General features: G+C 69.7%; 50 protein-coding genes and 1 pseudogene (2 of these 51 running past the window's edge). 19 read left to right on the top strand and 32 right to left on the bottom strand.

The annotated features are described in order from the left end of the window. A protein-coding gene (locus RAB71_RS02915; RefSeq protein ID WP_082042425.1) for a Rieske 2Fe-2S domain-containing protein crosses the window boundary here: on the top strand, window positions 1–630 show its 3' portion. The gene continues 384 nt to the left of window position 1, outside the view; 630 of the gene's 1014 nt are visible here — the last part of the coding sequence; its start codon lies off the left edge, out of view; it ends in the stop codon at window positions 628–630. On the opposite strand, the gene RAB71_RS02910 is transcribed toward RAB71_RS02915, so the two are convergent. Together RAB71_RS02910 and RAB71_RS02905 are read right to left on the bottom strand one after the other, a co-directional pair. Next, window positions 620–3517, bottom strand: coding sequence for an EAL domain-containing protein (locus RAB71_RS02910; RefSeq protein WP_041500958.1), 2898 nt, complete (start codon window positions 3515–3517; stop codon window positions 620–622). The genes RAB71_RS02915 and RAB71_RS02910 overlap by 11 nt on opposite strands. A 181-nt stretch (window positions 3518–3698) precedes the next feature. Beyond that, on the bottom strand, window positions 3699–4625 hold the full coding sequence (locus RAB71_RS02905) for an oxygenase MpaB family protein (protein WP_041500960.1): 927 nt from the start codon (window positions 4623–4625) through the stop codon (window positions 3699–3701). 174 nt (window positions 4626–4799) lie between these two features. Here RAB71_RS02905 and RAB71_RS02900 point away from each other — a divergent pair, with 174 nt between their 5' ends. Further along, the gene (locus RAB71_RS02900; RefSeq protein ID WP_010343666.1) at window positions 4800–5417 is read left to right on the top strand and encodes a hypothetical protein; all 618 of its coding nucleotides are present in this window, start codon (window positions 4800–4802) and stop codon (window positions 5415–5417) included. Between the two features lie 301 nt (window positions 5418–5718). Continuing rightward, entirely contained in the window at window positions 5719–7797 is a 2079-nt protein-coding gene (locus tag RAB71_RS02895) for a TonB-dependent siderophore receptor (RefSeq protein ID WP_010343667.1), read from the top strand. A gap of 557 nt (window positions 7798–8354) precedes the next feature. On the opposite strand, the gene RAB71_RS02890 is transcribed toward RAB71_RS02895, so the two are convergent. The 6 genes from RAB71_RS02890 to RAB71_RS02865 form a co-directional block, all read right to left on the bottom strand. Then, a complete protein-coding gene (locus tag RAB71_RS02890; RefSeq protein WP_010343668.1) occupies window positions 8355–8750 on the bottom strand; it encodes a hypothetical protein in 396 nt (131 codons plus the stop codon). A gap of 43 nt (window positions 8751–8793) precedes the next feature. After that, window positions 8794–9561 (bottom strand): LytTR family DNA-binding domain-containing protein, encoded by a 768-nt coding sequence (locus RAB71_RS02885; RefSeq protein WP_010343669.1) that lies wholly within the window; start codon window positions 9559–9561, stop codon window positions 8794–8796. Then, window positions 9554–10864, bottom strand: a complete 1311-nt coding sequence (locus RAB71_RS02880; protein WP_010343670.1) for a sensor histidine kinase — start codon at window positions 10862–10864, stop codon at window positions 9554–9556. The genes RAB71_RS02885 and RAB71_RS02880 overlap by 8 nt, the downstream gene beginning before the upstream one ends. Before the next feature lie 168 nt (window positions 10865–11032). Next, on the bottom strand, window positions 11033–11251 hold the full coding sequence (locus RAB71_RS02875) for a hypothetical protein (protein WP_029562193.1): 219 nt from the start codon (window positions 11249–11251) through the stop codon (window positions 11033–11035). Continuing rightward, window positions 11232–11681 (bottom strand): type II 3-dehydroquinate dehydratase, encoded by a 450-nt coding sequence (locus RAB71_RS02870; protein ID WP_010343672.1) that lies wholly within the window; start codon window positions 11679–11681, stop codon window positions 11232–11234. The genes RAB71_RS02875 and RAB71_RS02870 overlap by 20 nt, the downstream gene beginning before the upstream one ends. Window positions 11682–11691: 10 nt before the next feature. Further along, window positions 11692–12114 (bottom strand): hypothetical protein, encoded by a 423-nt coding sequence (locus RAB71_RS02865; protein WP_010343673.1) that lies wholly within the window; start codon window positions 12112–12114, stop codon window positions 11692–11694. Window positions 12115–12386: 272 nt separating this feature from the next. On the opposite strand from RAB71_RS02865, the gene RAB71_RS02860 reads away from it, so the two are divergent. After that, window positions 12387–13979, top strand: a complete 1593-nt coding sequence (locus tag RAB71_RS02860) for an APC family permease (protein ID WP_010343674.1) — start codon at window positions 12387–12389, stop codon at window positions 13977–13979. Window positions 13980–13992: 13 nt separating this feature from the next. Here RAB71_RS02860 and RAB71_RS02855 read toward each other — a convergent pair whose 3' ends face one another. Further along, window positions 13993–14469 carry a hypothetical protein gene (locus RAB71_RS02855; RefSeq protein ID WP_234006615.1) on the bottom strand — a complete coding sequence of 159 codons (477 nt, stop codon included), beginning with the start codon at window positions 14467–14469 and terminating at the stop codon, window positions 13993–13995. 47 nt (window positions 14470–14516) lie between these two features. Further along, the gene (locus RAB71_RS02850; RefSeq protein WP_010343676.1) at window positions 14517–16193 is read right to left on the bottom strand and encodes a M28 family metallopeptidase; all 1677 of its coding nucleotides are present in this window, start codon (window positions 16191–16193) and stop codon (window positions 14517–14519) included. Window positions 16194–16499: 306 nt separating this feature from the next. On the opposite strand from RAB71_RS02850, the gene RAB71_RS02845 reads away from it, so the two are divergent. The 4 genes and pseudogenes from RAB71_RS02845 to RAB71_RS02830 all read left to right on the top strand — a co-directional run. After that, window positions 16500–17963: a cellulase family glycosylhydrolase gene (locus RAB71_RS02845; RefSeq protein WP_100224030.1), complete on the top strand. Its 1464-nt coding sequence runs from the start codon at window positions 16500–16502 to the stop codon at window positions 17961–17963. 268 nt (window positions 17964–18231) lie between these two features. Then, the gene (locus tag RAB71_RS02840) at window positions 18232–19719 is read left to right on the top strand and encodes a cellulase family glycosylhydrolase (protein WP_041500574.1); all 1488 of its coding nucleotides are present in this window, start codon (window positions 18232–18234) and stop codon (window positions 19717–19719) included. Between the two features lie 165 nt (window positions 19720–19884). Continuing rightward, window positions 19885–22776, top strand: a complete 2892-nt coding sequence (locus RAB71_RS02835; RefSeq protein WP_029562195.1) for a pitrilysin family protein — start codon at window positions 19885–19887, stop codon at window positions 22774–22776. Between the two features lie 279 nt (window positions 22777–23055). Next, a pseudogene (locus tag RAB71_RS02830) lies at window positions 23056–23199 on the top strand (DUF72 domain-containing protein); the annotation flags it as partial. Window positions 23200–23492: 293 nt separating this feature from the next. On the opposite strand, the gene RAB71_RS02825 reads toward RAB71_RS02830, so the two are convergent. After that, the gene (locus tag RAB71_RS02825; RefSeq protein WP_236614903.1) at window positions 23493–23849 is read right to left on the bottom strand and encodes a hypothetical protein; all 357 of its coding nucleotides are present in this window, start codon (window positions 23847–23849) and stop codon (window positions 23493–23495) included. A 326-nt stretch (window positions 23850–24175) separates the two neighbouring features. Here RAB71_RS02825 and RAB71_RS02820 point away from each other — a divergent pair, with 326 nt between their 5' ends. From RAB71_RS02820 to RAB71_RS02810, 3 genes are all read left to right on the top strand, one after another. Beyond that, complete coding sequence (locus RAB71_RS02820; protein ID WP_104609598.1) at window positions 24176–25093, top strand: GAF domain-containing protein; 918 nt, start codon at window positions 24176–24178, stop codon at window positions 25091–25093. 362 nt (window positions 25094–25455) lie between these two features. Further along, window positions 25456–27147, top strand: coding sequence for an alpha,alpha-trehalase TreA (treA, locus tag RAB71_RS02815; protein ID WP_010343682.1), 1692 nt, complete (start codon window positions 25456–25458; stop codon window positions 27145–27147). 100 nt (window positions 27148–27247) lie between these two features. After that, window positions 27248–28759, top strand: a complete 1512-nt coding sequence (locus RAB71_RS02810; protein WP_010343683.1) for a hypothetical protein — start codon at window positions 27248–27250, stop codon at window positions 28757–28759. 7 nt (window positions 28760–28766) lie between these two features. Here the strand turns inward: RAB71_RS02810 and RAB71_RS02805 are convergent, their stop codons facing one another. After that, window positions 28767–29540 carry a lytic transglycosylase domain-containing protein gene (locus RAB71_RS02805; RefSeq protein ID WP_010343684.1) on the bottom strand — a complete coding sequence of 258 codons (774 nt, stop codon included), beginning with the start codon at window positions 29538–29540 and terminating at the stop codon, window positions 28767–28769. 337 nt (window positions 29541–29877) lie between these two features. Further along, on the bottom strand, window positions 29878–30864 hold the full coding sequence (locus RAB71_RS02800) for a hypothetical protein (protein WP_041500576.1): 987 nt from the start codon (window positions 30862–30864) through the stop codon (window positions 29878–29880). A gap of 270 nt (window positions 30865–31134) precedes the next feature. Here RAB71_RS02800 and RAB71_RS02795 point away from each other — a divergent pair, with 270 nt between their 5' ends. Further along, on the top strand, window positions 31135–31926 hold the full coding sequence (locus tag RAB71_RS02795; RefSeq protein WP_010340297.1) for a transporter substrate-binding domain-containing protein: 792 nt from the start codon (window positions 31135–31137) through the stop codon (window positions 31924–31926). A gap of 83 nt (window positions 31927–32009) precedes the next feature. Next, entirely contained in the window at window positions 32010–32483 is a 474-nt protein-coding gene (locus RAB71_RS02790) for a DUF4410 domain-containing protein (protein WP_010340296.1), read from the top strand. 283 nt (window positions 32484–32766) lie between these two features. Here the strand turns inward: RAB71_RS02790 and RAB71_RS02785 are convergent, their stop codons facing one another. Next, a complete protein-coding gene (locus RAB71_RS02785; RefSeq protein ID WP_010340295.1) occupies window positions 32767–33666 on the bottom strand; it encodes an AraC family transcriptional regulator in 900 nt (299 codons plus the stop codon). Window positions 33667–33968: 302 nt separating this feature from the next. Between RAB71_RS02785 and RAB71_RS02780 the strand changes: the two genes are divergently transcribed. Beyond that, window positions 33969–34328 carry a hypothetical protein gene (locus tag RAB71_RS02780; RefSeq protein WP_010340294.1) on the top strand — a complete coding sequence of 120 codons (360 nt, stop codon included), beginning with the start codon at window positions 33969–33971 and terminating at the stop codon, window positions 34326–34328. A 30-nt stretch (window positions 34329–34358) separates the two neighbouring features. On the opposite strand, the gene RAB71_RS02775 is transcribed toward RAB71_RS02780, so the two are convergent. From RAB71_RS02775 to RAB71_RS02760, 4 genes are all read right to left on the bottom strand, one after another. Beyond that, complete coding sequence (locus tag RAB71_RS02775) at window positions 34359–35279, bottom strand: CorA family divalent cation transporter (RefSeq protein WP_010340293.1); 921 nt, start codon at window positions 35277–35279, stop codon at window positions 34359–34361. A gap of 78 nt (window positions 35280–35357) precedes the next feature. Beyond that, window positions 35358–36728 (bottom strand): D-serine/D-alanine/glycine transporter, encoded by a 1371-nt coding sequence (gene cycA / locus RAB71_RS02770; protein ID WP_010340292.1) that lies wholly within the window; start codon window positions 36726–36728, stop codon window positions 35358–35360. A gap of 139 nt (window positions 36729–36867) precedes the next feature. After that, window positions 36868–37215: a hypothetical protein gene (locus RAB71_RS02765; RefSeq protein ID WP_010340291.1), complete on the bottom strand. Its 348-nt coding sequence runs from the start codon at window positions 37213–37215 to the stop codon at window positions 36868–36870. Between the two features lie 185 nt (window positions 37216–37400). Beyond that, a complete protein-coding gene (locus RAB71_RS02760) occupies window positions 37401–38276 on the bottom strand; it encodes a DMT family transporter (RefSeq protein WP_010340290.1) in 876 nt (291 codons plus the stop codon). Between the two features lie 266 nt (window positions 38277–38542). Here RAB71_RS02760 and RAB71_RS02755 point away from each other — a divergent pair, with 266 nt between their 5' ends. Continuing rightward, window positions 38543–39379, top strand: a complete 837-nt coding sequence (locus RAB71_RS02755; protein WP_010340289.1) for an SAM-dependent methyltransferase — start codon at window positions 38543–38545, stop codon at window positions 39377–39379. Window positions 39380–39398: 19 nt separating this feature from the next. Here the strand turns inward: RAB71_RS02755 and RAB71_RS02750 are convergent, their stop codons facing one another. Further along, complete coding sequence (locus RAB71_RS02750) at window positions 39399–40292, bottom strand: LysR family transcriptional regulator (RefSeq protein ID WP_010340288.1); 894 nt, start codon at window positions 40290–40292, stop codon at window positions 39399–39401. A gap of 84 nt (window positions 40293–40376) precedes the next feature. On the opposite strand from RAB71_RS02750, the gene RAB71_RS02745 reads away from it, so the two are divergent. Further along, complete coding sequence (locus tag RAB71_RS02745) at window positions 40377–41210, top strand: NAD(P)H-dependent oxidoreductase (protein ID WP_010340287.1); 834 nt, start codon at window positions 40377–40379, stop codon at window positions 41208–41210. A 65-nt stretch (window positions 41211–41275) separates the two neighbouring features. Continuing rightward, window positions 41276–42367 carry a DUF1615 domain-containing protein gene (locus RAB71_RS02740; RefSeq protein WP_010340286.1) on the top strand — a complete coding sequence of 364 codons (1092 nt, stop codon included), beginning with the start codon at window positions 41276–41278 and terminating at the stop codon, window positions 42365–42367. A gap of 27 nt (window positions 42368–42394) precedes the next feature. Here RAB71_RS02740 and RAB71_RS02735 read toward each other — a convergent pair whose 3' ends face one another. The 3 genes from RAB71_RS02735 to RAB71_RS02725 all read right to left on the bottom strand — a co-directional run bounded on the left by RAB71_RS02735 (window position 42395) and on the right by RAB71_RS02725 (window position 45460). Further along, window positions 42395–42694, bottom strand: coding sequence for a hypothetical protein (locus RAB71_RS02735; protein ID WP_010340285.1), 300 nt, complete (start codon window positions 42692–42694; stop codon window positions 42395–42397). A gap of 138 nt (window positions 42695–42832) precedes the next feature. After that, window positions 42833–43153, bottom strand: a complete 321-nt coding sequence (locus tag RAB71_RS02730; protein WP_029561718.1) for a DUF3817 domain-containing protein — start codon at window positions 43151–43153, stop codon at window positions 42833–42835. 219 nt (window positions 43154–43372) lie between these two features. Then, window positions 43373–45460, bottom strand: a complete 2088-nt coding sequence (locus RAB71_RS02725; RefSeq protein WP_010340283.1) for a beta-galactosidase — start codon at window positions 45458–45460, stop codon at window positions 43373–43375. A 334-nt stretch (window positions 45461–45794) separates the two neighbouring features. On the opposite strand from RAB71_RS02725, the gene RAB71_RS02720 reads away from it, so the two are divergent. Continuing rightward, the gene (locus RAB71_RS02720; RefSeq protein WP_050946509.1) at window positions 45795–47012 is read left to right on the top strand and encodes a glycoside hydrolase family 30 beta sandwich domain-containing protein; all 1218 of its coding nucleotides are present in this window, start codon (window positions 45795–45797) and stop codon (window positions 47010–47012) included. A gap of 134 nt (window positions 47013–47146) precedes the next feature. Here the strand turns inward: RAB71_RS02720 and RAB71_RS02715 are convergent, their stop codons facing one another. The 3 genes from RAB71_RS02715 to RAB71_RS02705 form a co-directional block, all read right to left on the bottom strand. Then, window positions 47147–47971 (bottom strand): alpha/beta fold hydrolase, encoded by an 825-nt coding sequence (locus RAB71_RS02715; RefSeq protein ID WP_010340281.1) that lies wholly within the window; start codon window positions 47969–47971, stop codon window positions 47147–47149. 640 nt (window positions 47972–48611) lie between these two features. Next, window positions 48612–49247, bottom strand: a complete 636-nt coding sequence (locus RAB71_RS02710) for a DUF2076 family protein (RefSeq protein ID WP_104609599.1) — start codon at window positions 49245–49247, stop codon at window positions 48612–48614. A gap of 214 nt (window positions 49248–49461) precedes the next feature. After that, window positions 49462–49665 carry a hypothetical protein gene (locus RAB71_RS02705; protein ID WP_010340127.1) on the bottom strand — a complete coding sequence of 68 codons (204 nt, stop codon included), beginning with the start codon at window positions 49663–49665 and terminating at the stop codon, window positions 49462–49464. Window positions 49666–49985: 320 nt separating this feature from the next. Here RAB71_RS02705 and RAB71_RS02700 point away from each other — a divergent pair, with 320 nt between their 5' ends. Beyond that, the gene (locus RAB71_RS02700; protein WP_029561686.1) at window positions 49986–50531 is read left to right on the top strand and encodes an RNA 2'-phosphotransferase; all 546 of its coding nucleotides are present in this window, start codon (window positions 49986–49988) and stop codon (window positions 50529–50531) included. Window positions 50532–50645: 114 nt separating this feature from the next. Here RAB71_RS02700 and RAB71_RS02695 read toward each other — a convergent pair whose 3' ends face one another. The 7 genes from RAB71_RS02695 to RAB71_RS02665 all read right to left on the bottom strand — a co-directional run. Further along, a complete protein-coding gene (locus RAB71_RS02695; protein WP_029561687.1) occupies window positions 50646–51614 on the bottom strand; it encodes a polysaccharide deacetylase family protein in 969 nt (322 codons plus the stop codon). A gap of 88 nt (window positions 51615–51702) precedes the next feature. Next, on the bottom strand, window positions 51703–52602 hold the full coding sequence (locus RAB71_RS02690) for a hypothetical protein (protein WP_010340130.1): 900 nt from the start codon (window positions 52600–52602) through the stop codon (window positions 51703–51705). Window positions 52603–52772: 170 nt separating this feature from the next. Beyond that, complete coding sequence (locus tag RAB71_RS02685) at window positions 52773–53552, bottom strand: SPFH domain-containing protein (RefSeq protein ID WP_029561688.1); 780 nt, start codon at window positions 53550–53552, stop codon at window positions 52773–52775. Window positions 53553–53739: 187 nt separating this feature from the next. Next, window positions 53740–54513, bottom strand: a complete 774-nt coding sequence (locus RAB71_RS02680; RefSeq protein ID WP_234006525.1) for a hypothetical protein — start codon at window positions 54511–54513, stop codon at window positions 53740–53742. A 166-nt stretch (window positions 54514–54679) separates the two neighbouring features. Beyond that, complete coding sequence (locus RAB71_RS02675) at window positions 54680–55165, bottom strand: hypothetical protein (protein ID WP_234006524.1); 486 nt, start codon at window positions 55163–55165, stop codon at window positions 54680–54682. Between the two features lie 128 nt (window positions 55166–55293). After that, window positions 55294–56142, bottom strand: a complete 849-nt coding sequence (locus RAB71_RS02670) for a hypothetical protein (RefSeq protein WP_010340134.1) — start codon at window positions 56140–56142, stop codon at window positions 55294–55296. After that, window positions 56121–56574, bottom strand: partial view of a S41 family peptidase gene (locus RAB71_RS02665; protein ID WP_138985688.1) — the 3' end only. The gene runs 1283 nt beyond the window's last position; only the last 454 of its 1737 coding nucleotides appear in the window; its start codon lies beyond the right edge, outside the window — the gene reads right to left on this strand; the stop codon is at window positions 56121–56123. Before RAB71_RS02665 ends, RAB71_RS02670 begins: the two co-directional genes overlap by 22 nt.

Below are 56574 nucleotides of genomic sequence, written 5' to 3'. Positions count from 1 at the left end.
GTGCAGGCGCTGCAGCCGTCGGCGCGGCGCTTCCTGTGGCGCACCCGCTGGGACGCACACGTGGTCGATGCGCTGGAGAACTTCCTCGACCCGCTGCACACCCATCTGCTGCATCCGGGGCTGGTGCGGCGCGGCGGCGCGCGCACCGCGATGCGTGCCGAACTGCGCCACACCGAGGAAGGCTTCCACGTGGACTACCGCGGCGCCGCGGCACAGAGCGGCTGGCTGTACCGCTTGTTCGAATCGCCGCGCACGCTGGAACGCGCGCACTTCGCCGCCCCCGGCAGCGCGCAGATCGAGTACCGCTACGCGCGCGGCGGCCGCGTGCGGATCAGCCTGCACTTCACCCCGCTCGGCATGCGCAGCACCGACGTTTTCGCCAGCCTGCACGTGGAAGGGCGCTGGGCGCCGGCGTGGGCGGTACGCCTACTGGTGTGGCCGCTGCTGCGTCGGGTCGGCGAGCAGGACCGGCGCATGCTCGCGCTGCAGTCGCGCAACCTGCAGCGCTATCCCGGCGCGCGCGGCGCCTCCACCGCGCTGGACCTGGTGCGCGAACCGCTGCGCCGCTACTGGGACGGCGAGCCGCTGCCGGCGCCGGGCAGCGGCCACGACGTGGAGATCATGCTGTGACCGCGCCGAGCCGCTGCAGCACCGTCGCCAACGGGGCCGGACGCCCGAGCAGATAGCCCTGCACGCCGCCACAGCCGTGCGCGCGCAGCCAGCGCAGCTGCGCCTCGGTTTCCACGCCTTCGGCGACCACGTCCAGCCCCAGGCAATGGCCCAGGGTCAGCAGCGCCTGGCAGATCGAGGCATTGCGCGGATCGCGGTCGACCTCGGCGACGAAGCTGCGGTCGATCTTCAGCGTGTCCAGCGGCAGGTCGCGCAGATACGCCATGCTGGAGAAACCGGTGCCGACATCGTCCAGGGCCACGCGCACGCCCAGCGCACGCAGTTGCCGCAGCACGTCGCCGGCCTGCTGCGGCTGCCGCATCAGGCTGCTTTCGGTCAGTTCCAACTGCAGGCCGTCGACGGCCAGCCCGGCCTCGGCACACGCCTGCACCAGGTCGGCGACCAGGTCGCCATCGAAGAACTGCAGCGCCGACACGTTCACCGCCACCGGCAGGTTCGGCCATCCGTGGTCGGCCAGTGCGCGGCGCGCGCGCGCCGCCGCGTGCATCACCCAGCGCCCCAGCGGCAGGATCAGCCCGGTGTCCTCGCACAACTGGATGAACGCATCCGGCGCGATGAAGCCGCCATCGGCCTGCGGCCAGCGCACCAGCGCTTCCAGTTCGCGCGGCGCACCGCTGACCGCGTCCATGATCGGCTGGAAATGCAACTCGAATTCCTGCCGCTCGATCGCCTGCTGCAGGCGCCCGGCCAGGCGCAGGCGTTCGCCGGTGCGCGCGGCCATGGCGCGATCGAAGCGCACCAGGCTGCGACCCTCGGCCTGTGCCGCATGCGCGGCCTGGGCGGCGCTGCCGATGGCCTCGTCGGCATCGGCGGCATCGTCCGGACACAGCGCCACGCCGATGTGCGCCTGCAGTTGCTGGGCGAACTCGCCGCCCTGTACCGGGGTATGCAACGCCTCCTGCAGCGCCTGCAAGGCCTGCGGCAGGGACTGCGGGTCGAGGATCGCCAGCACGAAGTCCTGCGCCGGCTGGTGCGCGCTCAGGCCGAAGCGCTCGCCGAGCGTGCGGATGCGCCCGGCCACCGTGCTGCGGACTGCATCGCCGGCGGCGCGGCCAAGGGTGTCGCCGATCAGGGCCAGGCCGCGCACCTGCACGTAGGCGATGGCGTAGCCGCCGCGCTGCGCGCGCAGCGCCTCGGCCAGCGCATGCGGCTTGAGCAGACCGGTACCGAAGTCGTGGCGCGCGAGATAGGCCAGTTCGCGCTCGTGGGCCAGGCGTTCGGTGACATCCTCGGCCAGAATCAGCCGCGCCGGCACGCCGCCGAATTCCAGGTCGGCGCTGTGGATACATACCGACAACAGGCTGCCGTCCTTGCGCCGGTGCGTCCACACGCTCGGCGCGTCGAAGCCCTCGCGCGGCTTGCGCACGTCCTGCAGCAAGCGCTCGACATCCTCCGACGGGCGCAGGTCGCGCAGGTCCATCGCCAGGAATTCCTCGCGGCTGTAGCCGTACTGGCGCACCGCGGCCCGGTTCACTTCCAAAAAGCGCAGGCTGTCGACGGCGAACACCCAGTACGGCAGCGGATTGCGGTCGAACACCAGGCGGAACTGCCGCTCGGCATCGAGCAGGCGCGCCTGCGCCGCCACCCGGTCGCTGACGTCCTGCACCGCACCGGTCATGCACATGCCCTCGCGCGTGCGCACCAGCGCGCCGCGCGCGGCCAGCCAGCGCAGGCGCCCGTCGGGCAGGTGCATGCGATAGACGGTGTTGTAGTCCGCGCGCCCCTGCGCGGCGTCCTCGTACAACTGCTCCACCCGCGCGCGATCCTCGACGTGGAGCCGCTCCAGGAACGCCTCGATGGGCATCTGCATGCGTTGCAGGCCGAACATCGCCCCGGTCGGCTCGGACAGGCGCAGCACGCGCTGCGCGATGTCGATGCGCCAGGTGCCGATGCCGCCCATGCCATGGGCCAGGCGCAGGTCCTCGTCGCCGCGACGCAGCCGCTGCAGCAGGTGGCGCTGGCGCCGCTCGGCGCGGCGCAGGCTGCCGAGCAGATAGGCCAGGCCAAGCAGGTACAGCACGTACACCAGCGCCGCCGCCGCAACGAACCACCACCAGCCGGACAGCGTCTCGCGCAACCCCACGCCGGCCACGGCCAGCAACGGATACGCGCCGCCGCCACTCACCGCCAGGATCCGCGGCGTGGCATCGAAGACATCGCGACGCACGCCAAGCGCGCCGCCGTGCGGCATCGGCTGCGCCAGCGCCTGTGACAGGCGCGACTGGCCAGCGGCGAGCGGGCGGCTGGCGGCGAGCAGCAGGCCTTGCGCGTCGGTCAGCGCGACGATGCCGTCGCGCCCGCTGTCGGTGCCCTGCACGATGCGCTGCAGCGCGGCCACCCGCCATTGCGCATCCACCCAGCCGTCCGACCCCCAGGGCACGGCGACACGCACCACTGCCGTGCCGTCGGCCAGGTGCAGCGGCGGACTCACGCAGACCCGGCCGCCGCAGCGCGCGCGCGCCATCCAGGCGCGCAGGTCCGGATCGCCGGCACCGCCGAAGCGGCGTTGGCCCTGCGCATCCAGCAAGGCCACGTCGTGCAGCTCCGGATGCCGCGCCAGCAGGCCGTGCAGCGAGGCGTCGATCAGGTCGGGGGCGCGTGCCGGCGCCTCCGCCAGCAGCGCCTGTGCGCCCAGGCCCTCGCCATGCAGCGCCTGGCCGAGATTGTCCAGTTGCAACTGCAGCAGGCGGTCGCTGCCGGTGGCCAACGCCAGGCTCTGCCGCTGCGCCGCCGCCAGGCGGTGATGGCGGTCCTGCGCCAGCACCAGCACCAGGCCGGCGGCCAGCAGCACCGCCAGCACCAGCCCCCAGGTCGCGATCGCCCGCACCGGCGCGCGCGTGACGCGCCGCAGGCTGTGCCGAAAGCGACGGTCGCGCTTCCTGTCGGCGAGCGGGTTCGGCGGCATCGAAAAGGGAGGACTGACGTAGGTGCTGATTACAGCGGCTTGGGACCGGCGATCTTGACCTTGCGTGACGCAATCCTGGGCTAAGCGACACAGATAAACGTGTTCAGTCCATCGCAGGCCACTGCGCCAGTTGCTGCATCGGCAGCCCGACACGGCGGCACGCGCGCGCGGCGATGCCGTCGTGCAGTGCGACCCGGAACAGCGGCGCCACCTGCTGCAGCAGCCAGGCCGGCACCGCCGGGCCGGTGCGCTGCAGCCGTGCCTGTCGCAGCAGCGCGCTGGCCCACGGCGGCAGCAACGCTGCGCCGGCGCCCAGGAACAGTTCCCGCGACAGCCCCGGCGCCGGCACCGGCAGGCGCAGGCCGGACAGCACCGCCAGCACCTCGCGCGAGCGCGCATCCACCCGCAGCAGCGGCCGCTGCCGCTCGAAATAGGCCAGCACCGCGGCCTCGCTGGCCGGCACCTCGCGCGCGCCCAGCGCTTCGGCCACGCGCCGGCCTTCGTCGTAGTAGCGGTCGGCGATCGCGGTCGGCACCGCGCGGCAATAGCGGCGGTAGCCCTGCAGGAAGCCGTAGGCCTCGGTCACGTGCACCCAGGTCAGCAGCGCCGGATCGTCGGCCGCGTAGGCGCACCCGTCGGGCGTGTGGCCACGCACCCGCGCATGGATCGCACGCACGCGGGCGATCTGGCGCTGCGCCGCGTCCGTGGGCGCGTAGCTGGTGGCGGCAACGAACTGGGTGGTGCGGCGCAGGCGCCCGACCAGGTCCTCGCGGAAGTTGGAGTGGTCGTAGACCCCGGCCAGCGCCAGCGGGTGCAGGGTCTGCAGCAGCAGCGCACACAGCCCGCCGGCCAGCATCCCGGGAAACTCGGCATGGATGCGCCAGGTGACGCTGTCCGGACCGAACAGGCCCACATCGCCGAGCGGCTGGTCGTAGTCGATGGCGTCGCGTTCGCGCGGGAACGCGCCCAGCACCCAGCGGCGGATCTGGGTGGTGGCCGGAGCGGAGAGGGTGCGCAGCAGCGAGGGCATGCCCCGATGGTAGCGGAGGCGGCGCCAGCGCCGTGCGATGGCGTATGGCGCGCGCGGGCCGCTCTGCATGTGCGACCGCAGCATGCACTTTGCGGCCGCTGTGCTAGAAAGAAGCTGCCTCAAGATCGCCCGCCGACGTTCCGCGTCCGTCACCGCATCTGCAAGGAGCTCGTCATGATCGCTTTGTTCAAGGGGTTGGGATTGCTGCTCGAGGACAACGCGCTGCACCAGCGCTCGTTTCCCGAACAGGTCGCGCACTGGCAGCACAAGAGCGAGGCGCAGATCCGCGAAGAGGTGGCGTTGCTGGCCAAGGCCAAGCAGCAGTGGCTGGTGGCCTCGATCATCGGTTGGCAGGCGATCTCGCTGATCCTGCTCGGCGTGATCACCGCGCAGTTGTGGCAGCACGACTACCACCTGACGTTCTCGCGCATCGTCATCGTGGTCACCTCGTGGGTGGCGATCCTGTTCGTGATCTGGTTCATCGCCAACATGTTCGACCGCACCGCCGGCTTCGAGCGCTGGCTCACCGCGTTCAACAGCCGCGAACCGCTGTCGGCCGATGCCGACACCGTGGAGTGCGTGGCCGACGCGCTGAACATGGCGCGCAAGTATCCGGAGATCCTCGCCTACAAGCGCGAGGTGGTGGCCAACCGCGAACTGCGCCACGAGGACATCCGGATCATGCGCGAGATGGGCCGCATCCGCCTGCATGCCGAACTGGTCGCCTCGCTGATCCAGTTCGAAGGCACGCCGCCCGGTGGCCAGCCCGGCGTGTTCCGCGTGGCCGGCTGAGGCCGCCGCGCGCCCGCGCGACGCCGCACCACCTCAACGCCCCACCGCAAAGCGACCGCACCGGCGGTCGCTTTGCGTTTGTGGAGACCGCGCGGCGATGCGCTGCGCCGGCGCTGCGGTGCCGGCACAGCGCAGGCAAGGCACGCCAATGCGCAGGCCTGCCGCGCAGCGGCACTGCGCCGCGCCTAGGCCACGGGCATTCCCAAGACCAATTTCGCGAAATATAATCATTCTCGATTAGAACTTTCGCCCCCCGGTCTCGATGACACTGCACCCCCTTTCGTGCGCCTGCCTGCTGGGCATGGCGCTGTCCCTGCCTGCGTACGCCGCCAGTGCCGACACCGCCTCGGACGCCGACAGCGGCGCCGATGCCGCACAAGCCACCGCCCTGCCCACGGTGCAGGTGCGCGCCGACGCGCAGAGCGGCTTCCGCGCCACGGGGCCGGTGCAGGCCGACAAGTCCGATGCGCCGCTGGCGCAGACGCCGTTCTCGATCACCGTGGTGCCGCGCGCGCTGTTGGACAGCCAGCAGGCGCTGAGCCTGTCCGACGCCCTGCACAACGTGTCCGGGGTGGTCGCCAACACCTACGGCCGGCGCGGCTGGGACGACCTGATCATCCGCGGCCAGACCGCCTCCGACGCGCTGTTCGTCGACGGCCTGCGCACCGCCGACAGCAACCGTGTGGCCGAGCAATTGTTCGGCGTGCAGCAGGTGGAAGTGCTGAAGGGCCCGGCCTCGCTGCTGTACGGGCAGGTGCTGCCCGGCGGCCTGGTCAACCTGATCAGCAAACGCCCCGGCGCCGAGCCGATGCGGCGGGTCGACCTGGGGGTGGGCAGCGACGGCCTGCGCCAGGGCAGCGTGGATCTCAACCAGCCGCTGTCGGCCGACGGCAAGGTGGCGCTGCGCCTCAACGGGCTGGCGATGAACAGCGACGATCCCACCGACCACGTGTATTTCCGCAGCCGCTGGATCGCGCCGTCGCTGTCGCTGGACCTGGGGCCGCGCACCGACTTCGTGCTGCTGACCAGCTACCAGGAACGCGACTACATCCGCCAGCAGGGCCTGCCCTGGGAAGGCAGCGCCGAACCCAACCGCAACGGCAAAATCGACCGCGCGCTGTTCACCGGCGAACCCGGGCAGCGGCCGTATCACAGCCACCAGAGCCGGATCGGCTACGTGCTCGATCACCGCTTCGACAACGGCTGGAGCCTGCACCACGCCGCGCGCTGGCAGAGCTTCGGGCTGGACGGTTTCCTGATCGCCAACAACGGCCTGGCCGCCAACCTGCGCACCCTGCGCCGCACCGCCACCCAGCAACAGTTCGACGGTCGCACCTGGGTGCAGGACACCTACCTGCAGGGCGGCTTCGCCACCGGCACCTGGCAGCACACCGTCACCGCCGGCCTGGACGCGTTCAAGACCTGGGAATGGAACGTGCAGTCGACCTGCCGCGTCGGCAACCTCGACGTGTACGCGCCGGTCTACGGCAGCGCCGTGGTCTGCCCGGCCCGGCCCACCCGCGACAACCTCAGCGTGGTGACCTCGGGCGGCCTGTACCTGCGCGACCGCATCCAGTTCGCACCGGACTGGCAACTGCTGCTGGGCCTGCGCCACGATCGCAGCCGCAACCAGAGCGAGGACCGGTTGGCCGGCAGCGACACGCGCACCGACAACAGCGCGACCACGGGCTCGGCAGCGCTGATGTTCGACGCCGGTGGCGGGCTGCGCCCGTATGTCAGCGTCGCTACCTCGTTCTATCCCAACGTCGGCGTCGACGCGCAAGGCGCACAGTTCGATCCCGAGCGCGGCCGCCAGGTGGAACTTGGCGTCAAGATGGAAGTGGGCAGCGGCACCAGCCTGAGCATGGCGCTGTACGACCTGCGCCGGCGCAACGTGCTGCAGAGCGATCCGTTCAACGACGGCTACAGCATCGCCGTGGGCGAACAGCGCAGCCGCGGCCTGGAGCTCAACGCCGCCGCCGACCTGGGCGATGGGCTGAGCCTGTTCGGCGGCTACGCCTACACCGATGCGGTGGTCACCGACGACGGCGGGCAACGCGTCAGCACGGTCGGCAGCCGCCTGTACAACGTGCCGCGGCACAGCGGCTCGCTGTGGCTGCAGTACACCGCCCACGGCATGGCCGACGGCTGGAGCGTCAGCGGCGGTGCCCGCGCCGAGGGCGAGAAGACCGCCTACGGCCACCGCATTCCCGGCTACCTGGTGTTCGACGCCGGCCTGGGCTACCGCCAGGGCCATTGGCGCTACGCGCTGAACCTGAAGAACGCCTTCGACCGCGACTACTTCACCGGCGGCCTGCAGCGCGCGGTGGCCCTGGGCGACCCGCGCACCCTGCTGTTCTCGGTGGGCGTGGATTACTGAGTGGGTGGCGTCGCTGCGCACGACGCGATGCCGTAGCCGAAAGCGCGGATGCCGGATCGCGGGGAATACCCTGTGGGAGCGACTTCAGTCGCGACGCGAGACGTCATCCGGCAGTTCCGTTGCCGATGCGTCTGGACTGAAGTCCCTCCCACAACAGCGACGGGCTGATTGCGTCATTCGGCTGCAAGGGCGGATGCGGCGACGCGATGCGATGCATCGGTCGACCTCGCATCCGGGTCGCGGCTGAAGCCGCTCCTACGCTGCCGATGTTCGGACCGCAACAAGGCACCACGTAGGAGCGGCTTCAGCCGCGACGCATGACTTCATCCGACAGCTTCCCGGCAATGTCTCTCAGCGGCTTCAGCCACAACGCGCGAAGTCCGACAACTCCACGGTAACGCTTCCTATAGGAGCGACCTCAGTCGCGACGCGGGACGTCGCCCGGCAGCTTCGTTGCACGCGCGTCGGGACTGAAGTCCCTCCCACAACAGCCTCGGCCATCGCGCATCGCTTGTTGTGTCGGAAGATCTTATCGACCAGCGGTTCGCTATCGCGCCTCACTCGCGCCCACACGCCGACGCCGGGGCATCCGACACCACACACTGGCGGAAGTCGCGCGGCAGCCCGGCGATCTCGCGGCGCTGGCCGACCGCCAGATCGAAGGCCTTCAGCGAGCGCGGACTGCATGCAGCGCGCTCGCTGCCGGGCGCCGCCTGCGGTGCCGTGCAGGCGGCATAGACCTGGTAGTGGCAGCGCCCGCTGCGGCTGTCGAGGCAACGGAACGTGGCCAGGCCATCGCGGTAGGTGGTCCGGCTGAAGATCAATGGCACGCCGCGGTCGCTGGCCTGCACCACCGTCTCGCGGCGGGCGCCCGTGGACAGGTCCAGATCGGCATGTCCCTGGCAGCCGAACAGGCCGAGCAGGCACGACCACAGCAAGGAGAGCAGGCGCATGACCAAGATTCCTTTTCCAGGGCGAAGCGAAGGGGCTGCGCGGCTACATGCCGCGGAACAGGCTCATGTACGGCTGGCTGACGGTCAGGACCTCGTCGCGGTGGCGCAGCTTCAGCCGGCCCTTGCCGGTGTCCTCGCGCACCACCGAGGCCACCGCCTTGAGGTTGACGATGGTCGAGCGATGGATCTGCCGGAACGCGGTCGGATCGAGCACGTCCAGCAACTCGCGCAGCGAGGTGCGCAGCACCGCCTCGCCGTCGCGGGTGAGCACCGTGGTGTACTTGCTGTCGGCCTGGAAATACAGCACGTCGTCGAGCAGGATCAGCCGCGTCTCGCGGCCGCTGCTGGCGGTGACCCAGGCCAGCGGCGGCGGCGCCGACGGCGCGGCCGGGCGCTGCTGCAGGCGCTGCAGCAAGGCATCGAGCACCGCCGGATCCGGCCCCTGCGCCGCACGCGCCTGCAGCCGCTGCACCGTGGCCTGCAGGCGTTCGCGCACGATCGGCTTGAGCAGGTAGTCCACCGCGCCGTGTTCGAACGCATCGATGGCGTACTGGTCATAGGCGGTGACGAACACCACCTGCGTGTGCGGGCTCAGGTCGCCCAGCGCACGCGCCACCTCGATGCCGCTCAGCCCGGGCATGCGGATGTCCAGGAACGCCACCTGCGGGCGCAGTTCGGCCAGGCGTTCCAGCGCGCTGGCACCGTCTTCGCACTCGGCGACGATGCGCAGCTGCGGCCACACCTCGCCCAGCAACGCGACCAGCGCGTCGCGCAGCAGGGTTTCGTCCTCGGCGACGATCGCGTCAGTCATGGTGCGCTCCCGTGTGCATCGCCACCGGTGCCGGCGCTGGCGCTGGCGGCGGTGTCTGCGTCGTCCCCGCCGGCCACGGCAGGGTGATGGTGGCGGCCACGCCGTTGGGGAAGTTGGAGACGATGGCGAAGCTCGCCGCGCCGCCATAGGTCAGGCGCAGCCGTTCGCGCAGGTTCTTCAGGCCGATGCCGGTGCCGCTGGACTGGGTGTTGAAGCCCAGGCCGTCGTCGGCCACGGTCAGGGTGACGTGGTCGTCGACCGCGCGCGCCAGGATCCAGATGGTGCCGCCGCCGGGCTTGGGTTCCAGACCGTGCTTGATCGCATTCTCCACCAGCGTCTGCAGCATCATCGACGGCAGCGGCAGCGTCTTCATCGTCTCCGGTACCTGCACCTGCAGTTGCAGGCGCGCGCCCATGCGGATGCGCAGGATCTCCAGGTAGGCCTGGGTCCGTTCCAGTTCGTCGCCGAGCGAACTCATCGCGTCCTCGGCGCTGGGCAGCGAGCGCCGCAGATACTGGATCAGGTAACCCAGCATCAGGTCGGCGCGCGGCGGATCGGTGCGCGCCAGCACCTGCGCACTGGCCAGCGTGTTGTAGAGGAAATGCGGCTCGACCTGGGCGTGCAGCAGATTCAGCCGCGCCACGGTCAGTTCCTGCTCGGTGGCGGCCTGTGCGGCGGCGGCCTGCTCGTCGCGGCGCAGCTCGGCCACGCGCCGGGCCAGCGCGCGGCCCAAGGCTTCGGCGTTCTCGTAGTTGCTGCCCTCGTCGACCGCGAACAGGTCGATCCAGGCGCTGGCATCCGGCTCCAGCAGCAGGGTCAGGCTGCTGGTGCCGGTGCCCGGAGTCACCGTCGCCAGGACCTGATTGCGCTTGACCGCGAAGCGCGCGGCCAGGTTCCAGCGCGACGGCGGGCGGCCGTTGTAGGGATCGATGCGGCGCACCTTGGCGCGCACCTGCAGACTGTCCAGCGTGCTTTCCACCTCCTCCACCCGCGGCAGCTCGCGCACGGCCGCATCCAGCAGTGCGAACGCCTCGCGGGTGTCCAGCGGGATCTCGATCTGGCGCCGCTGGCGGCTGGCCAGGGTTCCCCAATCCAGGCGTCCTGCGATCAGCCAGACCTTGCGCAGATGAGTGATGCCGGCGATCAGCGCCGACAGCATCAACAGCATCGCCAACAGGCCGAACAGCCAGCCCGGCCCGGAATTCATGCCGTAGAACAACCCGGCCCAGACGAAGGCGGCCACGATCACCGCCCCGGCCCAGGCGCACAACAGGCGAACGAGGAAGAACAGGCTGGCGAGCATGGCGGCCGGGGATTGGGGAGTTCCGGCGAGGATAGCCGCGGCGTCGCGCAGCGCCAGCGGCGTGCGACGAAACTGCCGCTGGCATGGATGGAGCCCGACCTTGGCAGGACGAAACCGCAGCCCAGCCGCACGCAAAGGCGGCGGCGCCATTCCAGGCGACAGCGCGCCCTACAGCCGGCTGACGCTGCGGATGCGGATCTCGCTGCTGTCCACCCCGTGGCGTTGCGCCGCCTGCGCGCGCAGGCGGCCCAGCAGCCGCTCCGGATCCAGCGGCGCCGGCTCGGCCCAGGTGTGCGCCAGCGTGCCCCAGGCCACGCGCTGGCCGAAGCTGTAGGCCTCGTAGTCGGCCAGGTAGTGGCGCGCGCGCTCAGGTACCGACGTGGACATCGCCTTCATAACCGTTGCAGCCCAGGTGTTCGAGCGCGATCGACAGCGCCAGCGCGTAGCCCTGCGCGCAGTAGCCGCCGACCTGGCCTAGCCGTTGCCCCGAGGCCGCGCACAGGCAGGCTTCGCGGCGATCGCTGGCGTCGTCGTGCACTTCCACGTAGGGCCGGCGCAGGTGCGCCACCGCGTCCGCGGTGACGGCGCTGTCCGAACACGCGCCCGGATCCAGCAGCAGCATCTCCACCCCGGCCTGATCGGCCTGGGCCAGCGCCTGCAGCAGTTCGCGCTCGCTGGCGCAGCCGCGCACGGCCAGGGTCTTGCCGGCGCGCCCGGCATGGGCGAGCAGTTGCCGCATCACCGGCGCGGCGATGCGCGCCGGGCGGCCGCGATGGCCGGCCACGCAGTCCGGGCCACGGAGCAACAGGATCGACATGGCGGCGCCCTCAGTTGGCCAGTGCCGCGCGCGCGCCGAGCCGGCGCTGCGCCACGCCCAGGGCGATGGCATAGCTGTCGGCGAGCGCGCCGTTGGCGATCACCGTCAGCAACGGCGCGTGCCGCGGCTGCAGCAGCGGTTCCAGCGCCTGCGCGCTGGCGTCGTGCACCTCGATGTACGGGTGGCCCAGCGCCTCCAGCGCCGCGCACAGCTGCGCGCCGTGGTCGGCCAGCTCCGATGCAGGCAACTCGCCGGAGTCCAGCAGCACCAGCTCGGTGTCGTCGCACGCGCCTTGCCGCAGCCGCGCCACGATCTGCGCGGCATCGGCGCAGGCCACCGGCACCACCTGCGCAGCATGGGACGCGGCCAGACACTGCGCCGCGGCAATGGCCGACGCATCGCGATGCGGGCCCTGGATCAGCAGAATCGACATGGAACACATCCAACGGGAAGGACGGGGCGCAGTCTGCGCGCGCGCCGCGTAAGCGCGCCATGGCGGTTGGGGGCTGCGCGCGTAAAGTCTGCGTAAGGCGGGGATTCGGGATTGGGGATTCGCAAAAGCGGATGGCAGCGCTGCGCTTCCACCAATCCCAAATCCCCAATCCCGAATCCCGGCTTCTAAGCCAATCCCCAATCCCGAATCCCCAATCCCAGCTTTATGCGATCATCCCCGGCTTCCCGCAGCCACCGCCGCCCGGACCCGCCATGACCCACTCCGCTCTGCGCCGCGATGTCGGCCCGTTCGCCCTGATGCTGACCGGCCTCGGCTCGATCATCGGCTCCGGTTGGCTGTTCGGCGCCTGGCGCGCCGCCGGGCTGGCCGGCCCCGGCGCGATCTGGGCCTGGGTGCTGGGCGCGGCGATCGTCACCACCATCGCCCTGGCCTATGCCGAACTGGGCGCGATGTTCCCCGAGTCCGGCGGCATGGTCCGCTACAGCCACTACTCGCACGGCTCGCTGGTCGGCTTCATCGCCGGCTGGGCCAACTGGATCGCGATCGTGTCGGTGATCCCGGTGGAGGCCGAGGCCTCGGTGCAGTACATGGCGTCCTGGCCGTGGCAGTGGGCGCAGGACCTGTACGTGCAGCAGCCCGGCGGCGCCGGCGAACTGTCGGTGCCCGGGCTGTGCATCGCCGCGGTGCTGGTGCTGGTGTATTTCCTGCTGAACTTCTGGAGCGTCAAGCTGTTCGCGCGCTCCAACAGCCTGATCACCGTGTTCAAGCTGGTGGTGCCGGCGCTCACCGGCGTGGCGCTGATCGCCAGCGGTTTCCACAGCGAGAACTTCAGCGTCGGCCTGCACGGCGGCAGCCACACCATCGACTTCGCCGCGGTACTCACCGCGGTGGCCACCGCCGGCATCGTGTTCAGCTTCAACGGCTTCCAGAGCCCGGTGAACCTGGCCGGCGAGGCGCGCAATCCCGGGCGCAGCATCCCGTTCGCGGTGCTCGGCTCGATCGCGCTGGCCACGGTGGTCTACGTGCTGCTGCAGGTCGCCTACCTGGGCGCGGTGCCGCCGGACCTGCTGGCCAAGGCCGGCTGGCACGGCATCGACTTCCGCTCGCCGTTCGCGCAGCTGGCGATCATCGTCAACCTGCACTGGCTGGCGATGCTGTTGTACGTGGACGCCTTCGTCAGCCCCAGCGGCACCGGCATCACCTACACCGCCACCACCGCGCGGATGATCTACGGCATGGAGCGCAACGGCACCATGCCCAAGGTGCTGGGCCGGGTGCATCCGACCTGGGGCGTGCCGCGCCCGGCGATGTTCTTCAACCTGCTGGTGTCCTACCTGTTCCTGTTCTTCTTCCGCGGCTGGGGCACGCTGGCGGCGGTGATCTCGGTGGCCACCATCATTTCCTACCTGACCGGCCCGATCAGCGCCATGGCACTGCGCAAGCACGCGCCGGAGATGCACCGCCCGCTGCGCATCGCCGGCCTGCCGGTGCTGGCCGCCGCCGCCTTCGTGCTGGCCACCGAACTGCTGTACTGGGCGCGCTGGCCGCTGACCGGCGAGATCATCCTGCTGATGCTGGTGGCCCTGCCGGTGTACGCCTACTACCAGCAGCGCGACGGCTGGAAGGATTTCCGCCGGCACCTGCGCGGCGCCAGCTGGCTGATCGCCTACCTGCCGACCATCGCCCTGCTGTCGTGGGCCGGCAGCACCACCTTCGGCGGCCACGGCTACCTGTCCTACGGGCCGGACCTGGTGGTGGTCGGCGTGGTCGCGCTGGGGTTCTACTTCTGGGGCGTGCGCGCCGGCTGGCGCACCCCGTCGCTGCAGCAGGCCAGCGGCGGCTGAGCCGCGGCGGCGCTTAGCCGCCGCGCAGGAACTGCAGCGCGCGCGACAGCAGCGCGGCGCCGACGAAACCGGCCAGGGCGCACAGGCCCACCGCGATGACGCCCTGGTGGGACGGGTCGTCGCGTCTGTCGAACAAGGCCAGCGCCGCGGCGACGCAGACCGACGAGGTGCCGGCGCCGACCAGGCCGATGCGCAGATGCGCACGCCAGCCGCGCAGGCGCGGCCAGGCGCGTGCGGCGAACAGACCGGTCAACAGCGCCGGCAAGGCGCCGAAGACATAGGAAAACATCGCCATCAGCAGGAGCAGCAGCAGCGGAGCGCTGACGCTGCCCTCTCCCCAGGTCATCGCGATCGCCACCGGCAGCCCGACCACCACGGTCCCGAGCGGCGGGCCGACGAACAGGAAGGTCATGACCACGCCGACGCCGACCAGCCAGCGCGGCAGCGGGTCGTTGCCCGCTTCCGCGTCGAGCGGGTCGACCTCGTCCACGCGTGCGTCCGGGGCCGCCTGCGACGCAGGCGGCAACGGGTCGTGGCTCACTGCTTGGCGGGCGCGGCCTGGCGCTGCGCGGCGCTGGCGTCGCGGGCGGCGCGGAACTCGGAGTCGCGGCTCCAGTTCGGCCACTGCGGCGAGTTGGCCAGTTCCTCGCCCAGGGTGTACAGCACCTGCATGTCGCGCGCGGCGCCGGCGAAGGTCCAGCTCGGCTGCCATTCGTCGCCGGGCTGGTGGTAGCGCTTGGCGGTGTAGTCGTCCGAGGCGGCCTTGCCGGCGGCGACGCCGCCGTCCACCCAGTCCTGGCCAGCCGCAAACGACAGCGCCGGCACGCCGCGCTTGGCGAAGGAGAAGTGGTCGGAACGGAAGAAATAGCCGGCTTCCGGCTTGGGATCGGGCGTGTAGCGCAGGTCCCAACCCTTGGCCACGCGCTTGAGGTCGTCGAGCAGTTCCAGCTTGGCGGTGCCGTAGATGCCGAAATCGCGCGAGGGTCCGAACGGGCTCATGCCGTCCATGTTGATCACCGCCACCGTGCGCGCCAGCGGGTACAGCGGCTTGGAGGCGTAGTACTCCGAACCGAGCAGGCCCTTCTCCTCGGCGGTGACCGACATGAACACCACCGAGCGCTGCGGCGCCGGGCCCTTGGCGAAGGCGCGGGCCAGCTCCAGCAGCGCGGCGACGCCGCTGGCGTTGTCCAGCGCGCCGTTGAAGATGCGGTCGCCCTTGGCGTCGGGCGCGCCCACGCCCAAGTGATCCCAGTGCGCGGTGTAGATGAGGGTCTCGTCCGGCCGGGTCTTGCCGGGCAGGCGCGCGACCACGTTGTGCGAGGTGATCACCTCCGACTTCACCGCGTAGTCGGCGTACAGGCGCTCGCCCTTCAGCTCCACCGGTTTGAAGTCGCGCGACTGCGCCTGCTTCTTCAGCGCATCGAAATCCAGCCCGGCGCGCTTGAACAGGTTCACCGCCAGGTCGCGCTGGATCCAGCCCTCCAGTTCCGGGTGCACCGACTTGGGATCGTCGCGAACCACGTCGAACATGCTGTTGGTGTTGGAGTTGGCGACGGTGGCCCAGCCATAGGAGGCCGGTGCGGTCTCGTGCACGATCAGCACGCCGGCCGCGCCCTGCCGCGCGCCTTCCTCGAACTTGTAGGTCCAGCGGCCGTAGTAGGTCATGCCCTTGCCGTCGAACGCGCCCTTGCCGGTCTCGAAATCGGGATCGTTGATCAGCACCACCGCGATCTTGCCCTTCAGGTCCACGCCCTTGAAGTCGTCCCAGCCGCGTTCGGGCGCCTTGACGCCGTAGCCGACGAACACCAGCGGCGCCCCGTCCAGACTGACCTGGCTGCTGCCGTCGAGCGCGGCGCGCACGGCGATCTGCTGGCCCTGGGTCAGGGCCTGGCGCTGGTCGCCGCTGGCGATCGCCAGGCGCGGGGTACCGACGATGTCGGCGCGGCGCAGCGGCACCGCCTGCGTCCACAGGCGCTTGCCGTCGCGCAGGTCGCCGCCGGGCTGCAGGCCGGCCGCCTGGAACTGCGCGCTCAGGTAGGCCACGGTCTTCTCCTCGCCCGCCGAACCCGGGGCGCGGCCCTCGTAGGCGTCGGAGGCCAGCGTCTTGACGTCGTTGGACAGGCGCTGGGTATCGAAGGTCGGTGCGGACGGCGGCGCCGCCAGGCAGGCGCCGGACAGCGCCAGGGCCAGCAGGCTCACGATCGGTTGTTTCACGGGGTTCCCCTCGGCAGACACAAAGAGCATCGAGTGTAGCGGCGCCCGCCCGGGGCCGGGGTGTGTCGAATGATCGCCGTACGTGCGCTGTCGCAAAAATTTATTGTGATAAACAGCTCAAATACGAACCTGAACATGCTCTAATGCCGCGCTCGCGCATCCCGGGGCCATGCCGATCCGGTGGCCCAGGCCGATCCGCGTGCCCATGGCGGCTTCCACCCGAGCCGCGCATGGCGTCCGTTGCCCCCACCCTCACCCTGGGCCGCTCCGACTGCGGGGCCGGCCCGCTTCCGGAGACCTGCAGAGATGGCGATGTCCCCCTTCACCCGCATCACCCGTTGCGCGCTGGCCGCCGCGCTGCTGGCCGCCAGCGGTTCGGCCTGGAGTTACGCGGTCAGCAAAGGCACGGTGGTGGACGACCGCGGCAACGCGGTGCAGCTGCGCGGCGTCAACTGGTTCGGCTTCGAAGGCAGCGCGCACACCGTGCACGGCCTGTGGGCGCGCAACTGGAAGGACATGATCACGCAGATGCAGGGCCTGGGCTTCAACGCCGTGCGCCTGCCGTTCTGCCCGCAGACCCTGCGCGGCGTCGCCCCCACCAGCATCGACTACGGCCGCAACCCGGACCTGCAAGGCCTGAACTCGCTGCAGGTGCTGGACAAGGTGATCAACGAATTCAGCAGCCGCGGCATGTACGTGCTGCTGGACCATCACTCGCCCGATTGCCAGGGCATCTCCGAACTCTGGTACACCGACTCCTACAGCGAGCAGCAGTGGATCAGCGACCTGAGCTTCGTGGCCAAGCGCTACGCCTCGGTGCCGGGCGTGATCGGCATCGACCTGAAGAACGAGCCGAACGGACGCAACACCTGGGGCACCGGCAACCTCAAGACCGACTGGAACAAGGCGGTCGAGCGTGCCTCGGCAGCGGTGCTGAAGGTGGCGCCGAAGTGGCTGATCGTGGTCGAGGGCATCACCGACAACCCGACCTGCTCCAGCAGCTACGGCTACTGGTGGGGCGGCAACCTGGAACCGCTGACCTGCACCAAGCTCAATGTGCCGGCCAACCGCCTGCTGCTGTCGCCGCACGTATACGGCCCGGACGTGAACTGGCAGCCCTACTTCGGCGACAGCAGCTTCCCGGCCAACATGCCGGCGATCTGGGAGCGCCAGTTCGGCCAGCTGACCCAGCTCGGCTACACCATGATGATCGGCGAGTTCGGCGGCAACGAAGGCCGCAACCAGGCGCAGGATCCGATCCTGCAGAAGGCGCTGATCGACTACCTGATCAAGAAGAACATCCGCAGCGGTTTCTACTGGGCCTGGAACCCGAACAGCCGCGACACCGGCGGCGTGCTCGACGACGACTGGACCACCGTGCGCACCGAGAAGATGACCGGGCTCAAGCGGCTGTGGGGCGACACCAGCGGCACCACGCCGACCCCGACCCCGACCCCGACGCCCACGCCCACCCCGGAGCCGACGCCGACCCCCACGCCGACCCCGGCCCCGGGCAGCGCCAGCTTCAGCACCAAGATCATCGTCGACAGCGACTGGAACGCCGGCTACTGCGAACGCGTGCAGGTGACCAACAGCGGCAGCGCCACCGGCAACTGGGCGGTCACCCTGTCCATCAGCGGCACCGTCAACAACCTGTGGAACGCCACCTGGACGCAGTCGGGCACCACGCTCAGCGCCAGCGGCGTGGACTGGAACAAGACCCTGGCCCCCGGCGCCACCGCCGAGTTCGGGTTCTGCGCCGCCCGCTGAAGGCCGCGCCATCGCCCCGCGCACCCCGCGGGGCAACACGCCAACGGCAGCGTCCCACGACGCTGCCGTTGGCGTTTCTGCGTTCCCCATCACCGCCCGGCCGCGGCCAGGCGCCTGCGCATCGGCCGGCCATGCGCAATCGGTGGACAAGCACCTCTTCTGCAACCGCAGTCACGGCCGCCGCGGCGGACACTGCCGATCATCGCCGCCGAGCATCCGCCCCCCTTTGGCCGGCGCGCTCCGCACCGGCCGCCATCGGAGCATCGCAATGAACAGGTCCCTGCATTCCCGCATTACCCGCTGCCTGCTGGCCGCGGCGCTCGTGGCCGCCAGCAGCCCGGCCTGGAGCTACGCCATCAACCAGGGCAAGGTGGTCGACGACGCCGGCAACGCCGTGCAGCTGCGCGGCGTCAACTGGTTCGGTTTCGAGACCTCGCAGCACACCGTGCACGGCCTGTGGGCGCGCAACTGGAAGGACATGATCACGCAGATGCAGGGCCTGGGCTTCAACGCCGTGCGCCTGCCGTTCTGCCCGCAGACGCTGCAGGCGGTGTCGCCCGGCAGCATCGACTACAGCCGCAATCCGGACCTGCAGGGCCTGAACTCGCTGCAGATCCTGGACAAGGTGGTCAACGAACTCAGCAGCCGCGGCATGTACGTGCTGCTCGACCACCACACGCCGGACTGCAACGCCATCTCCGAGCTCTGGTACACCGGCAGCTACAGCGAGCAGCAGTGGCTGGATGACCTGACCTTCGTGGCCAAGCGCTACGCGTCGGTACCGGGGGTGATCGGCCTGGACCTGAAGAACGAGCCGCACGGCGCCGCCACCTGGGGCAGCGGCAATGCCGCCACCGACTGGAACAAAGCCGCCGAGCGCGCAGCGGCGGCGGTGCTGAACGCCGCGCCGAACTGGCTGATCGTGGTCGAAGGCATTTCCAACACGTCCACCTGCTCCAGCGACACCGCGCACTTCTGGGGCGAGAACCTGGAACCGCTGGCCTGCACCGCGCTGGCCATTCCGGCCAACCGCCTGCTGCTCGCCCCGCATGTGTACGGGCCGGACGTCTACATGCAGCCGTACTTCAGCGCCTCCAACTTCCCGGCCAACATGCCGGCGATCTGGGAGCAGCACTTCGGCCAGTTCGCCCAGGCCGGCCACGCGCTGCTGCTGGGCGAGTTCGGCGGCAAGTACGGGCAGGGCAACCCGCTGGACGTGCAGTGGCAGAACGCGCTGGTCGACTACCTGATCGGCAAGGGCATCCACAGCGGCTTCTACTGGTCGTGGAACCCCAACAGCGGCGACACCGGCGGCATCCTCAACGACGACTGGAGCACGGTGCGTACCGACAAGGTGACCCTGCTGAAGAAGCTGTGGGACGGCGACGGCAGCAGCACGGGCGGTGGCGGCGGCAACGGCGGTGGTAATAACGGCGGTGGTAATGGCGGAGGCGGTGGTGGTGGCAACGGCGGCGGCGGAACGCCTACGCCGCCGCCGTCCGGCAGCAGCTTCAGCACCAAGGTGCTGGTCGACAGCGACTGGAACGCCGGCTACTGCAACCGCGTGCAGGTGACCAACACCGGCGGCAGCAGCGGCGACTGGAGCGTCACCCTGTCGATCAGCGGCACGGTCAACAACCTGTGGAACGCCACCTGGACCCAGTCGGGGACCACGCTCAGCGCCAGCGGCGTGGACTGGAACAAGACCCTGGCCCCCGGCGCCACCGCCGAGTTCGGCTTCTGCGCCGCACGCTGAGCGCTCCGCGGCTTGCCTGACGGCACGCGCCCGGCCACTCCCTCGGGGGATGGCCGGGCGCGCGGCCGGCCGGCCGCCAGCGCACCGCGCTGTGCCATCAGTCACGTTCCCGCTGCCGCCGCCGGCCCTCTATGCTGGCGCACTGTCCACACTCAGGCCCGGCCCATGCTCCGACCCTTGTCGCTGTTGATCTCCAGCATCCTCACCCTCGGCACCGGCGCCGCCCTGGTGGCCGCGCCGTCGGCCCTGGCCGCGGCCACGCCGGGCCAGGCGACCGCGCCGGAGATCGCCTACACCCGCTTCACCCTGCCCAACGGCCTGACCGTGGTGGTGCACGAGGACCACAAGGCGCCGGTGGTGGCGGTGAGCATCTGGTACCACATCGGTTCGGGCGACGAGCCGGCCGGCAAGACCGGCTTCGCGCACCTGTTCGAGCACCTGATGTTCTCCGGCTCGGAGAACCACAAGGGCACCTACTTCCAGCCGTTCGAGAAGGTCGGCGCCACCGACATGAACGGCACCACCTGGTTCGACCGCACCAACTACTTCGAGACCGTGCCGACCACCGCGCTGGACACCGCGCTGTGGATGGAATCGGACCGCATGGGCCACCTGCTCGGCGCGATCGGCCAGAAGGAACTGGACACCCAGCGCGGCGTGGTCCAGAACGAGAAGCGCCAGGGCCAGAACCGCCCCTACGGCCGCGTCGACGAGAACATCCTGGCCAACATCTTCCCGGCCAACCATCCGTACCAGCACGACACCATCGGCTCGATGGCCGACCTCGACGCGGCCTCGCTGGACGACGTCAAGCAGTGGTTCCACGACAACTACGGCGCCGCCAACACCACCCTGGTGCTGGCCGGCGACATCACCGTGGCGCAGGCCAAGGCCAAGGCCGAGCAGTACTTCGGCGACATCCCCGCCGGCCGCCCGGTGCCGCGCCAGCAGCCGTGGATCACCCCGCTGGCCAAGCAGACCCGCGGCGTCCAGCACGACCACGTCGCGCAGCCGCGCATCTACCGCACCTGGGTGGCGCCGCAACTGGGCACCGACGATGCGGTGCTGCTGGACCTGGCCACCACCGTGCTCGGCGGCGGCAAGACCAGCCGCCTGTACCAGCGCCTGGTCTACCGCGACAAGCTGGCCGACGACGTCTCCGCCGGCCTGCAGTCGTTCGCGCTGGCCAGCCAGTTGCAGATCACCGCCGACGTGAAGGAAGGCGTGGACCCGGCCAAGGTCGAGGCCGCCATCGCCGACGAACTGCAGAAGTTCCTGGCCGAAGGCCCCACCGCCGACGAACTGCAGCGCGCGCAGGTGGGCTACCGCGCCGGCTTCGTGCGCGGCCTGGAGAAGGTCGGCGGCTTCGGCGGCAAGGCCACGGTGCTGGCCGAGGGCCAGGTCTACCGCAACGATCCGGGCGCCTACAAGAAGGACCTGCAGCGCGCGCAGGACGCCACCGTCGCCAGCGTGCGCAAGGCCGCCGACACCTGGTTCGGCAAGGGCGACTACCTGCTGACCGTGCTGCCGGCGCCGGAGGGCTTCGATCCGGCGGCCGAGGACAAGGCGGTCAAGCCGCTGCCCGCGGCCCCGGGCAAGCCCGCGCCGAAGGTGCCGGCCAAGGGCAACTACAGCGTCGGCAAGACCCAGGTCGATCGCGCCGCCGGCGTGCCGGAGACCACCCAGTTCCCGAGCCTGAGCTTCCCGCAGCTGCAGCGCGGCAAGCTCAAGAACGGCATCGAGGTGGTGCTGGCCGAGCGCCACACCATTCCGGTCACGCAGATCCAGCTGCTGTTCGATGCCGGCTATGCGACCGACCGCGGCAGCAAGCTCGGCACCGCCAACTTCACCGCGGCGCTGATGAACGAGAGCACCCGCAACCTGGATTCGGTGGACGTGGCGCAGCGCCGCCAGCGCCTGGGCGCGATGACCAGCGTGTCCTGCGAACTGGACAGCTGCGATGCCTCGCTCAACGCGCTCAACGACCAGTTGGCGCCGTCGCTGGAGCTGTTCGCCGACATCGTGCGCAACCCGGCGTTCAAGGCCGACGACATCGAGCGCATCCGCGGCCAGTGGCTGGCCTCGATCGCGCAGGAGAAGACCCAGCCGCAGGGCCTGGCGCTGCGCACCCTGCCGCCGCTGCTGTACGGCCCCACCCATCCGTACGGCGTGCCGCTCACCGGCACCGGTACCGAGGCGGCGATCAAGAGCCTGACCGCGGGCGACCTGAGCGCGTTCCAGAACAACTGGCTGCGTCCGGACAACGTGCGCATCCTGGTCGCCGGCGACACCACCCTGGACAAGATCATCCCGCAGCTGGATGCCGCCTTCGGCGACTGGCAGGCCCCGGCCGGCAAGCGCCCGACCAAGAGCCTGCCGCAGGTGGCCGCACAGCCCAAGCCGCGCGTGTTCCTGATCAACCGCGACGACGCCCCGCAGTCGCTGATCCTGGCCGGCCTGCTGGCGCCCTCGACCAAGGCCCCGAACAACCTCGCCATCGGCGTGGCCAACGGCGCCTTCGGCGGCACCTTCACCTCGCGCCTGAACATGAACCTGCGCGAGGACAAGCGCTGGGCCTACGGCGCCAACAGCTTCATGATCGACGCGATCGGCCAGCGCCCGTTCCTGTTCTTCGCCCCGGTGCAGACCGACAAGACCGCCGAATCGGCCGCCGAGATCCTCAAGGAGGCCAAGGCCGTGGTCGGCGACAAGCCGCTGACCGCCGCCGAGATCGCCAAGATCAAGGAACAGCGCGTGCGCGCCCTGCCGGGCAGCTTCGAGACCACCGGCGCCGTGCTCGGCGCGATGGAAGGCATCGTCCAGTACGGCCGCCCGGACGACTACGTGCAGACGCTGAAGACGCGCCTGGAAGCGGTCGACCAGCCGGCGGCGGAAGCGGCGATCAAGGAGATCGTGGCGCCGCAGGCGATGACCTGGGTCATCGTCGGCGACCTCAAGCAGATCGAAGCGCCGGTGCGCGCGCTGAAGCTGGGCGAGGTGCAGGTGCTGGACAGCGACGGCCAGCCGGTCAAGGCGAAGGCCGCGGCCAAGCAGTAACGCCGCACACGCATGGCGGGGCTGCCCCGCCATGCGCCACGCGCCGACGCCGGCATCGGGCGTCGGCGCCATCGCAACGCATCGCCAACGCGCGATGCGACATGCGACGACAGTGAGTGAACGCGCAGGCTGCGCTGCGGCGCAGCCTGCAGGCATCTGCCTTCCCTGGCATGCGCGGGTCGCGGATGAGTCGCCAAGGCGGCGCGCCGCGCCTGTCCTTCACGTCTCTTGGTCGCAACGCTTGGTATCCGCAAGGCCTGTCCTGGCCTGCCACTGCCGATGCCGACCGCTTCTCCCCGCCGCGTCGCCGCTCCCCGCATCCGCGTCGGCTGCGCCGGCTGGTCGATCGCCAGCACGCAACGCGCCCTGGTCGGCGACGGCGCCAGCCAGTTGGCGCGCTATGCCACCCGCTTCGACGCGGTCGCGCGTCGGTGCCGCCGGCTGACCGCCACGCCCGCTGATGCTCGCAATGTGCGGGACATGCCCTGCTTCTACGGTTGCAACCCCTCGTTCGTCGCCGCTGTAAGCGAGGGCTCAGCGGCGACCTCAAGCGGATCGAAGCGACAATGCGCGCGTTGAAGCTGGGCCAGATGCAGGTGCCGGACCGACAGGCCGCCGGTCTGGCGCTGCTCGGCCACCGCGCATGCCGCGCCAGGAACTGATCGCAGCGCAGCCGTCGCAGGATCGCATCAGTGCAGCCGCGCGGCGCGCATCGCTCAGTGGAAGCTCACCGTGCGCACGTCTTCGCCGTCGCCCCAGCGGGTACAGGCGTCGCTTCCCTCGATCCAGACCGGCTTCCCCGCCATGTAGGCGGACAGCAGCATCGCCAACTGCGCCTTGCCGGTATCGGACGTTTCGTCCTTGATCATGTAGTACGTGGTGTTCGCCGCGCACGACGGGCGCTGCGTCGGCGTGCCGTTGATCACGACGTAGTGCACGCCGTCGGTCGCGCGGACCGACAGGTCTTTGATCGTGCCGGTCACGCTGCTGGCGGACGCCAGCCCGCTCGACAGCGAGAGCGCCAGCACGACAGCGGAGAGCGTGCGGGAACGGCGAGGAGCCGGCAGCGTCATGGTGATCGTCCTTGTGAAGTGACGGCGCGTGCTGGCGCCGAAGAAATGCATCCAGCGCCACCCGGAGGCAGGCCGCATGGTCATCGCAGATGCCGGTGCGAGCGCGCCACTCCGGCGTCATTGGACAGCCTGGGAAATGCGGATCCTATCACGGTCCATTTACGGATCCGGCGCATCGCCCGGGGCCGTCATCATCCGCGACGCCATGCCGCGCACGCAGGATCTCGCGTGCACCGCGTCACGCTTGCGCGCTTGTCCACGCGACCTCGCCACGCTCTGCGGTATGGTGCTGCGCCTCGCGATCCGCACCAGACCCGACGCCGCCCATGACCGATGAAGCCCAGCGCCAGCGTGTCCTCGACAGCTACCGCATCGTCGACAGCCTGCCCGAGGCCGCCTACCAGGACATCGTGCAGATCGCCGCCGCGCTGTGCGACACGCCGATCGCGCTGCTGTCGCTGCTGGACCGCGACCGCCAATGGTTCAAGGCACGGATCGGCCTGGAACTGCCGCAGACCGAGCGCAGCCAGGCGGTATGCGACCACGCCATCCGTGAGCCCGAGCACATGCTGGAAGTGCCCGACCTCGCCGACGACCCGCGCTTCGCCGACCTGCAGATGGTGCGCGGCGACACCGGCGCGCGCTTCTACGCCGGCATGCCGCTGGTCACCGAAGAAGGTGTCGCGCTGGGCACGGTCTGCGTGCTGGACACCGCGCCGCGCCAGCTCACCGAGACCCAGCGCGACGGTCTCCGCGCGCTGGCGCGCACCGCGATGCGCCTGCTCGATGAACGCCGCCGCGCCCTGCAGCGCGAACGCGAGGCGCTGCTGCAGGCGCATCCGGCCACCAGCGTGGACGCCGCCGCCGATGGCCGCTACCGGGTGGTGATCCTGGAAGTGCAGGAACTGGCCGCGCTGGCCGAGCGGCAGAGCGAACGCCTGCTGGGCAGCAGCCTGCAGCAGCTCGACCGCACCCTGGCCAGCTACGTGCACGATGGCGGCGCCGACACGGTGGACCGCGCCACCGAGCACGCCGAGTTCATCGTCATGCTGCACGGCGCCGATGCCGAGCAGAAACTGCGCGGCCTTCGTGAGATCGCCGCGCGGCAGCAGGCGCTCGGGCTGACCGTGCTGGTCGGCGACGCCCAGGCCACGCGGGCGGACGAGCCGATCGGGCAGGTGTTCCTGCGCGCCGAAGCCGCGCTCAGCGCCGAGAAGGATCGCCAGCCGCCGCGGGCGCCCTGACCGGCTGGCGGACCGCCGACCGGCGCGCGTGGCGCGCTGGCAGCCCTGATCGGCGCAGCGGGCGCGCACTCACGCGCGCCGGCCCTGGCCGCGCGCTGGACGACCCACAGCCCCGATCCGGCAGGCGACGCCCCCCACCGGCTGAAGAGACCTCCCGGCCGCCCCGGCGACGGACCACCACGCCCCGCCCCCAGCGGCCCCGTTCTTGCATCACCCCAGGCGTTGCGGTCCCTCACCGGTGCGAGCCGGGCGGCGCGCGGCCGCCAGGGCAGGATCGGCAGCCGCACCTCCGGGGACGGCCGCGCGCCCCGTCTCCGCTTCGGTCGTTTACCATGCCGCACGCATCCTGCTCTGGACCCGACATGAGCCATGCCGCTCCTCCCTGCTGCACCCCGCTGCTGAGCCTGTCACTCGGCCTGTTGCTCGGCAACGTCGACACTGCCATGGCCGAGGCCGGTCCCGCGACGACGCTGACCGCCCCGGTGCCGCCGCCGCAGACGCCCGACCTGGCCTACCCGGAACTGTTCCAGGCGGTGCAGCAGCAGGAACTGTTCGACGACCAGAAGCACTTCGTCGACGCGCTGCCGCTGCGCGACCCGGCGCTGATCAACGCCGACTATCTGGCGCAGCGCCAGCAGCCCGGTTTCGACCTGCGCCGTTTCGTCGCCGCCAACTTCGAGGAATCCGGCCCGGTGCAGACCGAGGCGATCCGCCAGGACACCGGCCTGCGCGAGCACATCGACGCGCTGTGGCCGCTGCTGGTGCGCCGCCAGGTCGACGTGCCGCCCTACAGCAGCCTGCTGTCGCTGCCGCACCCCTACGTGGTGCCGGGCGGGCGCTTCCGCGAGGTCTACTACTGGGATTCCTACTTCACCATGCTCGGCCTGGTGGAGAGCGGCGAGCACGAACGCAGCCGGCAGATGCTGGACAACTTCGCCTACCTGATCGACACCTACGGGCACATCCCCAACGGCAACCGCACCTACTACCTGAGCCGCTCGCAGCCGCCGTTCTTCTCGCACATGGTGCAGTTGCAGGCCAAGGTGGAAGGCGATGCCGCCTGGGCGCGCTACCTGCCGCAGTTGCAGAAGGAATACGCGTACTGGATGGAAGGCGCGCAGACCCTGGCCCCAGGCAGCGCGCATGCGCACGTGGTGCGCCTGGCCGACGGCAGCCTGCTCAACCGCTACTGGGACGCCCGCGACACGCCGCGCCCGGAAGCCTGGCTGCACGACGTGCGCACCGCCGCCGAGGCCAAGGACCGCCCCGCCGCCGAGGTCTACCGCGACCTGCGCGCCGGTGCCGAGAGCGGCTGGGACTATTCCAGCCGCTGGCTCGGCGACCGCAAGACCCTGGCCAGCATCCGCACCACCGCGATCGTCCCGGTCGACCTCAACAGCCTGCTCTACCACCTGGAGACCACCCTGGCCCTGGCCTGCGCCAAGAACCCGGGCGCGCCCGGCTGCGACACCGACTATGCCGCCCTGGCCAGCGCCCGCAAGACCGCGATCGACAAGCACCTGTGGAGCGATGCCGGCTACTACGCCGACTACGACTGGCAGCAGCGCCGGCTGCGCGAGCAGGTCACCGCCGCGGCGCTGTACCCGCTGTTCGTCGGCGTTGCCTCGCCGGCGCGGGCCAAGCGCACTGCCGACACCGTGCAGGCGCAGTTGCTGCGCCCCGGCGGCGTGGCGACCACGCGCCTGCACACCGGCCAGCAGTGGGACGAACCCAACGGCTGGGCGCCGCTGCAATGGATCGCCGTGGACGGCCTGCGCCGCTACGGCCAGGACACGCTGGCGCAGCGCATCGGCAGCCGTTTCCTGGCGCGGGTGCAGGCGCTGTTCGCGCAGCAGCACAAGCTGGTGGAGAAGTACGGCGTGGACGCGCAGGCCAAGGGCGGCGGCGGCGGCGAGTACGCGTTGCAGGACGGCTTCGGCTGGACCAACGGCGTCACCCTGCTGCTGATGGATCTGTACAACGCCCCGGCCGCAACCGCGCCCACCGCGCCGCAGCCGCGCACGCAGCCGGAACCGGAGCCGGCATTGCCCTGAGTCGCCCGGGGTCCACACCGCGCCCGGCCGGGGCACGCGCCTGGCGCCGAAGCCGCCGTGGGGCGTGGCGGCCTGCGCAGGGCAGGCAGGCGCGTGGGCGATGACCGCGACCGTCGCCCCCGACGTCGGCGACGTGGCCGACCAGGACGCGGCCGCACAGGCCGCCGTGCTGCGCGGCCTGCCGTCGCAGGCGCAGCTGTGGCACTGGATCGAACGCCTGAACGGGTTCGGCCCACGCCTGACCGGCAGCCCGGCGCACGCCGCGGCGATCGACTATCTGGCCTCCGAACTGCAGGCGCTGGGCCTGCAGGTCCAGCGCGACCACCTGCCGCTGCGTCGCTGGACGGCGCATGCCACGCACCTGGCCCTGGACGACGGCAGTGCGATCGCGGTCGCCGCGCCCCTGCCCTACTCCGGCGTCACCCCGCCCGACGGCCTCGCCGGCGAACTGGTCTGGTTCGACGGCCGCCCGCGCTCGTTCCGCAAGGCGCGCGGCAAGATCGCGGTGGTGGCCCTGCGCCGTCGCGACCTCGATCGAACCTTGCTGACGCTGGCGTTCAAGCGCAAGGCGCGGCTGCCTGACGGCGACGCCGACGTCGCATCGCCCATCACCACCCCGCTGCTGACCGGCCTGCAGGCGGTGGCGCTGGACAAGGCGCGTCGGCACGGCGTGCGCGCCGTGATCTGCGTGTTCGAGGGCGTTTCCGAGGCGCAACTGCACGGCCAGGTGCTGCCGTTCATCACGCCGTACCGCGACCTTCCGGCAGTGTGGGTGAGTGCACGCCACGCCGAGGCGCTGCGTGCCGCGGCCGCGCAGCGCAGGCAGGCGCGGCTGACCCTGCATGCCACGCTGCAGGACACCACCACCGACACGCTGCATGCGGTGCTGCCCGGCCGCGCCCAGGACGAGACGCTCATCGTCAACACCCATACCGATGGACCGAACGCCTGCGAGGAGAACGGTGCGGCCGGCGTGCTGGCGCTGGCCCACGCCTTCGCCGCGCTGCCACGCGCGGCGCGCCGCCGCACCCTGGTGTTCGTGCTGGTCACCGGCCATTTCCAGTTGCCGCAGATCGGCGTGCACGGACGCCAGGCGACCTCGGCGTGGCTGCAACGGCACCCGCAGCTGTGGGACGGCCGCGGCAGCCACGCGCGCGCGGTGGCCGGCATCACCATCGAGCACCTCGGCTGCACCGAATGGCGCGACGACCTGGCGGCCGGCGCGCCGGCACCGACCGGCAAGCTGGAACGGGACCTGGTGTACACGGCCACGCCGGCACTGGATGCGCTGTACCGGCAGGCGTGCGCCGGGCGCAGCAAGCTGCGCGCGCTGACCCTGTCGCCGCGCCTGGAGGTGGCGATGCTCGGCGAGGGCCAGCCGCTGTACCAGGCCGGCATCCCGGTCGTGGCCACCTGCCCGATCCCCGACTACCTGTGCCAGGTCCTGCCGGAGGGCGGCATCGCCCGCCTGGACCCGGCGTATGCGCAGCAGCAGGTGGAGACCTTCGCGCGGCTGCTGGCGCGGCTCGACCAGCGCGACGCCGCGCAGATCGGGCGCATTCCCTTCTCGCTGGGCAGGCTGCTGTCCCGCCTGATCGAGCGCCTGCGCTGACGCCGCGCTACTGCGCCGGCGTTTCCACGGCGATGCCCATCGCGGTGCGATAGCGCTGGTACAGCGCCATCACCTTGTCGATGTACTCGCGGGTCTCCGCGTACGGCGGCACGCCGCCGTAACGCGTCACCGTGCCGATGCCGGCGTTGTAGGCGGCTGCGGCCAGCACCCGATCGCCACCATAGCGACGCAGCAGCGCACGCATGTAGCGTGCGCCGCCGTCGATGGACTGGTCGGCCGCGAACGGATCGCGCACGCCGTATTCCTTGGCCACCTCCGGCAACAATTGCATGACCCCCTGCGCACCCTTGGGCGACACCGCGGCGGCGTCGAAGCCGCTCTCGGCATGCGCGATCGCGCGCAGCCACGGCTCGTCCACCCCGGTGGCGCGCGCCGCGGCGCGGAACTGTTTGGCATGCGCCTGCAGTTGCGGCGCCCCGAGCTTGCCCAGGCCGGGATGCGCGCTCTCCCCGGGCGGCGTCACCGCAGTGAAGCGCAGGTAGGGCCGCGAGCCCGGCAGGTTGCGCGTGGAGTAGACCAACCGCCCATCCTGCTCGCGCTCGTACAGGGTGCCGCTGAACACGCCCAGGTTGCCCCACAGGTTGGGTGTGGCGATCGCCGCATCGTCCAGCTCCTTCGGCGTGCAGCGCGAGCCCGGTTCCGGTGCGGTGGCCAGGCTGACCGTGCCATCGCGCACGCAGCGGTACACCGTGCGCGCGGACGCGCCGGCGGCGACGCCGCAGCACAGCAGCAGGCACAGCGCGGCACGGGCAAGCGACATCGGCGACACGCTCGGATGGGGCGGGCGCGCATCATCGCGCAGCGCATGTCGAGGCGGGTGATGGAGGGGTTCGGCGCGCTGTCCGACAGCGCACCCTCGTAGGAGCGGCTTCAGCCGCGATGCTTTATCGGGAAAGCCATCGCGGCTGAAGCCGCTCCTACAGACATCCGGCAAGCTGGCTGGGTGCACTGTGGGGGGGACTTCAGTCCCGACGGCTGCCAAGGTCGAATACACCGCATCCTCCGCCTGCGCGGCTGAAGAGCGCCTCCGACAACCCGAGGGCAGCACACCCGTAGGAGCGGCTTCAGCCGCGACGCTGCCAAGCTCGAATCACCGCCTACGGCGCACACGCCGCCAGTTTCTGGTCGGCATACCACAGCGCGCGCCGCGCCAGGTCGTAGGCGCTGTCGGCCGCGCGCGGCAGCAGTTGCTGCGCGCGGATCGGATCGGCGCCCTTGGCCATTGCGGTTTCCACGTGCAGCAACGCGTCCAGGTGCTCGCGCACCGGCGTCAGCAGGCGCTCGCGCTGTGCCGCCGGGCAGGCGCCGCGCCGTTGCTGCAGGTCGGCCAGGGCCTGGCGAATCCGCCGGCTGGCTTCGCCGTCCAGCCCGGGTGCCTTCTCGAACGCGATCGGGGCGGCCTTGTAGGCATCGCCAGTCGCCTCGCTGCCGAGGTCGCTGGGGCGTTCGTGCAGCGCCGGATTGAACCGCACGTCCGGCGGCGGCCGCGCCACCGCCGACTGGTGCGTGTTCTTGGGCAACAGTTGCTTGATCGCGCGGTTGATGCCCTGCACGGCAACGTCGCCGAGGGTGCCGTCGCTGGCCCAGTCCTTGTCGAAGCGGGTGGACCGATAGTCGATCGGATTGGGTCGCTCGAGCAGGCGCTTGGACTTGGCGACATCGCGCGGATTGAGCGTCCCCGGCGGCGTGCCCTGCGCCTGCGCGAACGGATCCACCGCCACCCCATCGGGCAGGCGCGGATGGCCATCGCCGGTGTAGAGCGTCGCCGCCATGCCGGTGGCAGCCGCAGCGGGCGCGGGCGGCGTCGACGAGGAAGTCGGCGCGGGAGCGGCGTGCGGTTGCCGCGCCGCGGCCGGCATCCGCGCGGCCGTCGCTGGCGCACGCGTGGAGGCCAGCGGCGGGACCGGCGCGCGACGCGCCGGCTGCCGCGGCAGGAACACCAGGCGCAGCGCATCCTCGGCCGCCGCGCGCGGCGGCGCCGACGGCGCGCCCCACAGCAGGCGCCCCAGCAAGGCCAGGATCATCGCGGTCGCCAGTGCCGCCCACAGCTGCAGCCAACGGTCTTGCGCAGGGAGGGCGGTCACGACGGTCGAGGATCCATGGGCAGGCGGCTGGGGCGAATGTGGGGGACGGACCGGTACAGCGTGCCGGGAGTTCCGTTGCCGGCGCGTGCCGCCGCGCGCGGCGGGCCGCGACACGCCGCCACCTGCCGCCGCTGCGGACACGCAAGGCCTTGTCGCGCCAGGGATTGCGTCGGCGCATGAGGAAACCGGCTAAGGTGACGCGCCCGGCCGGCGCGACAGCCGGCGTACAGCCAGCGGGCCCCGACGCCCGCCCTGCCGCAGGAGAACCGCATGACCCGACGCCTGGCCACCGCCCTGCTCGGCGCCGCGCTGGCGCTGGCGCTGCCCGCGTACGCCGCGCCCTCGCACCTGGACAGCGTCCTGCAACGCGGCGTGCTGCGCGTGTGCACCACCGGCGACTACGCGCCCTACAGCCGCCTGCGCAGCGACGGCACCTACGAAGGCATCGACATCGCCCTGGCGCAATCGCTGGCCGACAGCCTGGAGGTCACGCTGCAATGGGTACCGACGCGCTGGCCGACGCTGCTGCCGGACCTGCACGCCGACCGCTGCGACATCGCCGTCGGCGGCATCTCGGTCTCGCTGCCGCGGCAACGCCAGGCGTGGTTCAGTGCGGTGCTGGAGGTCGACGGCAAGATCCCGCTGGTGCGCTGCGTCGACCAGGCGCGCTACCGCGACATCGCCCAGATCGACCGCCCCGAGGTGCGGGTGATCGAACCGCGCGGCGGCACCAACGAGGCGTTCGCCCGCCGCGAACTGCCGCATGCGCAACTGCTGCTGTCCGACGACAACCCCGCCATCTTCCGCGACCTGCGCGAGGGCCGCGCCGACGTCATGATCACCGACGCCTCCGAGGCGCGCTTCCAGCAGCGCCAGGTGCCCGGTCTGTGCGCGGTGGCGCCGCAGCGGCCGCTGCAGTACAGCGAGAAGGCGTTCCTGCTGCCGCGCGACGACATGGCCTGGAAGGCCTACGTCGACCAGTGGCTGCACCTGAGCAAGGCCAGCGGCGCCTATGCACGGATCGTGGCGGCGTGGCTGGGCGATCCGGAACCAATCCCCTGAACCTACCGCCTGCCCGCGCGCAGCCGCTATGCTGCGCGGCCGGCGGCGTTCGCCCCGGCATGGAGACCCAACAAGGAGAGAGCATGAAACTGCAATGGAAAACGCTCGCGCTGCTGAGCGTGATGTTGCTGGCGACCGGCTGTGCGACCAACAGCGTGGTGCACCAGAGCTACAAGGCGACCACCGCCGAAACCTACTGGTACCAGCTCACCGGCAACGACGACACCGATGCCGAAAGTCTGGCCATGTTCCGCCGCCAGCTAGACGCGCAACTGGACGCGGCGCACCTGCACGGCACACAGGGCCAGGCCAATGCGCGCAAGATGACCATCGTCATCGATCACTACTACATGCGCAGCAATGGCGCGCGCTTCTGGGCCGGCATCATGGCCGGGCGCGACAAGATCAAGAGCCGCATCAGCGTCGCCGATGCCAACGGCAAGACCGCCGCGCAGTTCGATGTGGAGTCGACCAACAGCACCGCCTGGGGCACCTCCGAAGGCCTGATCGAGCGCCACGCGCAGGAGATCGTCGCGCGGCTCAAGCAACTGCAGTAGTGCTTACCGCCCGTGCAGGACCGCAGCGGTCCTGCGCGGGTACATAGGCAAAATGCCGCGCTGTCTGCAGCGCCCCTCGCATCATCCGATCCCACGACACGCACGCCGCATGCAGCTTGCTCCGTAGGAGCGGCTTCAGCCGCGACGGAGCGTTCCCGGTAAAGCCCGTCGCGGCTGAAGCCGCTCCTACGACACGCGCTTCGAATTGATGCGCGATGCGCTGTCGTCGATCACGCAGCGGCACGTCAGATGCGCAAGGCGGCCCGCGCAGTACCAGTAACGCTCAGCCAGCTAGGCCCAGCTGCTCGGCCAGGTCGCTGCGCGGCGAACGTCCGTACAGCCGGCTGTATTCGCGACTGAACTGCGATGGACTCTGGTAGCCGACGCGGTAGCCGGCGGCGCCCACGTCCATGCGTTCGACCACCATCAGCCGCCGCGCCTCGCGCAGACGCAACTGCTTCTGGTACTGCAACGGCGTCATCGCCGCGACCGCGCTGAAATGGTGATGCAGCGAGGACACGCTCATGTTGACCTGGCGCGCCAGGTCCTCGATCCGCAGCGGTTCGGCGTAGTGCTGGCGCAACCAGGCGATGGCCTTGGCGATGCGGTTGCTGGGGCTGTCCTCCTGGGCGATGCGCAGCAGGTTCGGCCCGCATGGTCCGACCAGCAGGCGATACAGGATCTCCTGTTCGATCAGCGGCGCCATCGCCGCGATGTCGGCCGGACGTTCCAGCAGCCGCAGCATGCGCAGCGTGGCGTCCAGCAGGTCCGGGCAGGCGGTGTTGACCGACACCCCGCGCGGGCGTTCGGCGCCGACCTGCGGCGGCAACGGAATCCGCTCGAGCAGTTCGCGCAGCCGGTCCGGCCGGATCGACATGCCCACGCCCAGCAGCGGCTGTTCCGGGCTGGCCTGGGTGATGCGCGAGACCACAGGCAGATCCAGCGTCACCAGCAGAAAGGTGCCGACGCCGTAGCGGTACTCCTCGTTGCCCAGGGTCAGGCACTTCTCGCCCTGCAATACCAGCGCGAAGACAGGCCACTGCGCGGTGTGCGTCTTCGGCGACGGCGCGGAGCGGTAGGAACAGAAGAAGCCCTCGATAGCGGTCTCGTGGTCGCCATCGGGCGTGGCCAATCGGGCAACCAGGGCGGCCATTTCCTGGTAGCGGTGGGCGAGCGCGGTCATCGGCAAAGGCGCCGTAGCGTGCGAAAGGAGGAAGGCAAGCTTGCACGATGCTGCGCCGGCGCGGACCACGGCGCGACGCGGCTTGCAGGATCGTACAAGAATTCCGTTGGATCGCGCTAACGCGCCCGCGGCGCGGGCCAGCATCCTATATCGGCCGGTTCCCCTACCGGCGCCGCTCCGGAACGCCCGCCCCCGCCCGCCTGTTCCAGCCGTACGGCCCTGTCCCTTCCCCATGCCCCTCGTCGCGCTGTCGCGTCGCCGCCAGCGTGCCATGCGGGCGACGCAGACCGCAGGAGAGACCGATGCATCCCCATACCGAAGCCCTGGAAATCGCCACCTTCCGCCTGCTCGACTGCACCTGGCGCACCTTCCTGCGCGCCAACGCAGAGGTCGATGCCTGGCTGCAGCGCCAGCCCGGCTTCCGCTCGCGGCGCATCGCCCGCCGCCGCGACGGCAGCGTGGTCGACATGGTGCTGTGGGACAGCGTGGCGCACGGCACCGCGTCGGCACGGCGGCTGATGCGCGAACTGCAGGGCGCGGCGATCCACGCCCTGATCGATCCGGACACGGTGTCGTGGGATATCGCCGCGGTGCAGCACGTCAGCGGCGAGGAAAGCGACCGGGAGGAGGACGCCGCCGAGGCCGACAGCCTGGCGGCGTGACCTGCACGGCCTGCGCCGTGCGCGGCTGGCTCAGACCCAGCCGCGCCGGCGGAACCAGGCCAGCGGCAACAGCATGCTCAGCGCGATCACGCCCAGCGCCCAGTAGTAGGCGTCGTGCCATTTCAGCTCGGGCATGTGCGCGAAGTTCATTCCCCAGATGCCGACCAGCACCGTCGGCGGGATGCCGACCACCGAGGCCACCGCCATCACCTTCATCACGTTGTTCTGGTCGACGTTGATCATGCCCAGCACGCTGTCGAGCAGGAACTCGATGCGGTCGTCCAGGTGCTGCTCGAATTCGATCAGGGTGGCCAGATCCTTGTGCAACAGACCGATGCGCTTGGCCGCGTCCTCGCCGAACCAGTCCGGCGCGGCGTCGTCCAGGTAGGTGGCCACGCGCAGCAGACCGTGGCCGGCGTTGTGCATGCCGCCCAGGCGCCGGCCCATGTCGCCGACGTCGTGCAGCATCCGCTCCAGGTGGCGCGACTTGTGCCGCGCATGCGGCTTGGCGAAGGCCGCGCGCGTGGTTTCGGTGATCTGCGCCTCCAGCGCTTCCAGGCGGTCGGCCAGGCGCCCGACCAGTTCGTCGAGCAGGCGCAGCAGCAGGTCGTCGCTGCTGCGGCAGGGGCTATGCTGCAGCTGCGCGGCCACCGCATCCAGCGAGGCCATCGGCTGCTCGCGCTGGGTCACCAGCACCCGCGGCGACACCGCGAACCCGAGCGGCGCGGTCGGCCCGTCCTCGTCCTGAAAGCGCGGCACGTTGAGGAACAGCACCTCGCCTTCCACCCGCACCCGGCTGCTGAACTCGATCTCGCCGATGGCCGCGCGCGTCGGCACCGCGAAACCGACCTTCTCGTCGACCTCGGCCAGCTCCGCCTCGCTCGGCCGGCACAGGTCCACCCAGCACACCGGCGTATCGGAGGTGCCGCCGAAGCGGTGGATGGTGATCATCGGGACGGGCTCGCGCAGGAAAGGCCGCGAGCATCCGTCAGCGCGCGCGGAGCGTCAACGACCGCCGCGCGCACCGGTTCAGGCACTACGGCGCTTCAACGCGTAGCCCACGCCCAGCAGCAGGAACCACACCGGGCTGGCGAACAGCGCCTGGCGGGTGTCGGCCTGCAGGGTCAGCAGCGCCAGCACGAAGGCGAAGAACGCCAGGCACACGTAGCACATGACCACGCCGCCGGGCATCTTGAACGCGGAGGCCGCATGCAGCTGCGGGCGCTTGCGCCGGTAGGCGATGTAGGCGCAGAGGATCAGCGACCAGACGAACATGAACAGCACCGCGGCCAGGGTGGTGACCAGGGTGAACGCGGTGACCAGGTTCGGGATCAGGTACATCAGCACGGTGCCGCCGAGCAGGCAGGCGCAGGAGAACAACAGCCCGCGCGCCGGCACCGCCGCACGCGAGAGCCGGGCGAAACCGCGCGGCGCGTGGCGCTCCTCGGCCAGGCCGTAGAGCATGCGGCTGGTGGAGAAGATGCCGCTGTTGGCCGAGGACGTGGCCGAGGTCAGCACCACGAAGTTGATCAGGCTGGCCGCGGCCGGCACGCCGGCCAGCACGAACAGCTCCACGAACGGGCTCTTGCCCGGCACCACCTCGCGCCACGGCGTCACCGCCATGATCGCGACCAGCGCCAGCACGTAGAACACCAGGATGCGCACCGGGATCGAGTTGATCGCCTTGGGCAGGTTACGGCGCGGGTCGGCGGTCTCGGCGGCGGTGGTGCCGACCAGCTCGATGCCGACGAAGGCGAACACCGCGATCTGGAAGCCGGCGAAGAACCCGCCCAGCCCCATCGGGAACATGCCGCCGTCGTTCCACAGGTTGGCCAGCGAGGCCACGTGCCCGGACGGCGACTGGAATCCCCAGGCGACCAGGCCGGCGCCGGTGAGGATCAGCGCGCAGATGGCCACGATCTTGATCAGCGCGAACCAGAATTCCATTTCGCCGAACAGCTTCACCGTCACCAGGTTCAGCCCCAGCAGCAACAGCACGCACAGCATCGCCGGGATCCACGGTGCCAGCGTCGGGAACCAGAACTGCGCGTAGGCGGCGATCGCGATCACGTCGGCGATGGCGGTGATGATCCAGCAGAACCAGTAGGTCCAACCGCAGAAGAACCCGGCCCAGGGCCCCAGCAGATCGGTGGAGAAGTCGATGAACGACTTGTACTCCAGGTTCGACAGCAGCAGCTCGCCCATCGCGCGCATCACAAAGAACAGCATCACGCCGATGATCAGGTACACGAACAGGATCGACGGCCCGGCCAGGCTGATGGTCTTGCCCGAGCCCATGAACAGGCCGGTGCCGATCGCCCCGCCGATCGCGATCAGCTGCAGGTGGCGGTTGGAGAGGCTGCGCTGCAGGTGGTCGGGCTGGGCGGACGGATCGGTCATGGGCGCAGGCCATCGCGGGGGATTAGCCTGCAAACATAGAAGATGGCGGCAGTGCGCGCCAGCCGCGCGTGCGCCGGGTGGCGCCCGCGTCGGCACGGACGGCGCCGCATGCCGTCCGCCCCGCCGCGGGGGCCGTCGCTCAGGCCAGCGCCCCGCCCTGCCCGATCGCCACGAAGCTGAAGTCGCGGTCGGACTGGTTGCCGCCGCCGTCGCCGGTCTTCAGCAGCACCTGGCCCGCATCCAGGCGGATGATCACCGCGTTGTCGCAGGTGCTGCCGTCGCCGGGATAGATCTGGGTCACCGAGACCCCGTCCAGCGCCTGGAACGGCGGCTGGAAGCTCACGAGGTAATGCCCGGTGCTGACGTGCGCCACCGTATATCCCGCGCCGTTGTGGACCGCACCGTCCGCGCCGACCACGCCTGCCACCACCCGCACGCCCGCATGGGTGGCGGCGTCGCGCAATTGTTCCATCGCATTGTTGATCATGCCGTTCTCCGATCTTGATAAGGAAAGTCCGATGGCGCGGCGACCGCTGCGCTCCGTCGCGGCCACGCGCCGCTGCCCTGCCTCGTCCGTGAGCCGGCAGCATCGCCGCGCTGCGTGCGCGGCCGTATCGGCGATTTCCTGATCGGCGCCAGTGTGGCGACCGAGATCGGCTCAGGCGGCCGCGCTCACACCAATTTGGTGCGCCGCCACCACCGCGTGACCTTCTCCTCGCGCACCAGGGTGAACAGCCCGGCGCCCAGGATCAGCGCGATGCCCACCGCCATCGGCCAGTCCAGGTGATCGTGGAACAGCCAGTAGCCGAAGCCGATTGCCCACAGCATCTGGCTGTACTGGGTCGGCGCCACCGCGCTGATCGGCGCCGACCGCGAGGCGTACATCATGAAGATCGCGGCCAGGCCGGCGAGCAGGCCGTAGCCGGCCAGCAGGATCCACTGCTGCCAAGTCGGCCAGACGAAGGTCGGCAGCATCAGCAGGCCGCCCATCAGCAGCGGGCCGAGCACGCCGGCGCCGTACAGGGTCAGGCGCTTCTCGCCGGGCCCGGCCATGCGCAGACTGATCACCGACACCGCCCCCACCAGGCCGCAGACGATCGCCGCGACATGGCCCTGCCCCAGGTGCCGGAAGCCCGGCCGCAGCACCACCAGCACCCCGATGAAGCCGACGATCACCGCCAGCCAGCGCCGCCAGCGCACCTCCTCCTTGAGCAGCAGCACCGACAGCACGGTGACGAAGATCGGCATCAGGAAGATCAGCGCGAACGCCTCGGCCATCGGCAGCAGGGTGAACGCAGTGACCGCGGACAGATTGCCGGCCGCGCCGGTGAACGCGCGCAGCAGCCAGATGCTGGGCCGCTGCGCCACCACCACCTCGCGCCAGCGATCGCCCGGCTTCTTCAGGAACGGCAGCGCCGACAGCATCAGCAGCGCCCCGAAGAACACCACCTCGTAGGCCGGCAGCGACCCCTCCAACCCCTTCACGAAGGCATCGCTGATCGAGTAGGCGGCGTAACAGGCGAAACCGAGCAGCACACCCTTGAGCATGGACGATCCTGGCCGGCAGCGGCGCTGCGACGGCGTACGTGGGGGGGATGGTCAGTATCCCTCTTTTGTCGTGGCGCTGCCGCCGCGCTGGCAATGAAAATGACGGGCTTTCGATCGCTGCAGCTTGCCGCCATGCGGCACGTACCTTCCCTTGGGAACAGGCAAGCGGCAATGCGCGCCGGCGATGCGGGTGCATGGAGCCATCGGTTACGATGCGCTCCCGCATCCGAGCCCCGCGCCGCGCCCTTGCCGCCGGCAGATCCCCCGTGACCCGCTATTCCGGCCCCCTGCTCACCCGTCCGCTCGCCACCGCATTGCTTGCCGCGCGCGATGCCGGCGCCGCCACCTGGTCCGGGTCGCTCGACCTGGAGCGCAGTCAGGGCCAGGCCCTGCTTGGCGCTGAAAGCTGGCAGTGGCAGGGATGCGACTATCCCTATCCGGGCAAGCTCAAGGACCGCACGCTCTACTATTGGGACGGCGAGGACTTCGCCGCGGTGTCGCGCTTCGGCGGTGCGTTGATCAAGCTGGTACCGACCGAGTGGGGCGCACCGACCTTCGAGATCGACGGCATCAAGATGTTGCCCAGCGCGCAGCTGTCGCCATTCGAGGACGCGCGGCGCAAGGTGGCGCTGGTGGAACCGCGCGGCAAGCAGGTGCTCGATACCTGCGGCGGCCTCGGCTATTTCGCCGCCTGCGCGCTGGAAGCCGGCGTGGCGCGCCTGCACTCGTTCGAGAAGAACGCCGACGTGCTGTGGCTGCGCACGCTCAATCCGTGGTCGCCGGATCCGGCCGCCAGCGATGGCCGCCTGCAGCTGACCCATGGCGATGTCGGCGCGGCCATCGGCGGCATCGCCGATGCGTCGATGGATGCGATCCTGCACGACCCGCCGCGCTTCGGCATCGCCGGCGAACTCTACGCGCAAACCTTCTACGACCAACTCGCGCGGTTGCTGCGCCGCGGCGGCCGGCTGTTCCACTACACCGGCAGTCCGAACAAGCTCACCAGCGGGCGCGACGTGCCGCGCGAGGTGGCCAAACGCCTGGAGAAGGCCGGCTTCGCCGCGCAACTGGCGCTGGACGGGGTGCTGGCCACGCGCCGCTGAGGCGATCGCCTCCGCCGCATCAGATCGACGCGAGAATGTGCTCGCGCAACCAACGGTGCGCCGGATCGCGGTGCACGCGCTCGTGCCAGAGCATGGCCATCTCGTAGCCGGGCAGTTCCAGCGGCGGCGCGCACACCCGCAGGCCGGGCTGGTCGCGCACCAGGCGCTCGGGCAGCATCGCCACCAGGTCGCTGCGCTGGAGCGCGGCAACGACGAACTGGAAGTGCGGCACCGACAGCACCACCCGGCGCTGCAGGCCGCGCGCGCGCAACGCCGCATCGGTGACGCCGCTGAAACCGCCACCATCGGGCGAGACGATGACATGCTCGAGCGCGCAGAACTGGGCCAGGCTCGGGCGACGTCGCAACCGCGGATGGCCGGCCCGACCGACCAGCACGTAGTGTTCGGCGAACAGCGTGCGCCGGCGCAGGCCGGGCGGCGCGTCGGCGACGGTGTGCAGGGCCAGGTCGATCTGGCCCTGTTCGGCCTGCTGTGCGATCGTCGGCGGCGCCAACTGCAATACCGCCAACGTTGTCCCCGGCGCCACCCGGCGCAAGGCGTCGATCGCCGGCAGCAGCACGGTGGAAGCACCATAGTCGCTGGCCGCCACCCGCCACAGCGTCTGCGCGCGCGCCGGATCGAACGGCGCGTCCGGCGCCACCGCCTGCTGCAGCGCCTGCAAGGCCTCGCGCAACGGGGCGCGCAGCGCTTCGGCGCGGGCGGTGGGGCGCATGCCGCGCGGCCCCGGCAGCAGCAACGGATCGCCCAGCGCCTCGCGCAGCTTGGCCAGGTGCACGCTGACCGACGGCTGCGACAGATGCAGGCGCGCCGCGGCGCGGGTCACGTTGTGCGTGTCGAGCAACGTGTCCAGGGTCAGCAGAAGATTGAGGTCCAGGCGCCGCAGATCAACCATGGCAATAGCGACTATCAAGGCAATTCATTTCCACTATAGCGAAGCGCGGCCTAGCGTGGAGACCTTCCCTCACCGAGAACCTGCATGAACGTCCTGCTGGTCTATGCCCATCCCGAACCCGCCTCGCTCAATGGCGCCCTCAAGCAGGCGGCGGTACAACGCCTGCACGACGCCGGCCATCGCGTGCAGGTGTCGGACCTGTATGCGATGGACTGGAAAACCACCGTCGACGCGCAGGACAGTCTGGACGGTGCCGCAGACGCGCGCTTCGATCCTTCGCGCGACTCGCAGCGCGCCTTCGCCAGCGGCCGCCAGCGCGCGGACATCGCCGCCGAGCAGGACAAGCTGCGCTGGGCCGACGCGCTGCTGCTGCAGTTCCCGCTGTGGTGGTTCTCGATGCCGGCCATCCTCAAGGGCTGGGTGGACCGGGTGTATGCCTGCGGCTTCGCCTACGGCGTCGGCGAACACTCCGACACGCACTGGGGCGATCGCTATGGCGAAGGCACGCTGGCCGGCAAGCGCGCGATGCTGATCGTCACCGCCGGCGGCTGGGAATCGCACTACGCGCCGCGCGGCATCAACGGGCCGATCGACGACCTGCTGTTCCCGATCCAGCACGGCATCCTGCATTACCCCGGGTTCGACGTGCTGCCGCCGTTCGTGGTCTACCGCAGCGGCCGCATGGATGCGGCGCGTTTCGCGCAGACAAGTGCTGCCCTGGGCGAACGCCTGGATACTTTGTTCAGCGCCGCGCCGATCGCCTTTCGCAAGCAGAATCACGGCGACTACGCGATTCCGGCGCTGACGCTGCGGGAGGAGTTCGCGCCCGGCCGCAGCGGCTTCGGCATCCATGTGCTCGACGCGGACGCGCAAGCGACAACGATATCCGACCACACAGCATCGACGCCGGCGACGTAGGCGCGGTGCCGACAGCGCACCTGTAGGATGCAGGCGACCGCCACTCCGTTGGAGCCGCCGCGCCGATGCCCACCGCCGTCTTCGTCCGCCTGCTGACCGTGTGCGCAGCCGCCCTGCTCGGCGCCTGCGCCACGCAGGCGCCACGCATGCCCGAGCGCACGCCCAGCGAGGTCAAGGCCGACATCGCCCGGCGTATCCCTGCCACGGTACCCGACCGCCGCGGCTGGGCCGACGACGTCTACGTGGCCCTGGCATCGCAGAGTCTGGGCACCAACGCCGAGAACATCTGTGCGGTGCTGGCGGTGATCGAACAGGAATCGACCTACCAGACCAACCCACCGGTGCCGGGACTGGGCAAGATCGCCCGGGCGGAACTGCAGCGGCGCGCAGCGGCGGTGCATGTGCCGGCGTTCGCGCTGGATGCGGCGCTCACGCTGCGCGGGCCGGATGGACGCAGCTATGCCGAGCGCCTGGCTGCCGCGCGTACCGAACAGGATCTCAGCACGATTTTCGAGGACATCGCCGGCAGCGTGCCGCTGGGCCAGCGCCTGTTCGGCGATCTCAACCCGGTGCACACGGCCGGGCCGATGCAGGTGAGCATCGCCTTTGCCGAAGCGCACACCGACGGCTACCCGTACCCGCTGAGCGACGGTGTGCGCCACGCGGTATTCACCCGCCGCGGTGGCATCTGGTTCGGCACCCGCCACCTGCTCGGCTACCCCAACGAGGCGGCGATGCTGTACCGCTTCGCCGACTTCAATGCCGGCTGGTACGCCAGCCGCAATGCCGCGTTCCAGGCCGCGCTGGCGCGTGCCAGCGGCATCTCGCTCGCCCTCGATGGCGATCTGCTGACGCCAGGCGCCGACCTCGACACGCCCGGCGCCACCGAGCGCGCCGCACGCAGCCTGAGCACGCAACTGGGCATGGACGCGCGCACCATCCGCCGCGAACTGCAACGCGGCGGCGAAGCGGATTTCGCCGACAGCGCGCTGTATCGCCAGGTGTTCGCGCTGGCCGACCGAGATGCCGACAAGCCACTGCCACGCGCGGTGCTGCCGGGCATCGCCCTGGAAAGTCCGAAGATCACCCGCAAGCTCACCACCGCCTGGTTCGCGCAGCGCGTGGCCGAGCGGTGGCAGCGCTGCCTGGCCAAGTGATCGCCGCGACACGCCGATGGCAGTGCACTACTTCGGTTTGCGCAGCGCTATCAGCGACCAGCCCGTGGCGCTGGCCAGCGCCAGCAACACGAGGCAGAGCACGCTGTCCCACGCGATCGAGAACCAATAGTCGCCTGGATCGGTCGCCAGCAGATAGATCCGTTTCGGCCCGGCTCTCGGTACGCCAATGTAGACGCCGCTCTGCAGCGCTTTCGCCAGCAGGTACAGCTTCATCGCGGCGCACGCCACCATGACCACGGCCATCAGCATCAACACCGGCCGTTCCAGACGCGCGACCAGCCGTTGCAGGCGCGTGGGTGTCGGCATTGGCGGGGGCGGTCGTCGTTGGCGTTTACCCATGGCCTCCTCGCCTGCACTAGGCACTGCAGTCTAGAGCGATGCCGGAGAACGCCGGCACAACGCGCCGCAGCGCACACCGCGACGTGCCTGCGCCGAAGCGCAGCACTAGGCAGCTGTGCGCTGCCCTGGCGTGCCGAGCAGGCCGATGCGGCGGAACCACAGTTCCAGCGGCACCGTGACCAGCGGCGGCAGCGCCGCCAGCAGGCTCAACGCCCACGCCCACCAGGGCCAACGCAACCGCAACGCCGCGAACAGACTGGCGACCACGTACAGCAGGAACGCCACGCCATGCAGACGGCCGAACAGCCACACGCCCAGCTCGGTGGTCTGGGTGCCGTACTTGAGCACCATACCGAGCAACAGGCCGGCCCAGGTCAGGCCTTCGAACACGGCGGCAGCGGCGAACAGCCGGCCCACCGGCGACAACGGACGGGAAGAAAACAAGGACACACGCGACTCCAGTGAGGAAACGAGGCCGCGACGCGATGGCGGCGGCGACGCCCGCTGGCAGTTGCATTGTAGAGCGTGTCCTTGCGCGTGGCGCACAGGCGCGACGCGGCCACGGCGAGCGCGGCATAGGTGCACCCACCGCACCGATCCATCACCGCGTGGCCGGCGGTGCGCCGCAGCGCACCGCGGCAGTCCTCAGCGACGCTGTTCCAGCACAGCCACGTCATCGGGTGCCAGCTGCACCGTGTCGTTGCTCGGCGCCGGACCCAGCAGCGCGCGCATCGACGCCGGCAGCCGCACGGTGTGCGCGGTGGCGCCGTGGTTGATCAGCACCACGATGCGGCGCGCGCCATCGCTGCGCACGCCCACTTCCACATCCTCCGGCACGTCGGCCAGCGGCGCCTGCACGTCGGCGTCGCGCAGCCAGTCGCCGGTGAGGCGATCCAGCGTGGCGTCGTCGAACCAGCCACCGACATAGCTGATGCGACCCTTGCCGACGCGCCGGGTCAGCAACGCCGGCGCACCGTCCAGCCAGCCGTTGGCCGTGCCGTAGTGCAGTGGCGCGGTGGTGTCGGCGGCAGTGGCCTGCAACTGTTCGGCCCAGATTTTGGCGCTGCCGTCGGCGCCCGCACCGACCAGCGGGATCGGCTTGTCCAGCGCATAGAACTGCTCCACGCGTCCGCCGAGCAACGCCGCCAGCGGACCGGGCTGGCGCTGCGGATGCAGGCCGTTGTCGATGTTCTTCATGCCGCTGCGCGGCCCCAGCACCAGATGCCCGCCGTGTTCGACATAGGCCTTCAGCCGCTGTGCCTGCGCCTCGGTCAGCACGTTCAGCGCCGGCGCTACCACCAGCTTGTAGCGCTCCAGCGGCGCCATCGTCGAGACCACGTCGACCACCTGTGCCTGCTGCCGCAGCGGACGGTAGAAGCTTTTCATCTGCACGACCGGATCGAAGTCGGCCGCGTGCTTCTGGAAGCCGATCGCCCAGCGGCTGTCGAAGTCGTTGATCAGCGCCACCTGCGCCTGCGGCGTGGTGCCGGCCAGCGCCGGCCCGGCCTTGGCGAACTCCGCGCCGACCTGCTGGATCTCCGCATACACCGGCACCGGCTCACCATCGGCGCCGACCAGGGTGCCGTGGTATTCCTCCTGCCCGTTGGGTGCGGCGCGCCACTGCCAGTACGACACCGCATCGGCGCCATGCGCCACCGCCTGCCACGCCATCGCGCGCACCTGGCCCTTGCGCAGCGCCACGTTGGTCGCGCGCCAGTTGACGAAGCCCGGCTGGGTCTCCATCACCCAGTAGTTGCGGTGCTTGTAGCCGCGGGTCAGATCGTGGCGCGCCGCATTGTCCACCCAGTCATAGCGCTCGCCGGCGACGTAGTCGTCCCAGGCGGCGATGTCGAGCACGCTGTGCACGGTGTAGGCGTCGAAGCCGGCGAACCAGCCCATGGTGTTGATGGTGATGAACTGGCGCGGATCGGCATGCGGGCGGATCGCGTCGATCTGGTTGCGCGAATAGTCGGCCCAGGTGTCGCTAACGAAGCGCTTCCACTCCAGCAGCAGCGCCGGATTCTCCTCGTCCTCGCGCACCGGGATCTGCGCGAAATCGTTGTAGGTCTGGCTCCAGTAGGCGGTGGCCCAGCGCTGGTTGAGCGCGTCGATGTTGACGTACTTGCGCTGCAGCCAGGCATGGAACTGCGCCTTGGCCTCGGGATCGAACGAGGACTGCGCGTACTCGTTGTCCAGTTGCCAGCCGACCACGTGCGGGTTGTGCCCGTAGCGCTGCGCCATCTGTTCGGCGATGGCATGCGCGAAGCGCCGGTAGCGTGCGCTGGCGAAGGAGAACTGCTGGCGGTTGCCGTGCTCGTCGCGCACGCCGTCCTGGCTGACCCGCAAGGTATCCGGATAGGCCTGGGTCAACCACGCCGGCGGCGCCGCGGTCGGCGTGCCCAGCACCACCACCATGCCGTGGCGCGCGGCCGCGGCGATGGCGCGATCCATCCAGTCGAAGTCGTACTGCCCCTCGCGCGGCTCCATCCGGCTCCAGGCGAACTCGCCGATCCGCACCACGCGCACGTGCGCCGCCTGCATCAGCGCCAGATCGCGCTCCCATTGCGCCTCCGGCCACTGCTCCGGATACCAGGCCACGCCCAGCAACAGCGGCGCGACGTCGCGATAACGGGTGGCCTGCGCCTGCGCGAGCATCGGCAGGCAGAGCAGGATCGACAGCATCGCAGCGAACAGGGCAACGCCGCAGCGTTGCGGAACACGGAACAGTGGCATGCGCAACACCTTCGCAAGAGGAAACGCCGGCACGCCCCCCTGCGCTGTGCCGGCGCCTGCATTGTGCGCAGTTTTGCCATGCGCGCACTTGTGCATCTTGCGGCGTTTGCACGCGCAACTGCGCACAATCCGCACGCCGTACCTCACGCCGCAGCCGGATGATGCACCGCGCTGCACGCATCGTGCAGCGCGACGCAGGCGCTGATGTGGATTGAGGAGACGTTAGCGCTTGGGGTGCGCCGCCGGTCTCACTTGCCGGCTTTGGACGACCGCGACATTGAAATGGTCATCTGCGCTGGCTAGCGTCACGCCTCCCCCAACCGCTGGAACCACCATGAAGACCCCTCGTTTGCTCGGCACCTTGCTCGCCGCAGCCGCCACGCTGTTCTCGGCCGGCACCGCCCTGGCACAGACCGTCACCGTGACCCCGAGCGAGGTCCACCAGACCATCCAGGGCTTCGGCGGCATGAACGGCGCCGGCTGGATCGCCGACCTCACGCCGGCCCAGGTCGACCTGGCCTTCGGCAGCGACACGGGGCAGATCGGCCTGTCGATCATGCGCATGCGCATCGATCCGTCCAGTTCCGGCTGGAGCCAGCAGGTGCCGTCGGCGGTGCGGGCCCGCGCGCACGGCGCGGTGCTGCTGGCCACGCCGTGGTCGGCGCCGGCCTACATGAAGTCCAACAACAGCCTCAACAACGGCGGCAAGCTGCTGTCGCAGTACTACGATGCCTATGCCAAGCACCTGCTGGATTTCACCGCCTACATGGACAGCAAGGGCGCGCCGATCTACGCCCTGTCGCTGCAGAACGAGCCGGACTGGCATCCGGACTACGAGTCGGGCGACTGGAACGGCACCGACTTCCTCAACTTCATCAGCGCCCAGGGCGCGAAGTTCGGCAAGTTCAAGCTGCTCGCCGCCGAGTCGCTGGGCTTCAACACCGCACTGACCGACCCGGTGCTCAACAGCAGTGCCGCCCAGTACCTGTCCATCGTCGGCGGGCACCTGTATGGCGTGCAGCCCAAGGACTACCCGCTGGCGCGCAGCAAGGGCAAGCAGCTGTGGATGACCGAGCACTACACCGACAACACCGACGGCAACGCCTGGCCGTCGGCGCTCGGCGTGGGCAGCGAACTGCACAACAGCATGCTCGCCAACTACAGCGGCTACATCTGGTGGTACATCCGGCGCAGCTACGGGCTGATCGCCGAGAACGGCACGGTGAGCAAGCGCGGTTATGTGATGTCGCAGTTCGCGCGGTTCGTGCGTCCGGGCTCGGTGCGCATCGGCGCCACCGCCGCGCCGTATAGCGATGTCGCGGTCAGCGCCTACAAGACCCCGGGTGGCAAGCTGGTCCTGGTGGCGGTCAACACCGGCACCCAGCATCGGCAGCTCACCGTGCGCGTGCCCACCGGCAGCGCCACCGCATTCACCAAGTACAGCACCTCGTCCACCCTCAACGTCGGCTACGGCGGCAAGTACAGCGTCGCCTCGGGCCAGACCGTGGTCTACGTCGATCCGCAGAGCGTGGCGACGCTGGTCGGCGAGTGATCTGCGCGATGGCTTGAGTCGGTCGGATCGACCCGCGGCAGCCGAGCGCTGCCGCGGGTTGGTTCTACCTGCTGCCTGGTTGCGCCGTCGCGGCACCGCGCCTTGCGCGTCGGCGCCGCGATACGGGCCAGCGATCAGCCCAGCTTGGCCAGGAACCCGAGCAGCGCCTGATTGAACTCCTCGGCATGGCTGGTGTTGCAGCCATGCGGCGCATCCTTCAGCAGCACCACGTCGCTGCCGGCGATGACGCGATGGGTGCGCTGGCCCGAGCCCTCGTACGGCACGGTCGCGTCGGCATCGCCGTGCAGCACCAAGGTCGGCACGTCGACCTTCTTGAGATCCTCGCGGAAGTCGGTGGTGCCGAACGCCCCCATGCAGCCCAGCGCCGCAGTCTGGTCGCTCTGCAGGCACAGCGCGATCGCTTCCTGGCGCTGCGCCTCACTCACCTTCAGCGTGCCGTGGGCGCTGAAGAAGCCGCGGGTGAAGTCGTCGAAGAAGGTCTCGCGCGAGGCTTTCAGCCCCTGCTCCATCTCCTGCGCCTGCTCCTTGCTCAGCGGCCCTTCCGGGTTGTCCTCTGTCTTGAGCATGTACGGCGGCACCGCGGAAGCGAACACCACGCCGGCAAGCTTGTCGGTGCCGTGCCGCGCCACGTAGCGCGCCACCTCGCCACCGCCCATCGAGAACCCGACCAGCACCGCGTCGCGCAGCTGCTTGTCCTCGATGATGCCGGCCAAGTCGTCGGCCAGGGTGTCGTACTCGTAGCCGTCGGCCGGCTTCTCGGAACGGCCGAAGCCGCGACGATCGTAGGCGATGACCCGGTAGCCGGCCTGCTGCAGCGGCCCGACCTGGTCCTTCCACGCCTCGGCCGACAGCGGCCAGCCGTGGATCAGGATCACCGGACGACCGGCACCGCCGGTATCTTCGACATGCAGACGGACGCGTGCGCTGGTGGCAGCCATGGGCAGGACCTCGTGGTGGGGAGTCGCGACAGCTTCCACTGCCGCATGTCCGGCCCGCGTGAGGGCGATGTGTCGGGTGATTTAACGCCGCGCGAAAGCGCTCAACCGATCCGCGACACGGCGCGCGTCAACTGCGCCAGCGCGTCCCGCGCAATGCTGTGGAAGGCCGCGGACACATGCACGTCCTCGATGACACGCTCCCAGAACGGCACCGCCATGCCGGCCGCTGCACGCCAGTCGTGGCGCTGGCCTGGGGTCGACAACGTGCAGGCTCTGCATCCACCAGGCTCAACCAGCCATTGCGCGGCAACTACGGCGCGAACAGCCACCAGTCAATGCGCCAGGCCGCATCCTCCCGGAACACGACACGGAGCCGCGCCAACGCGTACGTCGGGCCTCGCCTGCCTGCGATCGAATAGATGCATGAATAGATAATCGAATGGCACCGGGCAAGGTCTCGCCTGTTTTTCTGGGTCTTTTTGCATCCATGCGCCAATCCAGAGCGCCAGCCGTGAATAGATTGAAGAATAGATACTCGCGCCGACCGGTCGCTTCGATGCATCGAAGCGACCCGGTCGCGAGCGCCAGCTGACGCTCGCTCGATCAATCGATCAGCGCGGTCACGCAAGCGCGCCGGACATCACGTCCAGTTGTCGTTGCCGAAGTCGCCGTCGTCCTGGAAGTCCTGGCCCATGTCCTGCTGCGGCGTGTCGTCGTAGTAGTTGTTGGTGATGTTCTCGACCACCGTCTCCTGCGGCGCGCCGCCGCCGAACAGGCCGCCGCCGTGGTGACCGCCCAGCAGGCTTTCCACGCCCTCGAACAGGAACATGCCGCCAGCCACGCCGGCCGCCGTGGTGGCTGCGGTGCTAAGGAAGCTGGGGCCACGCGCGGCGGCCGGTGCCGGCGTCGGCTCCGCGGCCGCAGCGCCACCGCCGAACCATCGCTCGCGCCAGCCGGGCGCACCGGCGCCCGCGACGCCTGTGGCGGCGGGCGCCGGGGGCAACGGCGGCGGCGCCGCATTGAAGCCCTGGCCCAGGAAGCTGGCCGGCGGCGGTGGCGGCGCGGCCTGCTGCTGCAACTGCGCGATCTGCGCCTTGGCGGCCTCCAGCGCGTGCTCCAGCAGCAAGGTGCGCTGTACCAGCAGATACGCGGCATCGGGTTGATCGGCCAGGCGCGCGTGGATCAGCGCGTCGGCCTGCGGATCTTTGGCCACCCCGCCGGCGCTGCGCAGGCGCGCCAGGAAGTCTTCGAGAAGCTGCTGTTCTTGCGGAGTCATACCCGTACCTGGATGCGATGACCGGCCCAGTGCCGGCACGGCACGGTATGGGCATGGCCCGGCGCAGGCCAAGGGTGCGTCCGAGCTCCGGTGTATCGGCATTCATCAATCACGCGCGCCGGGAAAACCAGCCCGGCGGCCGCACTGGCGAACTCCGACATTCTTCCGACAACGCGCGCCAGGTACGCCACCACTCCAAGCGCAGACGCCCTGATTATTCCGCGTCGATGTCCGAACTGGAGGAGGACGTCGCATGCGGCAGCCGCGCCGCCCACATGTTGTCGACCAGATTCGGATACGGGCGGCCGTTCTCCTCGGCACGCTGCTTCGCCGCTTCCTTCTGCGACGGTGACAGCGGCTGGCTGCGCTGACCGCGCGGATTCGGTTTCTTCCATGGAGGCGTCTTGGACGAGGGCATGGGCGTCACGGTGGGCGGAGAGGAGCCATCGTGATCCGGCCATGCGTGCGTGCAGGGTGAAGGTGCCAGCGGTCGGCTGTGCCGACACTTAGCCGTTCAACATCTTGCCGGCGGAGGTGCGGCACTCCCCCCTTCGTCATTACATCAAACTCGCCAGACACCGGCTTGCTTGGCGATCCTCGCACTTCACGACGCGTAAGATTGCACCGCGCCAACTCGAGCCCACACCGCATCACCTCCACCATTGCCAGCCAACTGAGCGGAAGCCAATATCGGCGTCGCCGAGCGATGGTTGGAATTGTTTACTCACCAGAATGTATATGAGCAAGCAGCACACAGACATCAGCAAGTTCCTCAGCTTTGTGCTTCGCCACGAGCCACAGGCCGCTGGCATTACCCTCGACAGCGAAGGCTGGGCGGAGGTCGATGCGTTGATCGCAGGTGCTGCGCAAAGCGGCAGGACGCTCGACGCAGACCTCATTCGTGCCGTGGTGGACAGCAGCGACAAAAAACGTTTTGCGCTCTCGGAAGATGGCAGGCGCATCCGTGCCGTACAGGGCCATTCGACCGATAGCGTCGCCATCCAGTACGACGCCAAGGTGCCGCCGGAGTTCCTCTACCACGGCACCGCCACACGGTTTCTGGACGCGATCCTGGCCGAGGGCTTACGCGCGGGCCAACGGCATCATGTGCATCTGTCGCAAGACATCGCGACCGCGACCGCAGTCGGGCAACGTCATGGCAAGCCGGTTGTCCTGAAAGTCGAAGCCCTGCGAATGCACCAGCAGGGCTTTGCCTTCTTTCAGGCGGACAATGGCGTCTGGCTCACCCAGGCAGTTCCGAGCAGCTTTCTTTCGGAAATCTAGTTCCTGTGGCTATCTCGCTTGGGCACCCATACCGCGTGTGCGACTGGGCAGGAATGCCCAGGGCCGCATAATCCTTTGCTCCGATTTGGCAGGCGTTACAAGACGATCCCTGCATTACTCCGAATCCACCCCCGCCAGCGCGAACACCCAGCGCGGCACCACGGGTTCGCCGGCATAGAAGTCCTTCGGCTTGTCCTCGGCCATCGCCCAGCGGTGCAGCCAGCTGATCCCGCCAGGGCCGGTGTAGCCCTCGGCGTGGGTATAGGCGGGATCGCGCAATGCCTCCTCCAGGCCGATGAAGGCGTAGCCGCGGCGGCGCGTGGCCGCGACCAGCTCGGGGAAAGCAGCGGCGTTGAGTGCGTTGGCGTGCATCAGCCACACCTGCGGGATGCGGCGGCCGAACAGGGCCTGCGATTCGTGCTCGAAGAAATCCAGCTTGTTGAGCATGTACGGCACGTAGCCCTTGCGCAGGCGCAGCAGCATGGCGTCGCGCGCCGGGCCTGCCGGCTCGTCCAACACATGCGCGTAGGCGAACGCCCACACCCACTCGCCGCTGTCCACGGTGACCGGCGCGATGCGGTAGCCATGCGCGGCCAGGAACGCGTTGACCGCCTCGCGGTCGGCAACGCTGCGGCCGGTGGCCAGATACGGATGACGGAACCATTGCAGCGGCTGGCCACGTTCCGCGAGCAACGACCGCAACGTGCGCTCGCCACGCACGATCGCGTCTTCGTACGCCGGCACGCCCACCTGGTGTAGGTTCACGTGGCCGTAGGTGTGGTTGCCCAGCGCATAGCCGGCATCCAGCCAGTCGCGCAGCATCGCCACGCGTTGCGGCTGCACCTGGCCGTCCTGCTCAAGCTTGTCCTCGTTGACGAAGCCGACGATGGGCACCTGCGCCTGCCGCAGCGAGGCCATCAATTGCGCGTGCAGTGCCGGCAATTGCGCCGGCGGTATCTGCTCGATGCGCTGCCACGGCAGGTCGTCGATGGTCACCGCGATGCGGCGCGTGTCTTCCTGGGCCTGGGCGAGTGCTGTGACACACAGCAGGGCCGGCAACAGCAAGCGACGAAGGAATTTCATCGAATACCCCTGAGATTGGGTGGCCAGTCTATACGGACGGCAGCCGCATCCGGCGTGGCACCTGTACCACACGCGACATCCGGCCCGTTCAGTACTTCAACGCATCCGCCGTCGGCGCCAGTGGCGCGAAGCGCGCGTCGCTGAAATCGTGCAGCAACTGGAAGGCCTGCTCGCCCCGCTGCGCCACTTCGTGGAAGTCGCTCTTGCGCAGACGATAGAGCCTACCCTCGTGCGCGAACACCAAGTCGCCGCCATCCCAGTCGGCCCAGTCGCTGCCCGGCAGGTCGACCAGCACGGTGCCGTCGCGGTCCAGCACCCGGTGATCCTGGCCATACCAGGCATGGTTTTCCTGGCCGACCGCATGCAGCAGCGACTGCAGGCGGCGGCCATTGGCGCCGAGCTTCTCGCGCACGCGCGGGCGGCTGAAGCGGAACAATGCACCGCTGCGCAGTCCGCCATGTGCGCCCTCGCCGTCGTCGCGTAGCTGCCAACCATCGCGCTCGCGCAACACGCCATCGATCGGCTCGTCCTCGCCGCCGCCCGAATGCGTGCCGAACGGCCGCACCTGCAGATGGTGCGGCAAGTGGAAACCGGCCGGCATCGGAAAAGGATCCCGCCCCTCGCGTGGCCGGTGGTTCAACAACAAGGTCCGCTCGTCCTCGAACATCCCGCCGCCGCCCCAGCTATCGCCCTTCGGCCACAGCGCCAGCGCAGTGAAGAACGGCGGCCGCGACAGCGCGGTCCAGGTGCCGAAGTCGCCGCGCTGCTTGGAGGCGAAATGCACCAGCAGCCGCCCCGACGGCGACAGATCACAGCGCCGCTCGTAGATGCGGCCCTTGAACCACTGGCCGTGCACGAAGGTGTCCTCGCGCAGATCCCAGTGGATCAGCTGCACCTGCTTGCTCGGCCCGCGGCGGAAGATCACGCCGGTGCGGGCGTCGCGCGCCAGCAGGGCGAACAGGCGGGTCGCTGGCGGGCGCTGCGACATTGAGGATTGTGCGGACTCCATCTGCGGATCTCCTCGCAGGACACGGCTGTCACAGTGGCAGACCCGCGGCACGGCGACAATCGCTGCCGGCACGCCGCATCGGCGACGCGCATGGCGCAACCCATGTACGCAAACGGCGGGCCACCCGGGCCCGCCTCTACCGCGTCGCGCTACTTGGCGATCACCGACGTTCCCGACGGCACCATGTAGCAGGCCTGCGCCTTGGCACAGGCCTCGGCGTTGATCTCGGCGATCTGGCTGGCCAGGTACTGCTCCGGGGTCAGGCCCATGCGGTTGCGGTAGGCGTTGTCCGCATCGGCCTTGGCCACCTGCTCCTGCTCGCGCTGGCGCTCGGCGGTGGTGGCTTCCACCAGGGTCTTGACCCGCTGCTGCTGCGCCGCGGTGAGGTTCATCTGCTGCAGCACGTCGGGATTGGGACGGGCGCGGCCGAGGGTGATGTTCTGGATCTGAATCGGCAGGCCCTGCTCCTTGACCAGGGCGCGCACGTTCTCGGTGACCGAGTCATCGATCTTCCGTGCCGTGTCCGGGTAGCTCATCATCCGCGTCATGTCGTAGCGCTTGACCTGGTCGCGCACGATCGCCGCGTACTGGCTGGCGACGTTGTTCTTGAACCAGTCCTGGCCGAAGCCGGACAGCAGCCGCGCCGGCGCGGTGATGCGGTATTGGATCTGCGTGGAGAAGTCCAACAGGATGTTGTCGCTGGACGAGAAGTCGTCGAACGCCACCTGCACCGTCTGCGGCGTGGTGTCCACGTACACCGCCGACGTCGTCATCCACGTATAGGTGCGGCCGGGATCGCGCACGTCGTCCAGACGGATGCCACCCTTGCCGAACAGCAGCGGTTTATCCACCAGCACCGCCTGCTGCCCCGGATCGGGCGAGACCACGGTGCAGCCGCACAGCAAGGCCGCCACGGCGGCGGCCAGCAGGAAATGTTGCATCGATGTCCCCCTGAAGAGACGGCGCCGCGCGCCGTCGTGTGCGGGGGATGCTAGCGCATCGTGGGGGTGCAAGGCATCTGCTTGTTTGCCGACGCCAAGCAGGCGCCACTCCTCTCGCGCCGCGTCCTGCGCCCAAGGCTGACGCCGGCAGGCTGAAGCTCAGAAGACGTCAGCCTCAGTGTCTCGAACTGGCAGGCGCAATCGCGCGACACTGTGCGAGCAACGCCGCACCGGCGGGGCTTTCCCTCGTCATGGGAAGGTTGCCAAAGGCTTGGAGCACCTCGGTCCGCACACGTTCGGCGCTCTCGGATGAATCGACAAGATGCGGATCGTCCGACGCCACGCCGAAGCCCGGCAGCGCCGAAGGCTCCAGATGTCCCAATGCCACCAGTTGCCCGCACAGCCCGTAGTGGTAGGCGGCGTACTCGTCCCCAGCCAGCGGCACGTCGCCAGCGGCGAACATGCCCACGTGGAAGCCCTCATGCGCCACCAGATCGGCGACGTTGGCCAGCGTCGCCTCTTCGCTCTGCAGCACTGGGGCGACGAGGACGAGCTTCGGCCCTCTGCCCACCCTGTAGAAGGTCGCCTGGTAGTCCACCCGACTGGGCACGACGAGCAACGTGATGGCGATGTTCTGCACGTGCGACTGGGTGCTGACCAACACGAGCGCCTCGGAGGCGACGCGGCAGATCCGCTCAGGCGCGCGCTCCATTCCCTTGGCAAAGGCCACCTTGATGCGGCGATCGCTGCAGACGATGCGTTTTTCGAAGTGCACGGGCTGCGCGCGCCCCTGCGTCGCGACCTGAGAGCGTGTCAGGAACAAGCCCATCCCATTGATCGCACTGTGCTTGTTCATGCCCTCGACGGAGAGGCGTGGTACATCCGCCGCCAGCGCTTGCATGCAGATGGGTGCCATCCAGATGCATTGGAAGGCCAGCAGATGCGCCAAACTGCACCTGCGCACGATGTGCTGCAACCTCATGACCGAGTCAACTCGCATCGAAAGCCGTTCCCTGAGGCGCGTGGTCTAGAGGCCGTTGGTGCCCAGCAGCCTGTGGCACGAATGATCCAGCGGGAAGAAAGAGCATAGGCAACCTGTAGATTCGGCAGGACATCTACATCAGGTTCGAGTAATCGCCGATCTGATTGCAGATCTCCACAGGCGGCTCGGCCAACTCCACCAACCGGCGCTTGCGGGCCGCTGTGTCGCTCTTCGGTGACACGATGCGATACAGCAGATACAGGCGGCCCTGCACCTGCCAAAGACCAAACGTGGAGAGCTCTGAGAACTGGTATGCCGTGTCGTCCAGCCGATGTGCAGTGAAGTTGCATTCGGCATAGCTGCCCGACCCACAACTGGCATCGAGCGACCGCAAGCCGGCCCTTCCTCGCAGGTCGAAATGATAGGTAAGTCCCACCTCGCTCTCTATGATCGTTGGCGCGATCTGCTGCGCAGACAACGATCCACGACGATCCCAATCGGTGGCTTGCTTACAGATTGCGTCTCCAGAGCCTGCTGCCGCGGCTTCGCTGGTAGAGACGTTGGCGCATCCGACCAAGAAGAAGCCGGTCAGCCCCAGCCAACAGCTTAGTTTCGCCATCGCTCCCTCCCGCTCCGGCGCCAGTGAAATAGCAGGTCTGGTTGACCTCCCACCAAAACGTAGCCGAGCGCGTGGAGCACTGTCCATCTCCGCCAGCTTGACCTGGCCTACCAAGGGCCGCTTTTGGCTCACTCAAGGGCCGTCTGGCAGAAGTGCGCCATCGCTAGCCCCTCAGGTGCGTCTTTGGTCACCATCTCATCCCGCATGAATTGCATGAGGTCTTTCGTCACCGAAACGCCCGCAACGTTCGACGCCTTGACGCTGCCAGAAACGCCTTCGGCGTGCTGTGGAAACGCAACGGAAGGGAGCTCCTTGCTCCTCACCCATCCCAGTGCCTGCAGTTGCGCGCATGCACCCATCGTGTAAGCCAGGCGCTCTTCCTCTTGCATTTCGGATGTCGTGCCGCTGAGGCCACGCAGTAGGTGGAATGTTTCGTGTGCCGTCGTAGAGACGACATTCGCGGCGGCCAGATCACGTTCCTTGTCTAATGCGAATGCATAACGCGCGCTTGCGCTGGCCGCCGTTGCCAGCGACGATGTGCGGGCAATGAGTTGTTGACCGGGACTGATCAGATCCACAGTCAGCTTCAACTCCAGGTCGGGCAAGTCGGACGCAACGACGGCGTACTGAAGTGCCGCCAGCACTGCACCACAGGCCGGCACAGCATGGGGCTCTGCACTCTCCTGTCGTCGCAAGGCGACGTGCAGCGTTCCGCTGCGACACTCGTCAGTGACAGCGAACTTTTCGGCCGCGCGTGCGCTACCAGGCAACACGCTCACGGTTCTGACGACGAACACCGGCCCGATCCTGGTCACCGCCGTGGCGTGCGCGCCCTCTTTGGCAATCAGGTTGGCAGGTGGCACCTCGATCGAGGCGCAGGCTGGCAACAGCAAAAGCGCCGTGGCCAGTGCGATGGCGCAGACGTGCCACCGCACCGCACGCACGGCATCCCGTGTCAGCGTGAGGTCGATGGCCACTGCTGGCCCAGCGCCGCCACCGCGCGTTCGAGCACAGGGTCCTTGCCGTCGCGTAGGTCGGCGCGGGTCGGTGCGGCCACGATGTCCGGCAGCACGCCGACGCCGACGAAGTCGGTGCCGTCGGGGTAGCTGTCGCGTTTGACGCAGATCCGCGCCGAACCGCCGCCGGGCAGGGCCAGCAGCAGCGGTTGGCCGGTGCTCCCGCCGGTCGCCTGCCCCACCAATGGGCCGCGCCGCATCAGCCGGAACACCGCCGCCGTGTCCTCGCCCGCGGAGAACGTGCCCGCATCCACCAGCATCGCCACCGGGCCGGAATAGGCGTTCGGTTCGGGTGCCACCGGCTCTTGTTGCACCGGCCGCCACTCGATCAGCCTGGCCCCGCGTGCCTGCGCCAGCGACGAGCCGTTGTCGCGCTCGACAGAGCGCAGCGAT

This window comes from Xanthomonas sacchari (assembly GCF_040529065.1).
Lineage (GTDB): Bacteria > Pseudomonadota > Gammaproteobacteria > Xanthomonadales > Xanthomonadaceae > Xanthomonas_A > Xanthomonas_A sacchari.
This window is presented reverse-complemented; position numbering and strand designations above follow the sequence as displayed.

Bases quoted from the DNA above. Each gene is read 5' to 3' on its own strand.
- RAB71_RS02875 (WP_029562193.1), bottom strand. From the start codon at position 11,251: ATGTCCACGTCGGTACCTGAGCGCGCGCGCCACTACCTGGCCGACTAC.
- RAB71_RS02775 (WP_010340293.1), bottom strand. From the start codon at position 35,279: ATGATCACCATCCACCGCTTCGGCGGCACCTCCGATACGCCGGTGTGC.
- RAB71_RS02790 (WP_010340296.1), top strand. From the start codon at position 32,010: ATGAAACTGCAATGGAAAACGCTCGCGCTGCTGAGCGTGATGTTGCTG.
- RAB71_RS02905 (WP_041500960.1), bottom strand. From the start codon at position 4,625: ATGCCCTCGCTGCTGCGCACCCTCTCCGCTCCGGCCACCACCCAGATC.
- RAB71_RS02890 (WP_010343668.1), bottom strand. From the start codon at position 8,750: ATGCGCCTGCTCTCCTTGCTGTGGTCGTGCCTGCTCGGCCTGTTCGGC.
- RAB71_RS02795 (WP_010340297.1), top strand. From the start codon at position 31,135: ATGACCCGACGCCTGGCCACCGCCCTGCTCGGCGCCGCGCTGGCGCTG.
- RAB71_RS02735 (WP_010340285.1), bottom strand. From the start codon at position 42,694: ATGCCGACACCCACGCGCCTGCAACGGCTGGTCGCGCGTCTGGAACGG.
- RAB71_RS02750 (WP_010340288.1), bottom strand. From the start codon at position 40,292: ATGGTTGATCTGCGGCGCCTGGACCTCAATCTTCTGCTGACCCTGGAC.
- RAB71_RS02745 (WP_010340287.1), top strand. From the start codon at position 40,377: ATGAACGTCCTGCTGGTCTATGCCCATCCCGAACCCGCCTCGCTCAAT.
- RAB71_RS02760 (WP_010340290.1), bottom strand. From the start codon at position 38,276: ATGCTCAAGGGTGTGCTGCTCGGTTTCGCCTGTTACGCCGCCTACTCG.
- cycA (WP_010340292.1), bottom strand. From the start codon at position 36,728: ATGACCGATCCGTCCGCCCAGCCCGACCACCTGCAGCGCAGCCTCTCC.
- RAB71_RS02690 (WP_010340130.1), bottom strand. From the start codon at position 52,602: ATGTCGCAGCGCCCGCCAGCGACCCGCCTGTTCGCCCTGCTGGCGCGC.
- RAB71_RS02895 (WP_010343667.1), top strand. From the start codon at position 5,719: ATGGCGCTGTCCCTGCCTGCGTACGCCGCCAGTGCCGACACCGCCTCG.
- RAB71_RS02705 (WP_010340127.1), bottom strand. From the start codon at position 49,665: ATGCCCTCGTCCAAGACGCCTCCATGGAAGAAACCGAATCCGCGCGGT.
- treA (WP_010343682.1), top strand. From the start codon at position 25,456: ATGAGCCATGCCGCTCCTCCCTGCTGCACCCCGCTGCTGAGCCTGTCA.
- RAB71_RS02780 (WP_010340294.1), top strand. From the start codon at position 33,969: ATGCATCCCCATACCGAAGCCCTGGAAATCGCCACCTTCCGCCTGCTC.
- RAB71_RS02900 (WP_010343666.1), top strand. From the start codon at position 4,800: ATGATCGCTTTGTTCAAGGGGTTGGGATTGCTGCTCGAGGACAACGCG.
- RAB71_RS02885 (WP_010343669.1), bottom strand. From the start codon at position 9,561: ATGACTGACGCGATCGTCGCCGAGGACGAAACCCTGCTGCGCGACGCG.
- RAB71_RS02720 (WP_050946509.1), top strand. From the start codon at position 45,795: ATGAAGACCCCTCGTTTGCTCGGCACCTTGCTCGCCGCAGCCGCCACG.
- RAB71_RS02825 (WP_236614903.1), bottom strand. From the start codon at position 23,849: ATGACGCTGCCGGCTCCTCGCCGTTCCCGCACGCTCTCCGCTGTCGTG.
- RAB71_RS02840 (WP_041500574.1), top strand. From the start codon at position 18,232: ATGAACAGGTCCCTGCATTCCCGCATTACCCGCTGCCTGCTGGCCGCG.
- RAB71_RS02865 (WP_010343673.1), bottom strand. From the start codon at position 12,114: ATGTCGATTCTGCTGATCCAGGGCCCGCATCGCGATGCGTCGGCCATT.
- RAB71_RS02810 (WP_010343683.1), top strand. From the start codon at position 27,248: ATGACCGCGACCGTCGCCCCCGACGTCGGCGACGTGGCCGACCAGGAC.
- RAB71_RS02740 (WP_010340286.1), top strand. From the start codon at position 41,276: ATGCCCACCGCCGTCTTCGTCCGCCTGCTGACCGTGTGCGCAGCCGCC.
- RAB71_RS02765 (WP_010340291.1), bottom strand. From the start codon at position 37,215: ATGATCAACAATGCGATGGAACAATTGCGCGACGCCGCCACCCATGCG.
- RAB71_RS02820 (WP_104609598.1), top strand. From the start codon at position 24,176: ATGACCGATGAAGCCCAGCGCCAGCGTGTCCTCGACAGCTACCGCATC.
- RAB71_RS02880 (WP_010343670.1), bottom strand. From the start codon at position 10,864: ATGCTCGCCAGCCTGTTCTTCCTCGTTCGCCTGTTGTGCGCCTGGGCC.
- RAB71_RS02805 (WP_010343684.1), bottom strand. From the start codon at position 29,540: ATGTCGCTTGCCCGTGCCGCGCTGTGCCTGCTGCTGTGCTGCGGCGTC.
- RAB71_RS02870 (WP_010343672.1), bottom strand. From the start codon at position 11,681: ATGTCGATCCTGTTGCTCCGTGGCCCGGACTGCGTGGCCGGCCATCGC.
- RAB71_RS02785 (WP_010340295.1), bottom strand. From the start codon at position 33,666: ATGACCGCGCTCGCCCACCGCTACCAGGAAATGGCCGCCCTGGTTGCC.
- RAB71_RS02715 (WP_010340281.1), bottom strand. From the start codon at position 47,971: ATGGCTGCCACCAGCGCACGCGTCCGTCTGCATGTCGAAGATACCGGC.
- RAB71_RS02710 (WP_104609599.1), bottom strand. From the start codon at position 49,247: ATGACTCCGCAAGAACAGCAGCTTCTCGAAGACTTCCTGGCGCGCCTG.
- RAB71_RS02835 (WP_029562195.1), top strand. From the start codon at position 19,885: ATGCTCCGACCCTTGTCGCTGTTGATCTCCAGCATCCTCACCCTCGGC.
- RAB71_RS02675 (WP_234006524.1), bottom strand. From the start codon at position 55,165: ATGGCGAAACTAAGCTGTTGGCTGGGGCTGACCGGCTTCTTCTTGGTC.
- RAB71_RS02695 (WP_029561687.1), bottom strand. From the start codon at position 51,614: ATGAAATTCCTTCGTCGCTTGCTGTTGCCGGCCCTGCTGTGTGTCACA.
- RAB71_RS02700 (WP_029561686.1), top strand. From the start codon at position 49,986: ATGAGCAAGCAGCACACAGACATCAGCAAGTTCCTCAGCTTTGTGCTT.
- RAB71_RS02725 (WP_010340283.1), bottom strand. From the start codon at position 45,460: ATGCCACTGTTCCGTGTTCCGCAACGCTGCGGCGTTGCCCTGTTCGCT.
- RAB71_RS02860 (WP_010343674.1), top strand. From the start codon at position 12,387: ATGACCCACTCCGCTCTGCGCCGCGATGTCGGCCCGTTCGCCCTGATG.
- RAB71_RS02845 (WP_100224030.1), top strand. From the start codon at position 16,500: ATGGCGATGTCCCCCTTCACCCGCATCACCCGTTGCGCGCTGGCCGCC.